Raw genomic sequence first — 57,671 nt, forward strand, 5'->3', positions numbered from 1 at the left:
AGATGAGAATATAAAAGAAGTATTCATTAGAGCTTTTAAAGTATTCGTCTTTATTTTTGCATTAGAGCTACTGGGAACAGGTTTTAAGCCTATAATTGATTTATATATTGTTAAAATGAAAAGTGAGATTTTATACTGGGTAAATACAATTTCTGCAATTGTTGATAATGCTACGCTAGCAGCAGCAGAAATTTCTCCATCAATGACGCCGGAACAGATAAGAGCTATTTTAATGGGAATGCTTATTAGTGGAGGGATGTTAATTCCAGGTAATATTCCAAACATCATTTCAGCGGGTAAATTAAAAATAAAAAGTACAGAATGGGCACGAATTGCTGTTCCTCTAGGTGCAATACTTTTGATAGTGTATTATATTGTGCTGTTTGTGATCTAAATAAGTCAAGGAGGATAGTGTAAAATTTCAGTAAGTAATGAAGCAGAAAAATGAGGTATAGATGTAGAAAAAAGGACCTCACCGCGAAAAAATCAAAAATCAAATCATTTGTCTGTTTTAAATTTTTTCTCTGCAGATAAATATTGATTTCAAGCACGTCGACAGAATTGAAACATCTACTCACTTTTATACGAATTTTCTCAATGTGCTGTTGACACTTTCTACAACATTAGTTATACATTTACGAATATTTCTTTGAAGATGCACAAAACAGAGCTGGTGGTCAGCATAAGGATTAAAGCCTTGACTGTTTCAATTATACCTGGGAAATCATCACTTTTGCCTTCCATGTCGATACCAAGGACTATGTAAAAGGCAGCTTTTTTAACTTTTGAGCCATCTTTAATTTCACAATAGGAGGCATCAATTAGTAATGCAAATACTGCCTCAGGCAATTCTCTTTGTTTAAAAAGGTCTAATTCACTTTTAAGGTCATTTTTAATTTTATTGAGTTCATCTTCAGAGTAGGGCAGTTGGAGGTTTTTGAGGGTATTCAAGAGAGAAGATTCTGAGTAGCCGTTAATAACTAGGTTTTTTCAAATTATTAAAGAAAGCGGAAAATTTATCTTTAACACACCGATATATTATTCTTACTTTTTTCCACTATGGTAGTTTTATCCTTTATATATTTAGCAAAAAATCTTGAACAAACATATTTGTATTTCAATAAGGTACCACCATATTACTTTGGAATACTAATAGCTATCTTCAATTTGATTGCGGGATTCTTTTCCAGAAAAAGCGAGCAAATAACTGATTTATTTAAAGATAAAGGACAGGTTTATATATATGTAGTATTTTCAAACGTTTGAATGAGTGTATAATTTCAGAAATGCGTGCCTCAATATTATCTTTTTACAATTTATTGATGGGTTTATTTGTGGCTGTTGCTGCTCCTCTACTGGGATATTTGACGGATAGAACAGGCATATATTATACATATCTGATAATGTCGCTAAGTTTTTTATGTTTGATAGCCGTTATTTCTCTTTTAAAGGCGAAAAAAAATTAAAAAAAGGGATATTAACACTTTTGAATGAGTTAATAATTTCCGGAATGAATAGAGGGAGGTTTTTGTCTCAGACATAAACCTCCCTCTATATAAGTTTTATTTAAAAAGAATGCATTTCTATCCAAGAGGTAACCCTTCTATTTACTTCCTCCCATTTTATATTGTTCATAAAGGCCTCTATATAGCTTCTTTTATCAGTTCCGTAGTCTATAAAATAGGCATGTTCATAAGTGTCAAGAACTAAAAGAGGAATTGTCCTTAATACTATTCCTTGATTGTGAAGGTCTTGAAGGTAATTGTGAAGTTTTAAATCTATAGGGTCAAAACAAAGGACAGTCCAACCGCGGGAAGCCATTCCACAGGCTATGAAGTCCTGTCTCCAGTTTTCAAAAGAGCCAAAGTCAAGTGTAATCATTGAAGCTATTATGCCATCTGGGATGCCACCTGGTCCTCCTAAGTTTTCAAAATATAACTCGTGAAGTTTTACTCCATCTAAATTGTAAGTCTCTTCTAATTTAAGTTCTCTGTATTCACTATAACTGGCATTTGCTTTTGAACGATCGACTGTTTTTAATTTTTCACGTATTTCGTTTGTCTTTTCTACATATCCATTGTATAACTTGTAGTGTTCTTCAAGAGTCCTTTGAGATATTCCTCTTAAAACTAAATTATATTTTTTTGCTACAAGCTTATCCATATTATGCCTCCTTTTGAATATCTAATTTTAGCATATGAAAAGATGTATAATTAGTGCATATAAAGAATTTATATAGTGATCTATTCAAAATGCTATTTTAATCTATCGAGTAACTTTTGGTACAATCGGCCAAAAGGAACCGTCCCCCGTGTCTGACAAACAAAGGGGACGGTTCCTCTTATCTGAATAATTTAAAGTTCAGACAAAAGGAACCGCCCCCATGTCTTAAAGGGAAATGTGATATAATGATAGTAAATGATAGTTCAGGAGGGATAATGAATGGATTTAAAAGAGATTTCAAAGCAGGCAGAGGAAGTCATAGAGGAGTTACTTGACATAACGAATTTAAAGCCGGGGAGTCTTTTTGTCTTGGGTGGAAGTACAAGTGAAATATTGGGCAAGAAAGTGGGAACTGCAGGAAGTCTTGATGTGGCAAAAGCAGTGGTGGACCCAATTTTAGAGGCTCTACATAAGCGAGGGTTATACCTTGCAGTACAGGGTTGTGAGCACATAAACAGGGCGCTTTTGGTGGAGGAAGAAGCACAAGATAAGTACGGGCTTGAAGAGGTAAATGTCATTCCCCATGAACATGCAGGAGGGTCAATACAGACTTATGCTTATCAGCAGTTTAAAAATCCTGTTATGGTAGAAAATGTGAAAGGATTAGGACATGCAGGGCTTGACATAGGGCTTGTCCTGATTGGAATGCATTTGAGGCCTGTGGTTGTACCTGTGAGATTGAGTCGGAATAAGATAGGAGAAGCCACAATTGTTGCTGCAAGGACAAGGCCTAAGATGGTAGGAGGAGAAAGGGCAAGATATAAAAAATTATAAAAGGCACGGGAGGCCGTGCCCTTAATTTTTATTTATTTGTAAGTATCTTACTAACACTGCTGCAGCTTCTGCTCTTGTGAGATACAAATCAGGATAGAAGTACCCGTTGCTTCCTCTCATTATTTTAAGGCCTGATACTATAGCTATATAGCCTTTTGAGGAGGAGGAGATTTTGTCAGCATCTTTAAAGTTTATGACAAAAATATCATTTAGATCTGCGATGTAACCTGCTCCAAGAGCATTTACAAGGTATTTTGCTGCTTGTTCTCTTGTGACGAGGGTGTCAGGTTTTTTCTCTTTCTCTGTTATAATTTTTTTCTGTATTGCAACATCGTAGAAATAACTGTATTCATCAGAAGACTTAGGTGGTATTGGATCATAATAGGGAGGTTGGATTGCTTTTATTAGCATTTTTATAAAATCTTTTTGAAGGATATTGTGTTCGGGATAGAATTTGTCATCTTTGGTGTCAATAATGCCTATTTGAACAAGAAGCTTTATGTCCTTTTCTGCCCAATTTCCGTCTATGTCCTTAAAAGTAGTTTCTGACTTTTTTACAACAGGTTTTCCAGAGTAGTCTATAATTTGACCCGTTTTTGCATCTATATAGTTATAAAAGTTTAACTGATAGACAAGGTTTATTGTAGGGGGCTTATCTGGTGATTTATAATCATAATTTGGCGCATACATTAAACTAAATTCTGCATTTTCAAAGAGTATTTTATAAGCTTCATCAAGGCTTATTATGTTTTCGGAAGAAGGCAGTTTTACATCAGTCCAAGATAACGCATACCCCACTATTTCACCTGTGTAAGGACTTACAGTTACACTTATATTATTGAAGGGGCACAGTATGCCATTTGCTTTTTCAACAAAGCGGAAAGAATATGTTGGCATTTCAATCATTTTATTGTTTTCAGGATTGATATTTTGATATTCTGTTTTACTGAATTTATCTGGTACAATCTTTTTAAGATAGTCTTCAGCGGTCTTTTTCATTTCTTCTTCTGTATATGCGGGTTTTTTATCCTGCATATTATCATCGGGTCCGCCCTTGAAAAAGGATTTAAACTCCCCTGTTGCAGCATCTACAGTAGCACTTACATAATAGTATTTGTTGTCTTTATTGTAGCTCCAGTAAAGGGACCACATAGGGTTAGACTTTGCAGGAGGATAATCATATCCTGTATATAAATTAACATTGGTTAATTTATACTCACTTCCAAGAGGGAAAGGGAGGCTGTTTTTAACTATTTCTATAGCTTTATCTTTTGATATGTATTTTTCTGCATTGTCAACTGCCTTTTGTTCTTCTGGAGATAGTTTTTGTGAAGACATCCCTTCACCGCCGCCTCCTCCATACATTGGTTCATAGTAGTAGTCGTTTCTTATTATTTTTCCTGTCTTTGCATCAATGGGGGCGTTTTGGAATATGCCGTAAACAAGTACTGCTTTAGGCTCACTTCCATAAACTTGGTCATATACTAAATTGTACATAAGTTCTATACCTAATTTTTCTTTAAAAATTTCTATGGCCTTTTCTTTAGAAATTATGTCCTTTGGTTCAGGAAAGGAGTAGTCATTCCAATTTAAATAGTAAGAAGTAACCTTCAGCGTGCTTTTGTTAACTGATACATATATGCTGTCGGAGGGGAAGGGTATACCATTTACTATCCTTTCAAATGTAAAGGAATAGTCTGGTGAATAATAACTGCTGTAATTATTAACAGAAGTATTTTCTTTTGTCTGTTTAAATAAGTCGGGTACCAGTTTTTGTATAAATTCTACTGCAACTTTTTTTGCTTCCTCCTGTGTATATTTAGGTATTCTCAGTTCTGACTGCTGCGCTGGAGTCCAACTATAGAAGTTTGTAATTCTCCCTGTGTCAGCATCGACTGTTACACTGATACTGCCTTTAGATGTAGAGTTCCAATTCAGGTTCCAATATTTTTTATTGGCATATTCATTGTAGCTGGAATTAAACTCATAGCCGCTTTCACCTATGCCGAGCTTTTCTTTTGCTATCTCAATTGCCTGCTTTAAACTTATCTTTGTATCAGCTTGTGCCTGTGCCATGTTTGATGGTATCATAAGTGTAAACAGGAAGGCAAGGGCAATTGCGATGGAAATAAATTTTTTCATAAAAGAAACCTCCTCCTTTAGTTTTTTCATTTTATTAGACGTAAAAAAGATAAAAAAGTTCCTAGAAAAATAGAAAAATCATCTTCCTCTTAAAATATTCCATATATTAGGGTCTTCTTGACCTAATCTCCACACGGCTATACCGGATAGTTTGTAGCTGTCCACTAAAGATAATTTTGCAGAAAAACTTTTTGAATCTTCAAACCACACTGTATGAACTTTGCCATCCAATACATAGGTATAAGTAGATTCCTGGGCAGTTTGGTCGTACATTATAGTTACTCCTAAATTTTTTGCCAGTTAAATTGCCTGCTGGTAGGTGAGAGTTCTTGGGTAATTTACTCCTTCCGTCCAGTCATATCCATAGACTGCCATTCCAAGCCATATCTTTTGAGGTGGTATAACTGTTGTAGCGTAATTTAAAACATTTGTTACAAAACCTATAGAGGCGATGGGCCCTGGCTGTGAGAAGTGTTCGTCGTATGCGAGAATGTATATCTGGTCTGCATTTTGGGCGATAAAGGAATATTGAAAAGCGCCTGAAAAAGGGTGAAGGGGGTTGTCACTTAATTCTGCTGGTACTGATATTGTGACAACTTTTCCTACCGCTTTTAGTGAAATATAAAGGTCTTTTAAAAAAGTGTTTAAATTTGATCTGTCTTCGGGCGGTACAAATTCAAAGTCTATATTGATACCGGGGTAATTGTTAATTACTGCAACATCTCTGATACTTGCAATAAGAGTGTTTCTTAAAGAGGAAGTCGACAATAAATCGTGTATTAGTTGTGACTTTTTAGGGTCTGAATAGTTGTGGATTATGGCATAAATAGGTAAATTGTTGTCGGAGGCAATTTTTTTGACGTCAGTAGAAGACATGTCAGCGAGAGTTCCATCTTCTTTTACTCCATACCAAAAAGGGATAAGGGTTGTTATATCTTTCGCATGGGCTTTTAAATCGTCGACAGCGCCGGGAGCTATATCAAAATACCATTTGTTGTCCATTATTACACCTCCAATTTTATTTTTATGAAAGTTTTTTTATTTTGACTTTATACTTTAATAATATGTATAATGTTTTATAGAGTGAAGTAAAGGAGGCGACGGTAAAAATGAAAAGAAGGACGGGCATCTTAGCCAGTGCACTTTCTCTCATATTTGTGGGAATTGTGTTGCTTTTACCGAGTTTTGACGTATATGTACCTTCATTTGTTTACAAAGCTGTATGGCCTGTGTTTTTTATTTTGCTGGGTTTAGAGCTGATATTTAGCAAGAAATTATATGGGGAGGAAAACAGTGATATCAATGTAGGAGTCATACTATTGGCCATTCTGATTTTAATTTTTACTAGTGAATTTTTTTATTTATCTCCTTTAAGCTTGAAAATTATTAAAGGAAATTTTATTGGCAATGGGATATGAGAATAGAAAGGTAAAATGTATCAAGGCTGCGACAAATATGTTGCCAAAATCTTACATGTACATGGGAACCTTTTATAAATCAGATTGGAGGTTGAAATATGAGTAAAAGATTGTACAGGTCTAGAGAGCAAAAGATGTTAGGAGGAGTCTGCGGAGGCATAGCAGAGTATTTTGACATTGACGTGACATTAGTAAGGCTTATTTGCCTTTTAACGATATTTAGTGGTATTGGCATACTTCCATACCTCGTTGCATGGATAGTAATACCAGAAAACCCTTACCAGTTAAAAGGTAAAGTCATTTACGAAAAAGGGGAAAGCGAGGAATTTCAAAGCGACAATGGGGAAGGAGAAACTGAAAATAAGCCCAACAGAGCAAATGAATTTTTTGGTTGGTTTTTGGTGATTTTAGGAGTAGTGCTTTTATTAGACAAATTATTGTCCTGGTTTGATTTTAAAATAATATGGTCTATATTGTTAATTGCAATTGGCATTGCAATTTTATTTAAAAAAACATAAGGAGCGTAAGCTCCTTAATTTGTCTTAGAGGTATCATTTTGTTGTTGATTTTGCTGGCTTTCGCTGCTATTTGTCACATTATTTTTGTCATAGTTTAAAAGTTCTGATATTGTCACAAAGTTGTAGCCTTCGGATTTGAGTTTTTCGATTATTTGCGGAAGTGCAGCCAATGTATGGGGTTTTCCTTCATGCATCAATATGACTGAACCATTTTTTGCATGGGAGACAACTCTCTCTACCAAGTTTTGCATTCCAGGATTTCGCCAGTCGTCTGGGTCTACATTCCATAAAACGACGTGAAGCCCTAACGCATCTGATATTTCTAAAAGGGCTTTGTTAAAGGCGCCGTATGGAGGCCTAAAAAGCGTAGGCTTTATTCCTGTAGCTTCGACGACGATTTTTTGTGTTTTGTAAAGTTCATCTACCATTTGTTCTGGTTTCATTTTCGACATATTAAAGTGGCTGTAGGAATGTAGTCCAATTTCATTGCCATTTTCATAAATATATTTTAGAAGTTCAGGATGTTTTTGAGCATTTTTACCAATGACAAAAAATGTAGCTTTTACCCCCATACTTTTTAATATATCAACATGTTTCTCTGTATATTCTGGTATCGGTCCGTCATCAAAGGTAAGAGCGACTACTTTAACTGCACTTTTGTTGTAACCAAAAACCCTTTTATTAAAAGGGATAGGAGGTCCAAAGAGTTTATCTCTATCGGGTCTATCAACGAGTTTGAGGACGAAATTACTTATGCCATAATTTTTATCTAAGTTATCAAGCTGAGGAGAAGTATTTTCATCAGTTGACACATTTATGGCATCGCTTGTTTGAGTGTCTTTTGGCGTACTAACGCTTGTAGGATTTTCGTTTGAGGGAGCTGGCTCAGAATTACTGCTATTCTGATTTTTTGTGGTATTAGATTCCTCTTGCTGTAAAGTTGAACTTTTTCCGTTATCAGAGGGTATGTCCATAATTTTTGGTGCAGAATTCGCGTGGACATACTTATTCTCAAAAACGTATTTATAGGCAAAAGCTCCTGAGCCTATGAGTACAGACAATAAAAAAATTGTTGCAATGGTGTAGATTATACTTCTGTTTTTTTTACGACGTCTTCTTAGTATCACACAATCATCCCCTTGTTGCTTTAATTATACCACTTAAATTATTAATAATTATTAATTTTGTGTTACAGTTTTGTAACATTTGTGTGTCAAAAATTATTTTTTCATGTATATAGACGCGAAAAAAATCGACAAAGTTGCAAAAAATTTTGAATTATTCGGTTTGTTGATAAAACTTTTGAAAGTAATTTAAAGTCTCTTGCTTTATATTAAAGTGCAGGCTCACGTATCTAAGTGTAATTATTTTTATCCCTTTGTCGTTTTTTTTTACCATTTATCGAAAAGTTCAAGTTTTTTTGCTGCAATATAAAGTGTTAAGATTATCAAAAGTAATGCGATACCTCCTATAAAGCCTATTCTTTGTTTTGGAACAAATAATGTGGATAGTAATGTTATCGCTATTAAGGCTATTGTAATCCAGGGGTTGACAAAATATTGGCTTCTGTTATCAGAATTAGGTGACTTTTCCTCCATTATCGGCTTGTATTTTATAAATGTGTATAATATGATTATCCAGTTAAAAAATTGTACAAACCCTGTAGCGCTTGTTATGTATTCGTATACGTCTTTTGGTAAGACATAGGAAAGAATAACTGCTATAAAAAGTCCAAGGCTGCTTAAGAGAAGAGCATATATTGGGACATCTCTTTTTGTCTTTTTTGTCAAAAAAGTAGGAGCAAACCTTCCTTGCCCCAAAGAATAGAGAACTTGTGTTACGGCGTACATTGCTCCGTTCATTGTAGTTAAAGCTGCCGTCAGTATTACAAAGTTCATTATTGAATCTATAAAAGGAATTTTAGTGAAATACAAAAGTTTTATAAAAGGGCTTTCTTTGATAGAAATATGATTCCATGGAATTATCAGTAATAATAATGTTATCGATAAAATATATAAGGTTGTGAGAAATAAAACTATATATTTACGAGCTATTGGAGTATATTTTTGAGGATTTTTCGTTTTTACAGACGACATTGCTACAACTTCTACACCCCCAAAAGGGATTAAGGACATGAGCATTGCCCCTAAAAATCCTTTTACGCCATGAGGAGCAAATCCGCCGTGGGCATAGAGATTTTTAATTCCTATAGCTGAGCTTTTTACAAAAAAGCCCGTTAATGTTAATAAACCTACTAACACTATGATGAATAAAGCTACTATTTTAATAGTAGAAAACCAAGATTCAATTTGCCCAAAATTTTTTGTTCCCATCAAATTGATACCTATGACCAGTATAGAATAAAGAAGTACAAAAATCCAAAGGGGTGTTTTTGGAAACCAATATTTAGTAAATATAGCCGAAGCAGTGACTTCACTGGACATGATAAACACTCCTGCTGTCCAGTATAGCCATCCACTAAAAAATCCTCCAATATCTCCCAATGCTTCTTCTGCATAAACTCTAAAAGACCCTTCAACAGGTTTATAAACAATCATTTGTGAAAGGGCGTAAAAAACTTGCGACATGATAAAAGCTGACACAGCGTAATTGAGTATGACAATGGGTCCTGCTGTACGTATTGCAATTCCACTGGCTAAAAAAAATCCTGCTCCCAAAATTCCACCAACTCCAATAAGTACCAGTTCATTGACGGATAGTTCACCTTTTTCCATAAATACACCTCCATAAATTGTCGATATTATTATTGGCATATTTGAGTTGCTTTATTATATTGCAAATCTAAAGTTTATATAGTAAAATGTAATATTATAAATTGGAGGAGGTGGAAAATGAGATATAGGGCTTTGGGGATAAAAGCAAAAGTATTTTTATGCTTTATTGTATTATCAATTTGTGCATTGTTTTTAATAAGTTTTTTCAATATTTTTATTGATGTGAATAAAAAGGGAATTAGTGTATTTGATACTGTATTTGAATGGTTTATATATGTTGTTTTGGTGACGATAGTTTCAGGATTTTTATTGTCGTTGGTTAATTCATCTCATGAATTGACAGAAAATCAATTAATATTGAGATTGGGACTTATGGGTTTTGTACGTTTAAAGTATAATGATATTAAAGTAGTTTCAAAATTCGAAGAGAAAAAACTTCCTCCAAGAGGGATGCGTATTTTAGGGAATACTTGCTATATGTTTTTTGAAAAGGATAATCTTGTTAAGATACAATTAAAGGGAAAAGTTAGAGTATATTATTTGCTTTTTTTAAAGCGATATATTGATACAATTGTTTTTTCTGCTGAAAAAAGAGAAGAATTTATAGAGGAGTTAAAAAGCAGAATATAAAAAGATCTGCCCGGCTAGAACAGATCTTTTTACTTTAAATTACTTTCCATCCATCAATTACAAGATATTTTATTCCAAAAATATTTTTCAGGTCAATTATGACCTCTTCAATTTCTCTCTCGTATATTATTCTATCTACATAAATGTTTATGGAGTCAACGCTTAGTATATAATATTTTTCTTTATTTCTTGGAATACCAATAAACACTTCTGGGGTGAGATTAGGTTCTATACAGCAATTTTGGATATCATGATATTTAATGTATACATTGCCGCCTTTTTTTAGTATATATTCTTTTGCGGCTTTAGTGATTTTCAAATAAAACACCCCGTTTCAAAATTAATTTTAATTAAATACACTTGCTTGTTTAGGAAGTTCTCCTTTTTTAAGCCATCTATACCATTTTATAGCTGAATCTATTATAATAATTATGGTAAGTAATATTATTGCAATTGAAAGTACGACAAGTAATGTGTTACCCTTTGGAAGATAGTTGGTAACTATATTTAAGTATGCAGCGTACAATGTAGTTGCAGCCACAAATATGAAAGGAATTAATGTTATCCACATATATTGTGGCTTTCCTTTTTTAATGATGACAGTAGTTCCTAAAGCTAAAGCTATTGCTCCAAGTAGCTGGTTGGAAGTTCCAAACAAAGGCCATATTGTTGAAATGTTTCCACCATATACTAAGTAACCCCATGCGAAAGACATCAAGAAACTTGTCAAAATTATCCCTGGCCACCAATTCCTATCTCTTAAAGGTTTGTATATTGCTCCACCTGCTTCTTGTAACAAATATCTTCCAATACGAGTGCCTGCGTCTATTGTAGTTAAGATGAATAATGCTTCAAATAGTATTACAAAATGATAGAGATATGCACCCAGATTCTCTAAAAAAGGAATTTTAGAGAAGATAAATGTCATCCCTACACCAAGTGTCACTGCACCTCCTGGCCTTCCCGCTACATTTTCTCCGACTAACTGCGATAAAACTGGAAGATCTACAACTTTCATGCCCAACTTTTGGAAGACTTCAGGAGTTACGTTTATGGCAAAGTAGTCAGCAGGAATTAAGCTTGTCGCAGCGATTAAAGCCATCATTGCGACAAAACCTTCTGCCAGCATTGCTCCATAAGCTATAGGCAGTATGTCTTTTTCATTTTTAATCATTTTAGGAGTTGTCCCTGAGGACACAAGTGAGTGGAAACCGGATAAAGCACCGCAGGCAATTGTGATAAACACATAGGGCCATACTTTTCCAGAGATTATAGGACCGCCGCCTGCGACAAATTCTGTTATAGCAGGCATTCTTATCGTAGGATTTACGATTATAACGCCTATTGCGAGAAGAAGCATTACTCCCAATTTCATATAAGTGCTTAAATAATCTCTGGGCACTAACAAAAGCCATACAGGTAAAACTGCTGCGAAAAAGCCATAGGTAGCCAATATTATCGTCATTTCTTTTTGGTTAAATGTTAAATAATGAGCTAAAGCGGTGTGTTCAATGTAAGGACCTGCAACAACGGACAATATCAAAAGGGTTACACCTATTATTGTTGCTCCTTTTACATCGTCAGGTCTAATCCATTTCATGTATATTCCCATAAAGATTGCTATAGGAATAGTGGCAGCAACTGTGAATGTTCCCCATGGGCTGTTGTATAAGGCATTTACTACAACAAGTGCAAGACCTGCCATTGCTATTACAAGTATGAAAATAACAGCTATTGCAGTTGCTACTCCTGATACTTTACCTACTTCTTTTCGGGTAATGTCTATTATTGAAGACCCATCGTGCCTTACGGATGCGAAAAGTATTACCATGTCGTGAACTGCTCCTGCCAGTACTGCCCCAATTAAAATCCATAAAGCTCCTGGTAGCCAGCCAAATTGTGCAGCGAGCACTGGTCCTACAAGAGGTCCTGCGCCGGCTATTGCGGCAAAATGGTGACCAAAAAGGACCCATTTGTTAGTTGGAACGTAGTCATAGCCATTTTCAAACTTATAGGCAGGTGTTGTTCTGTTTTCATCAAATGCAAGAACTTTGGCAGCAATGAAGGCGCCGTAAAAGCGGTATGCCAGAGCGTATACGCTTGCTGCTATGATGACTAATACCATTGCACTCATATAAAAACCTCCCATGTTAATAGATTTCAGCATAAATTTAACATATATTTTAAACGATTTCAGTCAATTTGAGATGAAAAGAAGAAATTAAACTATGAAAAGAAATATATAGTGATAAAAAGAAAAGACAGGGTTATACATCCCTGTCAAGACCCAGCAAAAGTTTTAGTTCTTTTATTTGAGATTTGCCTACAGGTATTTGGGTTTTTTTGTTGTCATCCATTACCACCCAGTAAGTGCCTTTGAACCAAGGCAATATTTCTATTATTTTATTTAAGTTAACAATGTAACTTTTTTGAACCCTAAAAAAGGCATTTTCTTTAAGCTTTTCTTCAAGGCTTTTTATCGTTCCTTTGTATATAAAATTGTCACTTTTAGTTTTTACCATAACGTCTCCTTCATAGGCTTCTGCAAAAATTATTTCATCTAAATCGATAAGTTTTATTCTTCCATTTTTTTCAACAGCTAATTTTTCTATTTTTTTGTTTTCGAATTCTAAGGAGGGATTATATTGTCGTTTCCATTCCATATCTTTATAAAAGGTTCTTATTTTTTCTAATGTCTTATATAGCCTATGCTGACTTATTGGTTTTAAAAGATAATCAAGGGCTCCTATTTCAAAAGCTTCTATTGCGTGCATATCATAAGCGGTTACAAAAACCACATAAGGCAGTTTCCCGACAGAAGATATATGTTTTGCTACATCGGAACCGTTTATTTTTGGAATGTTTATGTCGAGAAATACTACTTCAGGCTTTAACTCTTCTATCAATTTTAGCGCTGAAAGACCGTTGTCAGCCTCTCCTACAATTTCTATGTCTTCATACTCACTAAGAAGATATTTGAGTTCATCTCTTGCAGGTGGTTCGTCGTCAATAATTAACGCTTTCAATTTCTTCATATACATCATCCCTTTTTAAGTAAGCTTTGGGTATTTTAAAAGAAACTTTTGTACCAATCTTTTCTTCGCTTTTAACTACTAGAGAACATTCTTTACAAAATATAGTAGTAAGCCTTTCATTTACATTATAAAGACCAATTCCTGCTCCATTGCCAAAACCTTTTCTCAAAAGATTTTGTTGGTCTTCTTGTTTTATTCCTATTCCATCGTCTTCTACACAAAAGCTAATGTAGTCTACTTTGTCTTTTATTTTTATTTTGATAGTTCCACCATCACCTTTCGGGAGGATACCGTGTTTTACGGCATTTTCAACTATTGGCTGAAGGGTAAAAGAAGGCATGTAATAGGACATTACACTTTCATCAATGTCTTGTTCTATGTTTAGTTTATCTCCAAAGCGAGCTTTTTCTATATATAAGTAAGCATTGATATTATTTAACTCTTGCTCAATAGTGACATACTTTCCTACATTTTTTAAATTGTGTCTAAAATATTCACTTAAATTTATTAAAAGTTCTCTTGCTTCATCAGGCTTTGTTCTTATAAAGGATATGACTGTATTTAAAGCATTAAACAAAAAATGAGGATTGATTTGGGATTGAAGAGCGTTAAGTTTTGCTTCAGTGGCCAATTTTCTTTGATATTCTGCATCAGCAATTTCTAATTGATAAGATATTAAGTGCCCTAATCCTTTAGCGAGTTCAATTTCTGTATTTGAGATGACATCATTTCTCGATTTACTTCCTCCTTTGTAGAGTTTTAATGTTCCTACCAATTTATCGTACTTAAAAAGAGGTACAACTACAGCAGAGGATAAAGGGCAATCCTGATGGGAACATCCGATTTCTTCTTTTGATTTGGCTATGCGGATTTTTCTAGTTTTTAAAACTTCTTTTGTCGCTTTTGTGAGTACTGGTGTACCAGGTTTATGGTGGTCTGAAGCGATGCCGACATGAGCTAAAATTTTCTTTTTGTCGGTTAATGTAACAGCCGATACATTTGTGGAATTATATATTATTTCTGCTGTTTTTTGTGCCGATTCTTCATTTAATCCTTTTCTTAAGTATGGCAGAGTTTTGGATGCAATTTCAAGGGCGATTTTTGCTTGCATGGCAGAGATTTGTTCTTTTTCATCGAAGACCGATTTAATTATTATCATAAATATAGCTATACCTGTTGCATTGACTATCATCATAGGTAATCCTATAATATCTACCAATTCTAAAGCTTGGGAAAAAGGCTTGGCAGTTGTTAAAATGATTAACATTTGTACAGCTTCACCTATAAATCCTGCCACAAATGCCAATTCCCAAGGGACATGTTCCCCTTTATAATATTTTCTTATAAGTCCACCAGAAAATCCTTCTAAAATAGTAGATACGCCACAAGACATTGCTGTAAAACCACCTAAGAAAAATCTGTGAACTCCTGCTATTAAACCTGCACCTAAACCTACTAAAGGGCCTCCTATTAAGCCTGCTACCATTGGACCTACCACTCTTGAGTTTGCAATAGCGTCTTTTATAGGTACACCGACGTAAGTTCCTGCAATACCTATTACCCCAAAGATGACCATGGTCAAAAGAAGGTCTTTTTTTGTAACGCGACTGTTATAGATTATTTTTTTGAAAAATTCTGCCTTAGAAAGCACAAAAGCTAGAAGAGCTATTATACTAAACCTTTCTGCAAGTATTATCAGAAGCTCATACATATTTGTTCACTCCATTATCAAAAATTTTCTAAATTAGAAGGATAAAGTAATCAGCATGTCGTATTATTAATATATATCTCAATTATATTTATTCTACAGAAATAACTTTTTTCCTGCAACACATATTTTCCATATATTGCATCTTAATATTTGGGAACAAGTTTTATTTTTTTTACGTCTAAATTGAATGAAAGGGAGGTTAGAAAGTGGGACAGGAGGAGTTGTTGGAAAGGGCAAAAGCTGGAGAGGTGGAGGCTTTTGAAATTCTCGCAAGTGAGCATCAAAAATACATCTACAATGTGATATTAAGAATTATTTTTGATAAAGAAGAAGCATTAGACCTCACTCAGGAGACGTTACTTAAAGCGTATTTAAATATAAAAAAATTTAAAGGGAATAGTAGTTTCAGAACATGGCTTTATAGAATTGCTGTAAACAGTGCTATGGATTATTTAAGAAAAAGAAATGTGGAAAGAAATAATTTTAGAGAGATAGTGGAATTTGAAAATGGAGTAAAAGATTTTGAAACTCCTGAAGAGGTGGTAGATAAAAAATTAACTGCAGAAATTGTAATGAAAGAAATAAACAAACTTCCTATAGACTATAAAGTGGTTTTGATTTTAAGAGATATAGAAGGTTTAAACTATGAAGAAATATCCAAGATAATGAATTTGAACTTAGGCACTGTAAAGTCTCGCTTGTGGCGAGCCAGGAATCTGCTTAAAGAGAGAATAAAGTCTTTGCCAGAATTTTTATCATTAGACGAAAGGAGGCAAGTATGATGGATTGCAAAAAGGCACTTCAACTTATACCCCGATATATAGATGGTGAATTGGATGTAGCACAAAAGGAAGAATTAGAAAAACACATAGAAAGCTGTGAAAGTTGCAGAAAAGAATATCAACTGGAGAAAAATATAATAGAAAGTTTAAAAAATATGCCTCCTTTAGAACTACCTGAAGATTTCAATAAAAAAATACACGAAAAATTGGTTTACCAGAAAAATATTTTAGAGAAGAAAAAAGAAAGGCTAAAAAAGACGTTAACAGTAGCAGTTATTGCAGCTTCTTTCATACTTATGACAGTATTTATAGCAAATATATTTTCTAATAAATCCTTACGAATTGAATCTAATGCTCCTTTAGATAATATTAAAACAGCTCAAAGTGCTGACTTATCTAAGAAGGAAGGAGCTAATAATGAGGCTAAAATATTCTCAATCACTGGTCAAAGAGGATTGCCAGCAGGAACTTCAAGGAAAATTACAAAAAATGCAACCGTCTCCTTAGAAGTAGAAGATGTCAATGTATGTTATGATAAAGTGTTTAAATTGGTAAAAGAAGCAGAAGGCTTTATTGAAAGTTCTGATGAAACAGTATTTACCGATAATACCAAAAGAATAAATCTTGTTTTGAAGGTGCGGGAAGATAAATTTGAAAGTGTGATTTCTCAGATTAAAGAATTTGGTAAAGTAACAGCTTTAAGAATAGATAGTAAAGACGTTACAGAGCAGTATTATGATTTAAAAGCAAGGCTAAAAAACTTAGAAATAGAGGAACAAAAACTTCAAGACATTATGAATAAGGCTTCTACAGTCAAGGAAATGCTTGAAGTAGAATCCGAAATAAACAGGATAAGAAGCGAAATAGAATCAATGAAAGAACAGTTAAAAGTATGGGAAAATCTTACGAGGCTAGGAACCATAAATCTTTCAATAAGAGAGGTTTCCAAGGTTGATAAACCTACGACTCTAGTTTCTTTTAAGGGAATCGGTAGAGATATAAAACAAGCTTTTATAAATAATGTAAATTTTTTAATATTTTTTATAAAGAAGCTGATAATAATATTGTAATAGTTTTACCTTATGGTGCACTGGCTTTTATTGGGTATAAAGTGTATATCTATTTCAAAAAAAGAAGATGACAATTTACATCTTCTTTTTTTTGCGGTATATTAAAATACAAAGAAATAAAAATGGGAGTGATTTAATGTCTAAATTTTTAGTAATTGACGGGAGTAGCCTCATGTACAGAGCCTATTATGCCTTGCCTATGCTTACTACAAGTGAAGGATTACATACAAATGCTTTGTACGGTTTTACTATGATGCTTATAAAACTTATTGAAGAGGAAAAACCTGATTACATAGCTATTGCTTTTGACAAAAAAGCTCCTACTTTTAGACACAAAGAGTATCAAGACTACAAAGCTACAAGACAAGCAATGCCAGAAGAATTGGCTGAACAGGTAGACCTTTTAAAAGAAATTATTGAGGGCTTTAATATAAAGATTTTAGAATTAGAAGGTTACGAAGCTGATGACATCATAGGTACTATTTCAAAGTTGGCAGAGGAAAAAGAAATGGAAGTGCTTGTAGTTACAGGAGATAGGGACGCGCTTCAATTAGTTTCGGATAAAGTGAAAGTGAAGATTTCTAAAAAGGGTATAACTCAGATGGAAGAGTTTGACGAAAAGGCTGTTTTAGAAAGATATGAAATAACTCCTCACCAATTTATAGATTTAAAAGGACTAATGGGGGATAAATCTGACAACATCCCTGGAATACCTAATATAGGGGAAAAAACAGCAATTAAACTATTAAAAGACTTTGGAACAATTGAGAATTTACTACAAAATCTTTCTCAGCTCAAAGGTAAGATAAAAGAAAATATAGAAAATAATAAAGAATTAGCTATAATGAGTAAAAAACTTGCTACTATAAAAAGAGACATTCCCATTGAGATAGATTTTGAGGAATATAGAGTAAAAGACTTTAATGAGGAGAAGCTTTTGGAGCTTTTTAATAAATTAGAATTCTTTAGTTTGATTGATAGCATAAAGAAAAAAAATAACGTAGAGATTGTAAATAATCATAAAGTTCAAAAATGGTCAAAAGTAGATATAAAAAAATTAATAGCTTTATTGCAAGATAGCAAAAGTATTGCTTTTTATCCACTAATTTATGAAGGGGAAATAAAGAAAATAGCTTTTTCTTTTGGAAACGATACTGTTTATATTGATGGTTTTCAAATAAAAGATTTAAAAGAGATTTTTGAAAAAGAAAAATTTGAATTTACAACCCATGAAATAAAAGATTTTTTAGTTAAGCTTTCTTATAAAGGAATAGAATGTAAAAGCAACTACATAGATACTGCTATAATGGCTTATCTTTTAAATCCTTCTGAGTCTAACTATGATTTGGACCGCGTGCTGAAAAAATATTTAAAAGTAGATGTTCCATCTTATGAAGAGGTATTTGGCAAAGGTAGGGATAAAAAGAAGCTTGAAGAAATAAGAGAAGATGTACTTGCTGATTACATCTGCAGTAGATGTGTACATCTATTTGATTTAAGAAAAAAGTTGATGAATTTTATTGAAGAAATGGATATGAAAAAACTTTTATTGGAAATAGAAATGCCTCTTGTAGAAGTTTTAAAATCAATGGAAGTAAGTGGTTTTACATTGGATAAAGAAGTTCTAAAAGAGCTTTCACAAAAGATAGATGATAGAATAGCAGAAATACTAGATAAAATTTATAAAGAAGCAGGATATCAATTTAATGTAAATTCTCCTAAGCAATTGAGTGAATTTTTGTTTGAAAAATTAAATTTACCAGTAATAAAGAAAACAAAAACAGGGTATTCTACAGATTCTGAAGTTTTAGAGCAATTAGTTCCTTATAATGATGTTGTCAGTGATATAATAGAGTATAGGCAACTTACAAAACTTAAATCTACTTATATAGATGGATTTTTGCCTCTCATGGATGAAAACAATAGAGTACATTCTAATTTTAAGCAAATGGTTACTGCTACAGGTAGAATAAGCAGTACCGAACCAAATCTACAAAATATACCTATAAGAGAAGAGTTTGGAAGACAAATTAGAAGAGCTTTTATTCCGCGGACTAAAGATGGGTATATTGTCTCAGCTGATTATTCTCAGATTGAACTGAGGGTTTTAGCACATGTTTCGGGGGATGAGAAGCTAATAGAGTCTTTTATGAATAATGAAGATATACATTTAAGGACTGCTTCGGAAGTTTTTAAAGTCCCAATGGAGAAAGTTACACCAGAGATGAGAAGAGCAGCAAAAGCCGTAAACTTTGGCATAATATATGGCATCAGCGATTACGGGCTTTCTCGAGACCTTAAAATATCAAGAAAAGAGGCAAAAGAGTATATAAATAATTATTTTGAAAGATACAAAGGAGTAAAAGAATATATTGAAAAAATAGTTCGATTTGCAAAAGAAAATGGCTATGTGATTACAATAATGAACAGGAGAAGATATATTCCTGAGATAAACTCCAGAAATTTTACTCAAAGGTCACAGGCTGAAAGGTTAGCAATGAATGCTCCAATACAGGGAAGTGCGGCTGATATAATAAAAATGGCAATGGTTAAAGTATACAACGATTTAAAAAAATTAAAACTTAAGTCTAAACTTATATTACAAGTTCATGACGAGCTTGTAGTGGATACTTATAAAGATGAAGTAGAAATCGTAAAAAAGATACTCAAAAATAATATGGAAAATGTAGTACAATTAAAAGTCCCTCTTGTAGTGGAAATCGGAGTAGGACCCAATTGGTTTTTAGCCAAGTGAGGTGTTAAAAATGGAAGTAATTGGGCTAACAGGTGGTATAGCATCAGGGAAAAGCACGGTTTCTAAGCTTTTAAAAAAGCTGGGGGCGGTGGTTATAGATGCAGATCTTGTTTCAAGAGAGATAATGGTTAAAGGAACAGAGGCATATAATAAAATTGTTGAATATTTTGGTGAGGAGATTTTAAGAGAAGATGGGGAGATTGACAGAAAGAAACTGGGCAACATTGTTTTTGCCGATAAGAAAAAGCTCAAAAAACTTAATGAGATTACCCATCCTATAATAATAGAAAGGATAAAAGAAAAGATTGAAGAAGAAAGGCAAAAAAATCAACAAAAAGCTATTGTGCTGGACGCAGCTCTTTTAATTGAAATGAAGTTGTATAAGATGGTAGATGAAGTGTGGCTTGTGGTGGTAGATTCTAAAACGCAGATAAAGAGGGTTATGGAAAGGGATAAACTTTCTTACAGAGATGCGATAAACCGCATAAAAAGTCAAATGCCTCTGGATGAAAAGATGAAGTATGCAGATTTTATAATAAACAATAGTAAGGATTTTAAGGCTATGGAAAAGCAAGTTACTCTATTTTGGGGAAGGTTTGCAACATAAAGATATCGGAGGAATAACTTTGAAGAAGAGAGTAATAGTAATAGCATTGGTTGTAATAAGCCTTTTACTCACCGAGGAGCTAAATACCCATTATTTTTTAAAAAAAATTTATCCCCTTAAATATAAAGAGTATGTCGTTTACTATTCGAGTGAATATGGCATAGACCCTTATCTTGTTTTTGCAGTGATAAAAGTTGAAAGCAATTTTAATCCCAATGCAGTATCCAGCAAAAATGCCATAGGGCTCATGCAGATTCTGCCTGAGACTGGAAGCTGGGTTGCTAAAAAGATAGGTATAAAGAATTACAAGGAGGACTTGCTCTTTGATCCTAAATATAATATTCAAATAGGAACATGGTATTTATCATATTTGTTAAAAACTTTTGATGGCAATGTGCAATTAGCTGTTGCGGCTTACAATGGGGGAAGTGGAAATGTGGACAATTGGCTTAAAGATAAAAGATTTTCAAAGGATGGCAAAAAACTCCACAATGTTCCATTCCCTGAAACGGACAGGTACATCAAAAAGGTATTGGGAGTTTATAATCTTTATAAAATACTTTACAATCATAATGATTAAACTAATACAAAAATATGCAAAAAACTGATATAATAGTATCGTTAGGATAGAAAAATAAAGAAAGGGAGGTAGGTAACAGTTGAAGATAGTCATGCAAAGTGGTATAATTTTAATTGGGTGATAACAAATGTTACTAAGCATGCAAAAAGTAAAGGAAATGTACTCAATTAGTCGAAGAACACTTATAAACTGGGAAAAGGAAGGATTAATAACACCTGTGAGAACTCCAAAAGGCATCAGAAGGTATAAAAAAGAAGATATAGAGGAGTTATTAGGCATGCTGGAAGAAAAACCAAAACCTAAAGTAGTTTTGTATGCAAGAGTGTCCACAAAGAAACAGGAAGAATATCTTAAGAATCAAATTAGAAGGCTTGAAGAATACGCTAATTCCAAAGGATGGCAGTATGAAGTCATACATGAGATAGCAAGTGGGGTAAATGAAATAAAGAGCTAGCAGAAGACTTAATAGCAATAGTAACATCTTTCGCAGCAAGAATTTACGGGCAAAGGGGCAAAAAACATGATAGTGATACAGGCTAAACTTATTTTTCTAAATCAACAAGCCAAACAAATAGTATTAGACTTAATGAGAAGATGGTCATCCTGCGTAAGATACGCATACAAAAGGCTTCTAGAAGGTTATGATAGAAAAACATTAAAAAGAGACCTTCAGGGAATATTTGACTTAAACTCAAGGTATGTAGATGATGCAATAATGAAAGCAAGGAGTACACTGGAATCTGCGAAAGAACTAGGTAAAAGTCCAAGAAAAGTCATTTTTGGCGGGAAAAAACTGTTTAGAAAACTTCAAAAACATCATTTAAATGGTAAAGCATATAAAAAATTAAAAATTAGGTGGCAGGAGAAAAGAAAAGGAAATCTCTATTCAAGAGGGGATAAAAGCAAAAAAGGAAATCTCAACACAAGAATAGAAGTAAGAAAAAACGGCACTTTCTTAAGGATAAATGTAGGGGAAAGAAAATATGTATACGCCAAAATAGAAGCAGGCTACAAAAAGAATAAAAAAAGAAAAGAACTCCTGCAGGAAATTGCCCAATCAAACATACCATACTCTGTAGAACTAAAACTCAAAAATGGCAGCATATGCGCCTATTTTGCCATTGAAGAACAATATCCAGAAATAAAAATAACAAAAGAAAAAGGAATCATAGGAATAGATGTGAACGCATATCCGGACAACATATCATGGGCAGAAGTAGATGAAAAAGGAAATCTAATAAGCTATGGCAGTATACCAATGCCGGAACTTGCAAGCGGCAATTCAGATAAAAGAGAGTATTTCAGATGGCAGTATGTTCATGAGATAGTAAAGATAGCAAAAGAAAAAAGAAAAGCAATAGTAATTGAAAAATTAGACATAAAAAACAAAGGAGAAAAAGGAGACTTTTCAGGCAAAAAGTCAAGGAGAATAAGACATAACTTTAGCTACAAATCCCTTTTAAAAAAGATAAAAATTTTAGCAAAAAAGGAAGGGATAGAAGTAATAGAAGTCAATCCTTCTTACACCTCAATAATAGGCATGTTAAAATATGCGCCGCAGTACATGATAACAAAAGACATAGCAGCAGCTTACGTAATAGCAAGAAGAGGATTAGGCAGAGAAGAAAAGATACCAGACAATTATATAAAGTTTCTTAACGCACTAACTATAGATGAATTAGAAGAATTAAAAAAGCATGTAAAGAAAACAGTCAGGAACAAGCAGTTGAAGAAAAAACACTTAAAAGAGATAAATAAAGCAATAGAAATTTTACAAAGCCTTGAGAGTGAGCCAGGAAGGGTGCTAAAACCTCTGGATGGAACAAGTTTTAGTACCTATGATTTCTGGCAAGTTCTCAAGGCAGCGGTGGTAACTCCACTCTCCCCTGAGAAGGTGCCAAGAGACTTCTCTGCCCTAAAAAAGCTGTTAATTCAGGGCAAGTGGGGAGACCCATAAAGGCGTGAGTCCCTGCTTCTTGGGGCAGGGGCTATGGCTTTCCCAAATACCGCCTGCTGGGGCTGGGAAAGCCTGAAGGGCGGACTACAAATACCCCAGCTGCCCAAACTGCACAGTTTTGCACAATTTGGGTAACCAGGACACAGATGAAACCGTTAAAATACTTAAAAGACTTAAAAGAAGTAAAAGTTGAAAGGGATAGGGAGTTCTTTTCTGCTACTCACGAAGAGATTAAAAATGCTTGGACTACTGATGTGTATTTTTTGCGCACCCAAGATATTTTGTCACATCTTGGGATACAGGACAAAGTGGTGACGGCAGAAATATTTGCAAGGGAAAAAGGAGTTTTTGCGGGTTTACCCGAAGTGATGAGTTTGCTTAAAGATAAAAAAGTGGAGGTGTGGTCTTTAGAAGAAGGAGACACTTTTGAGGTAAAAGAAACTGTAATGAGAATAAAAGGTCCCTACAGCGAATTTGGAGTTTATGAGACAGCTATATTAGGAATTCTTGCTAGTTCCTCAGGTTGGGCTACTGCTGCCAGGGAACTTAAAGAGGTGGCGAAGGATAAGCCGGTTTTGTGCTTTGGAGCAAGGCATGTGCATCCAGCGGTAGCTCCTGTCATGGAAAGAGCAGCTTTGGTGGGTGGGGCAGATGATGCCAGCTGCATCCTTGGCGCAAAGCTTATGAGAAAAGACCCTAAAGGGACAGTCCCTCATGCCGCATTTCTAATTGCAGGAGATACTTTAGAGGTGGCAAGGGCTTACAGAGATATAACGGCTCAGGATGAAAAAATAACTATTTTAGTTGATACTTTTAAAGACGAAGTGGAAGAAGCTTTAAGAGTGGCTGAATTTTTGGGTGATAGGTTATATGGAGTAAGACTTGATACTCCTTCAGAAAGAGGAGGAGTTACTCCCAGTTTGGTTTATGAACTAAGACAAAGGCTTAATCAGAAGGGATTTACAAATGTAAAAATTATAGTTTCGGGTGGTCTGACACCTGAAAGGGTTGCAGAACTTTCTGAAAGTGGCGCAGATGCTTTTGGTGTTGGAAGTTACATATCTGATGCACAACCTATTGATATGACAATGGACATTAAAGAAGTAGAAGGAAAACCTATTGCTAAGCGAGGAAGAATTCCTGGAATTATCGAAAATAAAAAATTGAAAAAGATAAAATAGTTTTCGGAGATGATAGTTAATGAGAAAATTTATTATATTATCTTTCATTTTGATGTTTATTTTTACAGGATACAAAACTACTCCGCAAAATATGGTAAATTTACCTCAAGCATCTGAGGACAAAACTAAGATTGAAGAAGAAAAGCCAGTAGAGGGTGGCACTTTAAGAATAAATATCACTTCTTTTGATGCATTAAATCCTTTTTTAAATGACAATGAACGAGTAAGACAAATGTTGAATTTGTCATTGGAAGGATTAGTTACCTTGGATAAAACTTTAAAGCCTGTTCCTCAATTAGCAGAAAACTGGCAGATAAATGGACTTAATATAAAATTTTATTTAAAAAAGAATGTTAAATGGCAGGATGGAGTAAGTTTTACAGCTAATGATGTAAAATTTACTTTTGATTCTTTTAAAAATAAGGATGTAAAAAGTCCTTATAGGGATATTCTCATTAACTATCTCTCCTCTTATAAGACAAATGGTGATTATGAATTTGAAGTTGTTTTAAATAAACCTGTTGCAAATCCAATAGCTTTGTTTACTTTTCCTATTCTAGCTGAGCACCAATATAAAGGTAAGGAAGATATTTTAAATAAAGATATTGTACCTATTGGTACAGGACCCTATAAGATATCTTCTTACAGCGTTGGCAGAGAAGTTATTTTTGAAAGAAATCCTTATTATAGAGGTGACAAACCTTATATAGATAGTATAGTATTTAAAATTGTGCCTAATGAAAATGCTATGATAACATCTTTTCAAAGCAAAGAAGCAGATTTTACTTTTTTAAATGACATAGACTGGGATAAGTATAAAGAACTTTCAAATGTAAATATTTACAAATATATTATGCAAGATTATGTATTTATGGCTCCTAATTATCAAAATCCAGCTTTGAAAGATTCAAATGTCAGGAAAGCGATGTGTTATGGAATAGATGTTGACAAAATTTTGAAAGAAGTATATTTTAGTCATGGGTTAAAGTCATGTATTCCGGTTCGTCCTGATTCATGGCTTTATAGCAATAAAATAGTATCTCATAATTACGATATAAAAGAGGCAAATAAAATATTAGAGGAAAGTGGTTGGAATTTAGTTAAAGGGATAAGGAGCAATGGAACTTATCAGCTCAAATTTGATTTGCTGGTAAATGCAAATAATCCATATTTGATTAAAGTTGCTCAAATTATAAAGAATAATTTAAAAGATGTAGGAATTGAAATAAACATTGTACCAAAAGATTGGGGCAATTTACTAAGTTCTGTATATTCGGGTAAATTTGATTTGGTGTTAATGGAGTGGAATTTAAGTTATAATCAAGATATGTCTACATTGTTTATGACAAAAGGCAAAGACAATTTTATGGGTTATAGTAATTCTAAAGTTGATGAAATATATAGTAGAATTTTTTATGATTCAGAAGAGAATTCTTTAAAAACAGATTATCAGGCTTTGGAACAAGTTTTTTTAGAGGAACAACCCATAATTGGCCTTTTCTATATTGAAGGAGCAGTTATGGCATATGACAATGTAAAAGTTGTGGACCCTACTGGTTTTGATGTTTTTTATAATATAGAAAAATGGTATATAAAAAAGTAGTGTAAAATTATCGTAGAATTTAAAGAAAAACAAGCATACCGTAAAAACTTTGATTGAAGATATTTCAAGGGTTGTCGCTGAAAATTATCCTACAGTATTTTGACACCATCCATAAAAAAATAGCTATTGACACTGACTTAAAAAGATTATATAATTCATAGTGTGACGAAATTAAAAAAGCGTGCGGTGGTGGCGGAACTGGCAGACGCGTACGTTTGAGGGGCGTATGGGGTTTCCCGTGTGGGTTCAAGTCCCACCCTCCGCACCATAAAAGAGAAAAGAGGCGTTAAGCCTTTTATTTTTTTGTCACACAAATTATTAATTTTTTATAAAATATATTAAAAAAAGATCAAAAAATTTAAGAAAATGTAATGTAAACATTGACTTTGACTGTAGGATATGATAAGATAAGACAAAAGGACAAAATATGCAATCTTGCCGAATCCGAAAGGTACGGAGGAACCGCTTTTTGGGGTTAATCTGTAGCTTTAAGCTGCAGTAGGGATACCTTCTGTCCCGCACCCGACAGCTAACTCCGGAGGCAATAAAGGAAGGAGATTTGCAGTGGATCAGCGAATAGGAAAGATGATTTTTGGAATTTCTGTGTTTGGTGCGACGCTGATTGGTAGCTCTTTTTTGAACCCAGCGTTTGCGGAAGGATTGGGAGTTGGAAAGATTACAGGCAATTATGTAAATGTGCGGACTCAAGGAAGCTTATCAGGAAGTGTCATTGCCCGCTTAAATTGGAATGACACAGTGACTGTGTTAGATAAGGAAAACGGGTGGTACAAGATAAAGCTTTCTGATGGAAGAGAAGGATGGGTTTTTGGTGAATATTTATCCGTAAGAAATTCTTCTAATGTCTCAAGAGGAGATTCGGAAAAAGCAGCAAGTGTTGGTATAGTGACAGGTAGTTATGTAAATGTGCGAAGTGAAGGAAGTTTATCAGGGAGTATCATAACACAGCTTAACAAGAATACTACAGTAAACGTGTTGGATAAGCAAAACGGATGGTACAAGATAAAGCTTTCTGATGGAAGAGAAGGATGGGTTTTTGGCGAGTATTTGTCTGTGAGAAGTTCTTCAAATACCTCAAGGGGCGAAGTAGATAGAAGTCTTGTAGATAAATTGATAGATTTTGCTAAGTCTTTTGTGGGGACTCCCTATGTATACGGAGGTGCAACTCCCAAAGGATTTGATTGTTCTGGCTTTGTTCAATACGTTTTTAAAAATTATGGCTTTGATTTGCCAAGGACGGCAAATGAACAGGCTACTGTGGGAGAGAAAGTGAGTTATGACAGTCTTGTGCGGGGAGATTTGGTGTTTTTTACGACGTTGGGGAGTAGTGTCATAAATCATGTGGGAATATATATAGGCAATGGAGAGTTTATAAACAGTTCTTCTGGCAGAGGGAAGGTCATAATAAGTCCTTTAGATGAAGGGTACTATAAAGAGCACTATGTTACAGCAAGAAGGATTATAAAATGACCTATGATAAAAAGAGTACTCGAAAGAGTGCTCTTTTTTTATATTGACTATTTTTATTCCTTGAGATATTATATAATACTGTATACGCGATATAGCCTATTTTATGGAAGGAGATACCTTATGAAATTTGTAAGAGAAGATGTAAGAAATATAGCCATTATTGCTCATGTTGATCATGGAAAAACTACTTTGGTTGATGCTATGCTTAAACAAAGCGGTATTTTTAGGTCAAATGAAAAAGTTGAGGAAAGGATTTTGGATTTTAACGATTTAGAAAGAGAAAGAGGAATAACGATTCTTGCAAAAAATACCGCTATACGATATAAAGATGTGAAAATAAATATAGTGGATACCCCAGGACATGCGGATTTTAGCGGTGAAGTAGAGCGAGTATTAAAAATGGTAGATGGGGTACTTTTGTTGGTGGATTCTTTTGAAGGACCTATGCCACAGACCCGTTTTGTATTAAGTAAAGCATTGGAACTGGATCTAAAACCTATAGTTGTCATAAATAAAATTGATAGGCCTGATGCAAGGCCTCAGGAGGTTATTGACGAAGTTTTAGATCTATTTATTGAATTAGGAGCAAATGATGACCAAATTGATTTCCCTGTTGTCTACACCTCTGCAAAAGAAGGTATAGCAAAATTAAGTTTAGAAGAAGAGTCTCATGACTTGAGACCTCTTTTTGATACGATTTTAGACTATATTCCTGCACCAATAGGAGATGTTGAAGCACCATTACAACTTATAGTGACTACTTTAGATTATGATGATTACATTGGGAGAATTGCCATTGGAAAAGTAGTTAGAGGAAAAATAATTTCAGGGGAAGAAGCGGCCATATGTAAAAGAGATGGGTCAATACAAAAAGTTCACATAAATAATCTATATCAGTTTGAAGGACTAAAAAGAGTGCAAGTAGAAGAAGCAAGTTTAGGAGATATTGTGGCAGTTTCAGGCATAAGCGATATTGAGATTGGAGAGACCATTGCAGATAGGGATAATCCTGAAGCGGTAGACTTTGTTCGAATAGAAGAGCCTACAGTTTCTATGACTTTTAGTGTAAATACCAGTCCTTTTGCTGGAACTGAAGGTAAATACGTTACTTCAAGACATTTAAGAGAAAGGCTTTTTAAAGAGCTAGAGACAAACGTAGCATTGCGAGTTGAAGAAACAGATTCTACTGATTCTTTTAAGGTGTCTGGAAGAGGAGAGCTGCATCTTTCTATTTTAATTGAGACTATGAGACGGGAAGGGTATGAATTACAGGTTTCTAAGCCTACAGTGATTTTTAAAGAAGTAAATGGAGTAAAAATGGAACCTATTGAACTTTTGACAATAGATATTCCTGAAGAATATATGGGAGTTGTAATGGAAAAATTAGGACCGAGAAAAGCTGAATTGATGGATATGCACACATTAAAGCCAGGAACTATAAGGCTTAAGTTTAAAATACCTACACGAGGCTTAATAGGGTATCGGTCTGAATTTTTAACAGATACAAAAGGAAATGGCATAATGACCTCTGTCTTTTATGATTATGAACCTTACAAAGGAGACATTCCTTCTCGTACGAGAGGCGCTCTTGTAGCTTTTGAGACGGGGGTTGCGACAACTTATGGCCTTTACAATGCTCAAGAGAGAGGGACACTTTTTATAGAGCCAGGTACAAAAGTGTATGAAGGGATGGTTGTGGGAGTTAATTCAAGAAGTGGAGATATTGAGGTCAATGTATGTAAGAAAAAACATGTGACAAATTTAAGGTCTGCAACGGCGGATGAGGCTTTGAGGCTATCTCCTGTAAAAAAGATGTCCTTAGAAGAAGCATTAGAGTTTATAGATAATGATGAATTAGTGGAAGTTACTCCTCAAAGCATTAGAATACGAAAAAAGATTTTGGATTCACAACAAAGATATAAAAATGCAAAATATAACAAATAGGGGAGCCTTTTTGGCTCCTTTATTATTTATTATATAAGTCATTTAAAATTTTGTTTATATAATTTATAGTTTCTTGGTAAGGGGGAATACCTTGATATTTTTCTACTGATTGAGGACCAGCATTATATGCAGCTAATGCTAAACTTACGTCTTTATATGTATCTAACAAGCTTTTTAAATACCTCACTCCTCCGTCTATATTTTGTGAGGCGTCGAAAGGATTGTCAACATTTAGTTCTTTTGCGGTAGAAGGCATAAGTTGCATAAGACCCATTGCTCCAGCTTTTGAAATGGCAAATTGATTGAAATTGGATTCTGCTTTAATGATGGATTTAATGAGATTTGCATCTACATTGTACTTTTTGCTGGCTTCCTCTATTAATTTTTCTATTTGTTGCATATCTACTTTTTTGGCTGTGAAAGAGTTTGTGTTATTTTGTGTGCTGAGTTGTTGGCTTTGCAGTGTATTATTTAAAATTTCTTCAAAAGATTTATCTGTATTAAATATTTTTACATTTGGTGGAAGTCTATTTTGGATTTCTCTAAATTTGCTTTGTATTAATTCATCAATATAGTTTGACAAAATATCCCCTCCTATCTATATAATTCGACAAAAATCTTCTAAAACCTCTTTTAAAAATGTAAATTAAGAAAAAAGTCCTATAAAAAATTTTTAAAGGATTTTTTAAGTTTGTATAGTATAATATACTTAAGAGATTTTTTAGTAAGGATTGATAAAAGGATGAAAAACGAAAGAATGCTAAGAATCTTGATTTTTATTATAATAGTTCCTGTTATTTCTCTTTTAGCAGGTTACTTGGTTTCTCAAAATATCATTGAGCCTAATATATCAAAAGGGGAAAATAGTTATAATTTTGACGAATTAAATCTTAAAGGAATAGATATTTTTCAAGTTGTGTTAGGGAATTATTCAAGTTTTGAGGATGCAAAATATAATGATGACTTGATGAAAATGAAAAATGTGTATTCTTTTATTTATAAAAATTCCGATGAATATTTGCTGATAGGTGGCATCTTTTTAGAAGAGGAACAGGCTTCTCTTTTTTCTTCTCGATTAAAATCTCAAGGGTTAGGAAATGATGTTTATGTGTACAGAGGACCTGTTGTAAAGCTTAGATATGACAAAAAAATAACAAATGAAGTGGTTGAGTTTGAAAAAACTTTACAAAGGTTTAAAGAAATTTTAGATTATATGTCTGCTCTTTCTTACAAGGCTTCTAATGATAAATTGCAAGATACTGAACTGGAAAGATTAAAAGAGCAATTGAACTTTTTTAGAGGCGAAATTAAAAATTTTAATGATGAAAGTTTAAACAAAATTGAAGGGAAAATGATAGAAATCATTGATAAGATAACAGAAGAAATCAAAAAGATACAAATTTCTGTTGCTTTAAATGATAAAAATAGCTTTAGACTACTGCAAGAAAATTTATGGCAATCCTGCAATGAGTACAATGAATTTTTAAAGTCTATCGCTATTAAAAATAAGTGATGGGGTGTAATTACGGAAGGTCAACTAGCTAAAATTTTGTTAAATTATTAACGAAAATACGACAAAAAAGATGAATGTGCTCCTAATAATCGTATTAGGAGCTTTACCATTTTTTTATTTTAAAGTTAGTTATAGAAATGTATATAATTTGTGATATAATAAAAAAAAATGGGTAGTTTATAATGGCAATACAGCTTAAGGAGTGAGAGAAATTGAGAAGAGGCAAAAGTCCATGGATATTGGTATTTTTAATTGTCGTAGGACTAATTTTAGGAGGTTTTTTAGGGGACTTACTGGCGCATTTTTTCAAACAATTAGCCTATCAGCAAATAATAGGAATGAATCATCCCCTCACACTGGATTTGAATTTTATTAGGTTTTCTTTTATGCTGTCCTTTAAAATAAATGTGGGGAGTGTTTTGGGATTAATTCTTGCAATATATGCTTATTATAAGATGTAGGTGATATGATGAGAATTGTCCTCGCTTCAAAATCTCCAAGAAGAAAGGAACTACTTTCAAATTTAGGACTTAAGTTTGAAGTAATTGAAAGTGGTATAGAGGAATATTCAAATGAAAAGCATCCTTCTAAATATGTAATGGACTTATCCTTTCACAAAGCCATGGCAGTTGCCAAAAAGTTAAATGAAGAGGCTGTAGTGATAGGTGCTGATACTGTTGTGGTAGTAGATGATAAAGTTTTAGAAAAGCCTAAAGACAGAGAGGAAGCTTATACTATGCTTAAAAGCTTGCAGGGAAGATTTCATACAGTGTACACAGGAATTACTGTTGTAAGGGCACAGGATTTTAAGTATGTGAGGGATTTTGAGGAGACAAAAGTTTGGATCAAAAAATTAGAAGATGAGGAAATATTTAATTATATAGATACTGGCGAATGTTATGATAAAGCGGGAGCATATGCTATACAAGGATTTGGTGCTCTTATTGTTGAAAAGATTGAAGGAGATTATTTTAATGTGGTAGGTCTTCCAATTTCAAAACTTTTTGATATTTTAAAAAGAGAGTTTGGTATAAGGTTACTTTGAAAGGGTGAAAGTATTGGGCAAGGATGCAAAAATCATGATAAAAGACTTGCCTTACGAAGAAAGACCCAGAGAAAGACTTATAAAACATGGGGCTCAAGTATTGTCAAATGTCGAGTTGATAGCTATAATAATAGGGACAGGAAGTAAAAGAGAAAGTGCCATTAGTTTAGCACAAAGGCTTATAATGGAAGATAGAGGGCTTAAATTCATTGTAGATTCAAGTGTAGAAAAGCTTGCCAGCATAAAAGGAATTGGTATAGCTAAGGCAGTAAAGCTAAAAGCTGCAGTAGAATTAGGACGCAGAATGATGTTATCTACGGGAAGTGATAGTTTCACAATAACATCGCCAGAAGATGTCATAAATTTGATGATGGATGAAATGAGGTATTTGAATAAAGAATATTTTAAAGTGATAATGTTGAATGTTAAAAATAAAGTTATTGCAATCGAAACTATTTCTATAGGAAGTTTAAATACTTCCATTGTGCATCCCAGGGAAGTGTTTAAGGCCGCAATTGAAAGGTCATCTTCCTCTATAATTTTGGTTCACAATCACCCCAGTGGAGACCCTACTCCTAGCAGAGAAGACATAGAAGTGACAAAAAGGTTGGTAGAAGGAGGAAATATACTGGGTATAAAAGTTTTAGATCATGTTATAATTGGAGATGGGAGAGGTATAAGTCTTAAAGAAAAAGGGTATTATGAGTTTGAATAAAATAGGAAGGAGTATACGCAAATGAGAGGATTTTCTAGAGATATTGGAATTGATTTAGGTACTGCAACAACTTTGGTATATGTACAAGGTAAAGGAATTGTTTTAAGAGAGCCTTCGGTTGTGGCGATGAGAACTGATTCAAAGGCGATTCTTGCGGTTGGAGAAGAAGCAAAAAAGATGGTAGGAAGAACTCCAGGCAACATAATTGCTATAAGACCCATGAGAGATGGTGTAATAGCTGATTTTGACATAACGAAGATTATGCTTGACCATTTTATAAGTAAAGTCAATCCCAGAAAGGGACTATTTAGACCCAGGGTTATCGTGGGTATACCTTCTGGTGTGACAGAAGTAGAAAAAAGAGCTGTTATTGAAGCAGCTCTACAAGCGGGTGCTAAGGAAGCTCATACTGTAGAAGAGCCTATGGCTGCAGCAATTGGAGCAGGGCTTCCCGTTGAAGAGCCTACTGGCAGCATGGTTGTGGATATAGGCGGTGGTACTACAGATGTAGCTGTAATTTCTCTTGGAGGAATTGTTACCAGCAAGTCTTTGAGGGTTGGCGGAGATGAAATGGACGAAGCCATAATCAACTATATAAAGAGAGAGTACAACCTCATGATAGGTGAAAGGACTGCAGAAGAGATAAAAATCCAAATTGGGTCAGCTTTTCCAAAGCCAAAAGAAGAAACAATGGACATAAGAGGAAGAGATTTGGTATCAGGACTTCCTAAAACTCTTAAAATTACTTCAACAGAGATTTTGGAGGCATTAAAAGACCCAGTATCCAGCATAATAGAGGCTATAAAGATGACCCTTGAAAAGACTCCGCCAGAACTTGCAGCAGATATTATGGACAGAGGAATCATGCTGACAGGCGGTGGTGCACTTTTAAGCGGTATAGACAAACTTATAAGAGAAGAGACGGGAATGCCTGTCCAGATTGCAGATCAGCCTACTGATTGTGTGGCACTTGGTGCTGGCAAAATTCTTGAAGAAAGTTCGCTGTTTAGGAGAGTTTTAAGCCCTGTGAATAGAAGTTGAGAGGTGTATTAAAGTGCCACGTTTTTTTAGGAATAAGCAGTTTATTTTAGTTTTTTTGATAGCCGTGGCGCTTATTGCCGCCATGGCTTATACCTATGATACTGGAAGGTATGTTACCAAATTAGAATCTGCAGTAGGATATATTTTTTCTCCTGTTCAAAGAGTTTTTTATAAGACTGGCAAGGGAATTTTTAATTTTTTTTCTTCAATTAAAGAAATAGGCACACTGAGAGCGACGAATGAAAAACTCCAAAAGGAAGTTGAAAAATTGCGAAAAGAAAATGTCAGATTACAAGAATTGATAAATGAAAATAAAAGACTTAAAGAAGCGTTGAACTTTAAAACAGAAAATACAGAGTTAGATATGAAACTTGCCAGTATTATAAGTAAAAATCCTGGTAATTGGTTTAATACTTTTAATATTGACATAGGCAAAAGTTCTGGAATTAAACCTGGCATGGCAGTTTTAGATGAAAAAGGCAATATGGTAGGACAGATTACAGCTGTGGGAGATAATTGGTCAAAAGTATTGGCGATTATAGACAGAGATAGTTCTGTAAGTGCTGTAGATGTCAGAACGAGAGATAATGGTATTGTGAGAGGAGATTCTAGCGGTGGCCTGACAATGATATATCTTCCCCTTGATGCTGAAATTATTGAAGGTGACATAATTACCACTTCTGATATGAGCAAATTCCCCAAAGGATTGATAATAGGAAAAGTGACCAAAGTTACACGGGACTCTGGTTCTTTGTTAAAACAAGCTATCATAAAGCCGGCAGCAGATTTTGAGCGGTTAGAATATGTATTTGTAGTGACTAATATAAAAGGTACAGGGAAGTAGATTTTATGAGAAGTGCATATAAATATTTATTAATTGTATTGTTAATTGTTTTGCAATCTACTTTATTTAGATTTATCAGTTTTTTTGGTGTTAAACCAGATGCTGTATTTATCGTTGTGTTGAGTTTTTCACTTTTAAACGGTTCGTGGGAGGCTATTTATTTAAGCCTTTTTGCGGGGCTTCTTCAAGATATTTTATACAACAATGCAATAGGAGTCGTTACACTTCCTTTGCTAATTGTAAGCTATATAACCGGGCTTTTAAGCAAAAGCGTTTTTAAAGAAAGTTCTTTTGTGGCTTTTGTGTTTGTGTTTTTAGGTACTATTCTTTATAACCTAATAATAATGTTTTCCATGGTATTGATGAAATATGAGTTTAATTTTATAGAAAGCTTTATGGATATTGTTATTATACAAGCGATTTACAATTCCATTATTACCGCTTTTGCATATAAGTATTTGGTTTCTTTTAACAAATATCTAATTAAAAACAGCAGTAATTTTTTTAAGAAAATGTAGTTTTTGAGGGTGATGTGTTTGAATGAGCATCTCAAAAAAAGGTTTTACAATTTGGCGATCATCATAATTCTCCTTTTTGTTGTTTTAGTGTCCAGGCTAATTTATCTTCAACTTATAAAAGGCGACTATTTTAGAGAACTATCGGTAAGACAAGCGATTAGACTTATACCTATTGATGCTCCTCGCGGTGATATTGTGGATAGATACGGGGTAAAACTTGCGACGAGCAGACCAAGTTTTACTATAGATATCATGAAAGGAGATGTAGTTGATAGCCATCTCAATGAAACGATACTAAAGTTAATGGATATTTTGACGAAAAATAATGTGAAGTATAAAGATGATCTGCCAATATATCTCGATGACAAAGGTAATCCTTATTTTAATTTTAAAAATCCTGATGAAGCATCAGTAAAAGAAGAAATTTTAAAAGACAGAGAAATAGCTTGGAAAAAAGCCAACAATATAAGCGAGAATTCCACTGCAAAGGAAGCATGGGATATTTTGATGAAAAAGTTCAAGATACGGAAGAATTTAGATCCTTATGAAGCAAGAAAGATAATGGTAGTACGGCAATTGATGGAAGAACAGGGTTACAATCAATATCAGCCAGTAGAAATAGCCTTAGACGTTGACCAAAAGACAGTCGCTGAAATTGAAGAGAGACATTTTGAACTTCCCGGGGTCATGATAAGCATAAAACCTGTAAGGTATTATCCTCATGGAACGTTGTTATCCCAAACGTTGGGATATATTGGGCGTATAACTCAAGAAGACTTGAAAAAACTCGATATGAGCAATTACAAACTTACAGATTTAGTGGGACATTCTGGCCTTGAAACTTTGTACGAAAAATATTTGAAAGGAAAAGATGGGGGACAGCAAGTAGAAGTAGATAATTTCGGAAGGCTAATAAAAAACTTAAACAATGTTCCTCCTGTGCCAGGAGATACTATATTTTTGACTATTGACAAAAATATCCAAGAAGCAGCAGAGCAATCTCTCACAAAAACTATGGAAAACATTAGAAACGGAAAATACGGCAAAAAATATCCTAACGCTAACATTGGAGCTGCTGTAGTAGTAGATGTCCATACGGGAAAAATTTTGGCATTAGCTAGTGTTCCTGGTTTTGACCCTAACATTTTTGCCACAGGTAATCCTCCTGCCAGCATAGTAAATGAACTTTTTAAAGCGAGAAATGCAACAGTTGAACCCAGCCCTGTTTTCAATTATGCGACACAGGGAGCAGTACCTCCAGGGTCAACCTTTAAAATGGCAGTTGCTTTAGCAGCTTTGGAAAGTGGCGTGACAACAGTCGATGAGAAGTATTTAGACCCAGGCATTTATCCTTATACCAAACAGACTAACTGGCTGTGGAATGAGTATCATCAGACGCAAGGATGGGTAAGTGTATCTGATGCGATTAAATACTCAGTTGACACTTATTTTTACGAAATGGGAAGAAGAATGGGAATAGACAAAATTGTAGAATATGCCAAAAAATTTGGTCTTGACCAGAAAACTGGTATTGAAATATATGAAACAAAAGGAATAATAGCAAGCCCACAGTATAAAAGAGAATATTACCTTGGTTTAATAAAATCAATGGTAAAAAGCGACAAAAATCCAAATGGCAAGATAACAGAAGAACAGTATGACAAAATTGTGAAAATTGTTGATTCAGGAAATCTCAGCGATTACAATACTTTCCTTCAATTAAAAAAAATGGGAATTAAAGATTCCGAACTTCAAAGAGAATTGTGGAGACTCATGTATTTTGCGAGACATTGGAGCTTGACAGATACTTGTAGTGCTGCAATAGGTCAGGGGGATAATCAATTCACTCCTTTAGAGATTGTAAGCTATATATCTACACTAGTTAATGGAGGTACAAGGTATAGGTTGCATTTAGTTGACAAGATTGTTTCTCCTGACGGTAAGGTTATAGAAGAGACAAAACCAGAGGTTTTAGGAAAGATTGATATTCCACAAAAATATCTTGATGCAATAAAGTTGGGAATGAAAGGTGTAACTGAGAGAGGAGGAACTGCAAGCGCTGCTTTCAGTGGATTTCCTATTCCAGTAGGTGGGAAAACTGGTACTGCAGAAGTAGGCATCAAAGGAAGAGACAATTATGCCTGGTTTGTAGGTTTTGCGCCTTATGACAATCCTCAAATTGCTGTTGTAACGGTTATATATCAAGGTGGTGCAGGATCTTATGCGGCATACGTTGCAAGAGATATATTTGACGCTTATTTTGGCTTGAGCAAAGACAAAACAAACGAAAGTTTTACAGTAGTAAATTCACCGATAAGATGATGTAATTTTGAGGATATTTTATCCTCTTTTTTCTTTGATAAAGAAGGAAAATTGCAATTTGTGGAGAATATAGATAATAACGAGGATTTTTGGAGGTAGATTATGATAAAGGATACTGTAAAAATTCAAGGGACAAAAGATGGACTGGCAATTATAGTGGAAGATGGTGTAGATATTGATACTGTGAGAGAAAAAATCATAAACAGAATTGAGAAGTCACTTAAATTTTTTCAAGGTGCAAATCTTATCGTTAGAGTAAAAAGTCTAAATGTAAATGATGAAGAATTAGAGAATTTGAAGAATTTTATTTTTGATAAATATGGTGTTGAGGTGCAGATAAAAAAATTTCAAGAGAGGCATCTTAAAAATGTGACGGAAGGGGAGGAAATTTTTAATGGTTTAGAAGAAGGTATAACAAAATTTTATAAAGGTACTGTGAGGTCTGGACAAGTTGTCAGATATTTTGGGAATCTTGTCGTAATAGGAGATGTGAATCCTGGAGGAATAGTACAAGCTGCTGGCAATATAGTTGTAATGGGGACTTTGAGGGGAATAGCTCACGCAGGATTTACAGGCAACAAAGATGCAGTCATTGTCGCTTCTTCTTTAAGAGCGATGCAGCTTAGAATAGCCAGCATAATTTCAAGAGCTCCTGATAAAGATGAGGCAATCGATTATCCCGAAATTGCCGTTGTCAAAAAAGGTAAAATTATTGTAAAACCTCTTTACCACAACATTGATTTATGGTAAAATATTCTAAAAAATAATATAAATAGAATGGAGTGGTATGATGAGTGAAGCTATAGTTATAACTTCTGGAAAAGGTGGAGTTGGTAAAACTACTTCTACAGCTAATATTGGTACATATCTTGCCATTAAAGGTTATAAGGTTGTTTTGGTGGATACTGATATAGGGCTTAGAAATCTTGATGTAGTTATGGGATTAGAAAACAGAATTGTGTACGACATAGTGGATGTTGTAGAAGGCCAGTGCAGACTGAAGCAAGCTCTTATAAAAGATAAAAGATTTGACGGTTTGTATCTTTTACCAGCTGCTCAAACGAGAGATAAATCGGCAGTTACTCCTGAACAAATGCAGAAATTGATAGGTGATTTAAAGGAAGAGTTTGATTACATTTTAGTTGATTGTCCTGCGGGAATAGAACAGGGGTTTAGAAATGCCATTTCTGGAGCTGATAGAGCGATTGTGGTGACTACTCCTGAAGTTTCAGCGGTAAGGGATGCAGACAGAATTATAGGGCTTTTAGAAGCTGCAGAACTTCACAATCCGATGTTAGTCATAAACAGGATTAAAATGGATATGGTAAAGCGTGGAGATATGATGAATATTGAAGACATCATTGACATTTTGGCAATAGACCTTTTGGGTGTCATTCCCGATGATGAGAATATAATCATTTCTTCCAACAGAGGAGAACCTATAGTTACAGATGAAAAGTCATTGGCGGGACAAGCATACAGGAATTTGGTGGAAAGGCTTTTGGGCAACGATGTACCTTTGATTAATCTTGATGTAGGAAACGGTTTTATGGATAAGCTCAAGAGACTTTTCAAGATGGCTTAAATCGCTTTTTAGGGAGGTGTAATTTGTGGAGTTATTTAAATCTTTTATGGGAAAGAGTAACAGTAAAGACATAGCAAAAGAGAGGCTACAGCTTTTATTAGTGCATGATAGGTCTGATGTTTCTCCTAAATTTTTGGAGATGATAAAGGAAGATATATTAAATGTCATTTCTAATTATGTGGATATTGACGAAGCAGGCTTGAATGTGGAGATTACAAAAGAGAAAAGAAGTGATAATACCTACATGCCTGCTCTTCATGCAAATATCCCCATAAAAAAAATGAAGCAGGTGATAAGATAACTGGCTTTGTGCCAGTTTTTTTGTGTGGTGAAAGCCTTTTTTATGTGATATAATACAGGTTGTAATATAAAACTGAGAAGGGGAATAAAAAGTGTTTAACAAAAAGCTTCTTAAAAATTTTGATTGGGGACTTTTGATTACTGTGATTTTAATATCTGTGTACAGTGTCATCGTAATAGCCAGTGCTTCCCACGCTATTGAGACGGGTTCTTACAAAAAAGTCATAGTCCAGACTGTTGCTATTCTTATTGGCCTTTTATCTATTGTGGCAATATGCCTTATTGATTACAATGTACTGGCTAAATTTTCTTCTTTGATTTATATCCTGAATGTAATAAGCCTTTTGTTGGTTTTAGCAATTGGCAAAGTAAGCAATGGTGCTCAGAGCTGGATACACCTAGGTCCTGTTGATATTCAGCCTTCTGAGTTTTCCAAAATAGCCCTTATATTGACTCTGGCAAATATGTTCAGCAATACTGAGGAAATAAAGACTTTTAAAGAACTTTTATGGCCTATGGTCTACGTGGGAATTCCTTTTGTTGTAGTCATGTTACAGCCAGACTTAGGTACTACTCTGGTGTTTGTAGCGATTTTTTTGACTATGGTATATATTTCAGGAATAAGAACTAAAGTGTTGGCTCAGCTAATTGGTTTAGGTATTGCGATGCTGCCTCTTGGATACGAAATACTAAAGCCTTACCAAAGAAATAGACTTTTGTCTTTTTTAAATCCTGAAATGGACCCGATGGGAACAGGTTACCATGTGATTCAGTCTAAAATTGCTATCGGTTCAGGAATGTTTTGGGGAAAGGGGCTTTTTCATGGAAGCCAAACTCAGCTCTATTATCTTCCCGAAGCATGGACAGACTTTATTTTTTCTGTTGTAGGGGAAGAATTAGGGTTTATAGGGGCATCTATACTGATAGTTCTCTATGCCATTATGCTGTATAAAGCTTGGAAGATTGCTTATAATGCTAAAGATAAATATGGAATGCTCGTGGCCGTAGGAATTATTGCTATGTTTACATTTCATATCTTTGAAAATATAGGGATGACTATTGGGATAATGCCAATCACAGGTATTCCTCTTCCTTTTATGAGCTATGGGGGAAGTGCAATGGTAGCAGACATGATGGCAATAGGACTTTTAGAAAATATAAGCATGAGAAGGCAAAAGATAAACTTTTAGGGGGAATTTCTATGAATATAGCTTTGATAGCCCATGACCAAAAAAAAGAACTTATGGTGAATTTCGCAATTGCCTATAAGCATATCTTTGAAAAATGCAATATATACGCAACAGGCCATACAGGACAACTTATCAAGGAGGCGACAGGTCTAAATGTAAATTGCCTTTTACCCGGCCCTCTTGGTGGAGACCAACAGATTGGTGCAATGATTGCTGAAAATAAGATTGATATGGTGATTTTTTTAAGAGACCCACTTACGGCTCAACCCCATGAACCAGATATTTTGGCTCTGCTTAGAGTTTGTGATGTGCATTCTATTCCATTGGCGACTAATATCGCTACTGCAGAAGTTTTATTGAAGGGAATGGAGCAAGGACTTTTAGAGTGGAGAGAAATAGCAGATAAATAAAATAATTTATCATAATAATGCCTCCTTCAAAATAAAATGTAACATAGAAGGAGGCATATATCATGAAATACCAACGAATTCCTTATTATTCTCCCAAAAAATTTAGCACTTACAAAAAGTATGCAGAGCTATTTGAAAATCAATTAATTATTTCATTAGTTTTATTAGGAATGATTTTGCTTTTTAAAGCAGTTGACGTGCCTATAGCTAACTCTTTTATAAATGCTACTAAAAGTGCGCTAAGTTATGATATGAATTACGAAAACACAAAGAAAGGGTTAAAATTAGTTCAAAGTAAGATTCCTTGGCTTAAAGAAAGTGTGATAAAAGTTTTTTCTCCCACTGAAGAAAAAACTTCAGAAAATAAAACTTCTTCTGATGTTCCTCAGGCTTCTATCAAAATGATTGCACCTGTTACTGGAAAGGTAACCTCTGGCTTTGGAATGAGGGTTGATCCTATTACAAACCAATTGACAAATCACACTGGTATTGATATAGATGCTCCTATTGGAACAGAAGTGAAGGCAGCATTAGATGGGGTAGTAATGTTAGTGGAGGAGCAAAACCAGGATTTTGGAAAAGTCATAGTTTTAAGGCATGCTAATGATGTAAGGACCGTCTATGCTCATTTATCAGAAATTTTAGTGAAAGAAAAAGACCAAGTAAAACAAGGGGATATAATTGGGAAGACAGGCGATACTGGGAAAGTCACTGCTCCTCACTTGCATTTTGAAGTTTGGGAAAATGGCAAGCCAGTAGACCCCTTGACAAAGATTGTTATAGGGGATGCTGCCAGTGAAGGCGCAAAATGAAATTTAGAGGGATTGAAGTAAAAATACATTTTTCTACTTTTGCATTTGCATTACTCTTAATTGCAACGGGATTTATAAAAGAATTAATTGCTATTTTTGCTACAGTTTTCGTTCACGAATGTGGACACATTTATATTGCCAAGAAACTAAAAGTAGAGGTGCTACAAGTCAATATCTATCCTTTTGGAGGAATTGCTCTTTTGGACAGCATAGTGTTTATAAGACCAGACTTAGAAGTGTTAGTTGCACTGGCAGGACCTATGTCCAATATTTTTTTTGCTTTTTTTGGAGAATTCATTTCACAAGTTTTACAAATAGACATGGATTATTTTATAAAAGCTAGTATTGCAATGGCTTTTTTTAATCTACTGCCAGGGCTTCCTTTGGATGGAGGACGGGTTTTAAAAAGTGTTTTGTCATATTTTATTAGCCTAAGAAGTGCTATTGCGACTGCTGTTTTTTCTTCCTATGCTATTTCTCTCGTTATGTTATATCTTCTTCTAAAAGGCATATTCAATTGGAAGCTAAATGTTGTTTATGCTTTTTTATCGGTGTTATTAGTAGTCGCGGCAAATAAAGAGAAAAAGGCATCAGCTTTTTTGCAAATGAGAGATCTTTTTAGGAAAAAAACAGAGTTCTACAAAAAAGGATTGATGGGGGTACATCATATAGCAGTATTAGAAAAGGAGACAATTGCAAATGTTATAAAAAGTTTTATACCTGCTAAATACCATGTTATAATAATATTAGACGACAAATTTAGGGAAAAATATAGAATAACCGAGACTCAGCTTTTTGAATATGCGGTAGAACATGGATTGTATTTACCAATTGGTGAGATTATAAAATGACTATGGAGGAAGGAAGATGAATAACTTAAAGGATAAAATAGATGCTTTGCTTATGAAAGTAAGCAAACCTACAAGATACACAGGAGGAGAATTAAATTCTTCTATAAAAAATCCGGAGGAAGTCAAAGTAAGATTTGCTTTTGCTTTTCCGGATGTATATGAAGTGGGAATGTCTCATTTGGGGCTTAGAATTTTATACCATCTTTTAAACAAAAGAGAAGACGTATATTGTGAAAGGGTTTTTGCGCCATGGTTGGATATGGAAAAACTCATGAGGGAAAATGACATTCCTCTTTTTAGTTTAGAGACAAAAACCACATTAGATAAATTTGACTTTATAGGTTTTACTCTCCAGTATGAGTTAAGTTATACAAATGTAATAAATATGCTTAACTTAGCGGGTATTCCTATCCTATCAAGAGATAGGAAAGGGTTACCTTTTGTCATTGCTGGTGGACCCTGTGCTTATAACCCTGCTCCTTTATCTGACGTTATTGACTTTTTTGTAATGGGAGAAGGAGAAGAGGTCATAAATGAAATTATTGACGCTTATATAGATTGGAAGAAAAGAGGAGGAGAAAGAGAAGAATTTTTACAAATTGTTTCTCAAATCAAAGGAGTATATGTTCCTAAGTACTATATGGAAGTATACAATCAAGATGGAACAATAAAAGAGATAAGGCCTATTAAAAAAGGAGTGCCCGAAAAGGTAAAGAAAAGAATAGTTAAAGATTTTGGAAATGTGTATCATCCTGAGGAGCAAATTGTTCCTTTTATGGACATAGTTCACGATAGAATAATGTTAGAAATTTTTAGAGGATGTACTCGTGGTTGTAGATTTTGTCAAGCTGGCATGATATATAGGCCAGTGAGGGAAAAATCAAAGGAAAAAATTTTAGATTTAGCGGACAAGCTTATAAAATCTACAGGGTATGAGGAAATATCTTTAACTTCTTTAAGTACTTGTGATTATTCTCAAATTGAAGACTTAGTCAAAAAACTGATTGATAAATATAGGGATAAAGGAGTTGGAGTTTCTATACCCTCTACACGAGTAGACGCTGTATCTATAAATTTGTTAAAAGAAATACAAAAAGTTAGAAAAACAGGTCTTACTTTAGCACCAGAAGCTGGTACACAAAGACTTAGAGACGTAATTAATAAAGGGGTTACAGAGGAGGACCTTTTGGTAGCGACAAAAGAAGCTTTTTCTGCTGGATGGACTAATGTCAAGCTGTATTTCATGATAGGACTTCCTACAGAGACGATGGAGGATGTTGAAGGAATAGCCGATTTGGCTTATAAAGTTGTGGACACTTACAAGCAAGTAAAAGGTAACGTAAAAAATTTAAAAGTTACTATAAGCACTTCTACTTTTGTGCCTAAACCTTTTACGCCTTTCCAGTGGGTAGGGCAAGACGGCATTAAAAGCATAATGGACAAGCAGGATTTGCTTAAAAAGAGACTAAAAAGTAAAGTTTTAAAATACAACTGGCACAACCCTTATATGAGCTTTTTGGAAGCTGTCATATCGAGAGGGGATAGAAAAGTCGGAAAAGCTATAATAAAAGCCTGGGAAAAAGGATGCAAATTTGACGGATGGGAAGAATATCTTAATTATGACAAATGGGAAGAGGCTTTTAAGGAGGTAGGTGTAAATCCTCACTTTTATGCCAATAGAGAAAGAAGTTTAGAAGAAGTATTTCCATGGGATGTAATAGACGTTGGGGTGGATAAAAGATATTTGATTAGAGAATATAAAAAATCTCAAGAAGGAAGAATTACACCTGACTGCAGGCTCTATTGTACAGGTTGTGGAGTAAAGGACTTTGATGAGGGGGTAGTATGTTTTGAAGCGTCTAAGAAATAAATATACAAAAGATGAAAGAGTCAAATTTATTTCCCATTTAGACCTTTTGCGAGTATTTCAAAGGGCTTTGAGAAGAGCCGATATAAAAGTGGCTTTTTCACAAGGATTTAATCCCCATCCCAAAATTTCTTTTGGGCCTGCACTTGTGGTGGGAGCAACGACAGAAGGAGATTATATGGATATAGATGTGGAAGAAGATATTTCTCCTGAAGAATTCAGAAAAAAGATGAACAAAGTGTTACCACCTGGTATTGAAATTGTGGAAAGTTATGAGGTAGAATTAAATGATGCGCTTTCTACAAAAATAAAAGGAGCAGAGTATATTTTGCAAGTCAATGTTAAAAAAAGTATTAAAGATATTCAAAATAAAATAGAAGAATTTATGAAAAGAGATATAATTGAGATAGAAAAAGAGAGTAAAAGTGGCAGAAAAATGGTAAATATAAGACCTTATGTTTTGGAATTAAAGGTAATTGAAGAGGCAGAAGATTATTTTAAATTTTATATAAAATTAAAATTAGGAGAGGGAGCTCCTAATCCATTGCATTTATTAAAAGCTTTGAATGATTACATTGGAGACTTGTTTGATATGGACTTTTATAAACTTCACAGAAAAAATATGATTTTAGAATAAGTACGGGGTGAAAATTTTGAAAAGACTTATATTGGACATTGATGAAAATTTGAGTCAAATTGCTTTATTAGAAAATGGGAAGCTAAAGGAGTACCATCCAGAGAAAAGAGATGGAAAAAATATTTTGGGAAATATTTATAAAGGTAAGATTCAAAATGTTTTAAAAGGTATGCAGGCGGCCTTTGTAGATATTGGAATTGGTAAGAACGCTTTTTTATTTTCTGACGATGTGCTTTTTCAACAAGAAAATTTACCCAAAAGCATTACACAAGTTTTAAAACCAGGCCAACCAATAATGGTTCAAGTATCAAAAGAAGCAGTAGGCATGAAAAATCCCAGAGTGACCGCTAATATTTCTTTGCCGGGGAAATATGTCGTTTTAATGCCTAATGTCGACTACGTCGGAATTTCCCATAGGATTGAGGAAGAAGGGGAAAGGAAAAGGCTTCAGGAAATTGTGAAAGAATTAAAACCTGATGGTATGGGGATAATTGTCAGAACAGCTGCATTAGAGGCGACAGAACAGCAAATGCGGGAGGATTTAGACGAATTAATTCGCTTGTATGAGAAAATACAAAAAGATTTTCAAAATGCTCCCCTTCCTTCTTTGATATACAAAGAAGAGGATTTTGCAATTAAGTATTTGAGGGATTTGCTTTCTGATGAGGTAGATGAAATTGTGGTAAACGACAAAGAAGAGTATGAGAACATAAAAAGATATTTAAAAAATGTAGGAAAGGAAAATATTTCAGTTACTTATGAAGAAGGAGACTTAATGGGGATTTATGGAGCAGATTTTCAAGTTGAGAAATTGTTAGAAAAAAAGGTATGGTTAAAAAGTGGAGGTTTTGTAATAATAGACCAAACAGAAGCTCTTACTGTAATTGATGTAAACACAGGAAAGTACGTAGGAAAATCTTCTTTAGAGGAGACAATATACAAGACCAATCTTGAAGCAGCAGAAGAAATTGCCCTGCAGCTTAAGTTAAGAGATATTGGTGGAATAATTATTATTGACTTTATAGACATGAAAAATGAAAATTTTAGAAAGGATTTGCTGGAGTTTTTCAAAAAAGAACTCCAAAAAGACAGGACAAAATGCAGTGTATTAGGGTATACTCAATTAGGGCTTGTTGAGATGACAAGAAAAAGAGTGAGGTCGCAAGTAGGCTCATACCTTAAAGAAAAATGCCCTATATGTGAAGGGGAAGGGATGGTTTATTCAACTGAGTACATCTACAAAAGATTAAGGAATAATATAGAGAGAGTGTTGCGACATATAAAAGTGCGAAAAATCTACATAAAAGGGAATGATAAAGTTGTTAAAATCGCGGCAGAAAAGGAAATTGTAAAATTTTACAAAGAGAAATTTAATGTAGATCTCGAAGTTGTTGTTGACAATAACAAAAAATATGGCCATTTTGAGATAGAATTTGAATAAAGAATCAATATGAAAAAGCTGCCCAAGGAAATTTTTGGGCAGCTTTATATCTACTTTTCTTTTTCATATTTTGCCACAATTCTCGTGGCTATTCCACCTCTTTCTTGAAACTCACCTATTACTTCCATAAATTTTGGCTGTAGAAGTTCAACTAAGTCATCTAAAATTCTATTTATAGCATGTTCTTGCAATATGCCCACGTTTCTATAGGATGTAAGATAATATTTTAAGGATTTAAGCTCTACAAGCTTTTTCGAAGGTATATATCTTATAGTAAGCTTTGCATTATCAGGTAATCCTGTCCAAGGACAAACAGAAGAAAATTCATTAGTGATATATTCCACAATAGTATTTTTTTCAGGGTATTCATATTCAATAGATTCTAAAACTTCTTTGTCAATCTTTTCATAACCGTAAGTGTCAAATCTTCTCTCTTTATATTTATCTGTCAAATTTCACAACTCCTTTCTTTTCGATTGTAAAAAACAAAAAATATCCAGTTACAAGAAGCACAACTTCAGCCAATCCTACGCTTAAGAAGGTTGGAATAAATGGTATATTGGCAGAGACATTTAAGGTGATTCCCACTGATGCTGCAATCCAAAGAGCTACAAATACAGCACCTACCAATTTATGGGTAAGTCTTCCAATGTAGTATCCAATTGTACAGCCAATCAAGTTTGAAAGAGGCATAAAAATGAGTTCCATTGCACCAGCAAATGGACTAAACAAATTTGCAAAAAAATTTCCTATCATCATGGAAATGGCGTATTTTTTATTGAATACTACAATGGATTTTGTAACTTCACCTATTCGGAACTGGATAGGCAAAAATGAAATGGAAGAAAATGTAACTGTCAGTACAAAATAAATTGCCGCAACGAGAGCGATTTCTGCTAGATCTTTCATTCTTTTTTTAGACACAAAATTACCTCCTTTGTTTTGTTAACTGGGGTTACCGCGACCCAGGTGAGCATTTTGCTCACTAAAATTAATTTTAGCACAATTACATAAGTGGTTTCAATATAAAAACTCTTTCTATCAATCAAATGGCAAAATTAGACGAGGGTGTTTTAATCGTTATCAAAAAATTTATAATTTTTGTTGACAATAGCAATTTGTATAATTTATCATAATGGTAGAGAATCACAATTGAAAGCGACAGTTAAGTTTTTAAAGGTATAGACAGTTTGGGGGAGGTGAGTTGTTGTGAAGGGACAGTATTATAACATATTAGCTTTGATATTTGCGATTTTGGTAGCTATTTTTGCTATTTCCAATGCTGGTCCTGTTGATATAAGCTTTTTATATTGGCATTATTCAATTTCTCAAGCATTGGTGATTTTGCTGTCAGCGGCTATTGGCGCAATAATTGTAGGCATAATTGGTGTTTTTGGGCAAATTCGATATAGTGTCACAATAAAAGGACTCAACAATAGGATAAAAGAATTGGAAAAAGAAAAAGAAGAATTAAATCAAAAGGTTATGGAATTGCAAAGTTGTAAGTTAACTGAGAATAAAAATGAGGAAATGGCAAAACATGATAAGGAAGAGAAAAGTACCCAGCAGGCTACCTAATTTTCATTGACAATTTCTATTTCGTTATGCTAAAATATCTTTTGTGGCCGCTCGGGACGGGTTTTTAAATTTTACCTTGTTTCCTGGCGAGACTGGATAGAGGAGGTGCGCACATGTACGCAATAATTGAAACTGGCGGAAAACAGTATATGGTCCGTGAAGGCGACGTTGTTATGGTGGAAAAATTGAATTACCTAGAAGGAGAAGTTTTTTCTTTTGACAAAGTATTGGCTGTGTCTAATGAAGATGGCAAAGTGGAATTTGGCAGACCATATTTGGAAAATGTTAAGGTGAATGCCAAGGTTTTAGAGCATGGAAAAGGGCCAAAGATAAGGGTTTTCAAGTACAAGCCAAAGAAAAATTATAGAAGAAGACAAGGGCACCGTCAGCCTTATACAAAAGTTCAGATTGAAAAAATTGTTCAGTAAGCCATGATACAGGTAGAGATATTTAGAGATTCAAAAGGAGATATCTGCAGGTTTTCTATAGTGGGACATGCTGGCTACGATGAATACGGAAAAGACATCGTATGTTCGGCTGTTTCCGCGATTTCTCAGACGGCGATTTTAGGTTTAGAGGCTTTAAAAACGGTGAAGATAAAAAAGAAAATAAAAAGCGGAGATTTATGGGTGGAGATTATAGAAAAAGGCTTTTTAGAGGATAATATAAGGTTAAAAGCTATTTTGGATACAATGGTTTTGGGACTTAAAGATATTGAAAAAGACTATGGAAAGTATTTAAAGGTAGTAGATAGGAGGTGTGAAGGATGAAGCTTCAACTTTTTGCTCACAAAAAAGGTGTTGGAAGTTCTCGAAACGGCCGTGACAGCGAAGCAAAGCGCCTTGGAGTAAAAAGAGCGGATGGACAATATGTTTTGGCAGGAAATATCCTTGTAAGACAGAGAGGGACTAAAATACATCCTGGTGTCAATGTAGGAAGAGGAAAAGACGATACACTTTTTGCTTTGATCGATGGATATGTAACTTTTGAAAGAAAAGGCCGTGACAAAAAGCAGGTAAGTGTTTACCCAGAGAGAAAAGTTGCGCAAAGTTAAGTCCTGGTTTATACCAGGATTTTTTCATAAGATTAAATGAAAGTGGTGAAAAACATGGCATCGGATGCTGAGATATTGATTGAGTACATAAAGAAAAGAAGACATGAGATATTAAATGATTTGCAAGTTGTATTGGGGTACGCTCAGCTTGGCAAATACGACAAAGTGATTGAGCATCTTCGCATCACCATTGAAAATCTTAACAAAGACAGGGAAATATTTAATTTTGACAATGTAGAAGATATAGTAAAAAACATAAAAGGCTAAAAAGTACTGAGATGCACATACTATAAAGAGGAAGGCAGGTGATTGTGTGTTTATAGATACTGCAAGGATATACATAAAAGCTGGTGATGGAGGAAACGGAGTTATATCTTTTAGAAGGGAAAAGTACGTAGCTTATGGAGGTCCAGATGGAGGAGATGGCGGAAAAGGCGGGGATGTAATATTTGTTGCAGACCCGAATTTATCTACTCTTTTAGATTTTAAGTATAGAAGAAAATACATAGCTCAAAATGGCGAAAATGGAAGGGGCAAAAATCAATATGGCAAAAACGGTGAAGATTTATACATAAAAGTGCCAGTAGGCACCTTGATAATTAACGATGAAACGGGAGAAATTATAGCTGACCTTGTAAAACCAAATCAAAAAGCTATTGTGCTAAGAGGTGGAAAAGGCGGGAGAGGTAATGCCAAATTTGCTACGCCTACCATGAAAACTCCTCGTTTTGCTGAAAGCGGCGAAAAGGGGAGAGAAATGTGGGTAAGGTTGGAGCTAAAACTTCTCGCTGATGTAGGATTGATTGGATTTCCTAATGCAGGCAAATCTACACTCCTTGCCAGTTGTACAAGAGCAAGGCCTAAGATTGCTAATTATCCTTTTACGACTTTGAACCCTAATTTGGGCGTTGTAGAACACAAAGGTAAGTCTTTTGTGATGGCAGATATTCCTGGTTTGATTGAAGGTGCTCATAGAGGCGAGGGATTAGGACACGACTTTTTAAGACACATTGAAAGGACAAAGATGCTTATACACGTCGTGGATGTGTCTGCCAGTGAAGGAAGAAACCCAGTAGAAGACTTTGAAAAGATAAACGAAGAGCTTAAATTATACAGTGAAAGATTGCTTACTTTGCCGCAAATAGTTGCTGCTAATAAAATTGACATAGAGAGCGGGAAACAAAATTACCCAAATTTTGAAAAAGAGATCAGACAAAAAGGTTTCGATGTATATCCCATATCTGCTCTGACAAGAGAAGGTATTGACAAACTTTTAGATAAAGCGATAGAGATTCTTTCTTCCATTCCTGTGGAGGAGGCAGCGGAAGTCCCAGAAGTTATAGTTTATACACCACCTAAAGAGGAGGAAACACTTAATATAGAAGTCAAAGGAAATACTTATTATCTCAGTGGAACTAAAATTGACAAACTTTTAAAAAGAGTTAATTTGCAAGATGAACATTCTCTTAAGTATTTTGAAATGCTTCTTAGAAAAAGCGGAGTGCTCGATGCTCTTAAAGAAAAAGGCTTTAAAGATGGCGATGTCATAAACGTAAGGGATTTTGAATTTGAATATTATGAGTAAAAAGTGGAGTCGCTCCACTTTTTTATTTATAAATCTAATATGTGTTGCTGTTTTCAATCCTTATTTTACATAATAATTTGGTATAAATATCCAACACAATATATAAACTTGAGTATAACACCTATTTAATGTATAATATACAAAGAAAATATCATTGGGGGATAATTGATTTGGAGAGAGAACTAAAGCTTGGGATAATGGGAGGTACTTTTGACCCTATTCATTACGGGCACCTTGTCACTGCTGAGGCGGTGAGGTTTGAATTTGGGTTGGACAAAGTGATTTTTGTTCCAGCGGGTAATCCGCCTCATAAAATAAAGCGAAAAGTGACAGACAAAAAGCATAGGTATTTAATGACTATACTTGCTACAATAACAAATCCATTTTTTGAGGTATCTACAATTGAAATTGACAGTGAAGGTTATACTTATACTATTGATACCATCAAAGAATTTAAAAAAATTTATGGGGAGAAAACTCAACTTTATTTTATAACAGGAGCAGATGCAGTACTGGAAATTTTAAATTGGAAAAGTGCTGACGAACTTTTGAAACTTTGCCATTTTGTTGCTGCTACAAGGCCGGGGATTGAGGGAAATAGGATAGATGAAGAATTGAATAAAATTAAAGAGATATATGGAAAAATTATTTATAAAGTCACAGTTCCTTCGTTAGCCATTTCTTCTACTGATATCAGAAAAAGAGTGGCAGAGGGAAGGCCTATTAAATATTTGCTTCCAGAATCTGTAGAAAGATATATACAAAAATATGGTTTGTACAAAGAGGATGACAATTATGGCTTATGACATAGAACTTATAAAAAACAAATTAAGGAGTTTGTTGGATGAAGAAAGGTATTTACACTCTATAGGTGTTATGGAAACAGCAATACACCTTGCGAAAAAATATGATGCTAATGTAGAAAAGGCGCAAGTTGCAGGTTTGTTGCACGATTGTGCTAAAGGTTATTCTGATGAGGAACTTTTAAAATTTGCTCAAAGATATGAAATTGAAGTAGATGAAGTTTTAAAACATGCGCCTTTTCTTTTACACGGTCCTGTAGGGGCGTATTTAGCAGAGGAAATTTTTGGAATAAAAGATCCAGAGGTGAAAAGAGCTATTGCCCTTCATACTACTGGTGATGTTAATATGACACTTTTGGATGAAATAATATTTCTTGCGGATTATATAGAGCCCAATAGAGATTTTAAAGGGGTAGAGGAATTAAGGCGATTAGCAAAGGAAAACTTAGACCTTGCTTTGTTAAAGTCTTTTGATAGTACAATTTGTTATGTTATAGAGAGGGGACTACTTCTTTATGAAAAAACAGTAAAAGCTCGAAATTATATTCTTTTGAAACTTGGGAGTGGAGAAAAATGAGAAAATTTATAAAAACTGTTTCAATATTGTTATTATTAAGTTTATTGTCAGTAGGAGTTGGAGGGTATATTTATTTGAAGTCTCTAAATCCTTCAGATGTTTCTTTGATGAATAGAAGTAATGAAAACAAAAATTCAGAAACGATTCAAAAAATAAATATATTGGTTTTGGGAGTTGATGAGACATCACAAACAGATCCAAAGCGCTCTGACACTATGATGGTGTTGTCTTATGACCCTAATACTCACAAAGCTTATATTTTATCTATTCCGAGAGATACTATGATTAAACTTCCCAAGTATGGAACGCAAAAGATAAATGCTGCTTATCCGATAGGTGGACCTCAGCTGGCGATGGATACAGTGTCACAACTTATTGGAGAGCCTATTGATTATTATGTGAAAATTGGATATGAGGGCTTTATACAATTAGTAGACGATTTAGGCGGAGTAGAGATGAACGTACCTATGGACATGAATTATGATGACAATGCGGGAAATCTTCACATACATTTGAAAAAAGGTGTACAGCTTTTGGATGGAGAAAAGGCTTTACAGTTGGTGAGATTTAGACATGGATATGCAGAACAAGACTTGGAAAGGGTCAAAGTTCAAAGGGATTTTTTATTAGCAATGTTTGAAAAAGCTAAAAACCCCAGTACTTTGTTAAAAATTCATCGTATATTAAAAAACATAAATCAATACGTAGAAACAAATATACCACCTGTTACTATGCTAAAGTATGCAGATTACCTTTTGAAACTTGATAAAGACAATATAAAGACGGCAACTTTACCTGGCACTCCTCAGTACATTGATGGGATTGCTTATTATATCACAAATCCCCAAGAAGTAAGACAATTTATGGCGAATTTAAATGGTGATATAGATAATAAAACTAATGAGATGACAGTTAACAAAAATATAAAAATAGAGGTTTTAAATGGCGGCGGCATACCAGGAGCAGCCGCAAAGACTGCTGATTTGTTAAAGCAACAGGGATACGATGTAGTGAAAATAGGCAATGTAGTAGGTACTACTTACAACACTACTCAGATAATTAATAGGACTGACGACAAAAAAGTGGTGGAAGATTTGAAGAAAATTTTAAAAAATGCTATTGTAGTTGAAGATACAAAAGGAAGTAATAGTGCTGACATAACTATAATTTTAGGAAAAAACATATAAAATGGAGGGTTGATTTGGTGGTAGATGTAAAAGATAAAGTCTTTAAAATTTGTAATCTGCTAGAAGACAAAAAAGCTTTTGACATAAAGGTCTTATATATAGGTGAATTGACGACTATTGCAGATTATTTTATTATTGCGACCGGCAGTTCGGATACCCACGTAAAAGCATTAACTGATGAGATTGAGAAAAAACTCTGTGAAGAGGGGATTTTTGTTGACCACATTGAAGGATATGCTTCAGGCAAATGGGTTTTAATGGATTATGGGGATGTGGTGGTGCACATTTTCCAAGAGGAAGAAAGAGCTTTCTACAATTTAGAAAGATTATGGGCAGATGCAAAGGAAATAGTGCTTGACAACCTTGTTTGAGGCATGTATAATAACGTTAATAATTTTTTTCATCTTAAAGTCTTATCTTTTTTTGCAGATGAATTTTTTTGCAGCCTATCAGTAATTTTTCATCACTTCACTGCATATATTTAAATTGTATGATTAGGGGGATTCAAAGTCAATGAAGACGCATCCTATCTTAAAAAGCATAATCCCTATAATGGAAGGAATAGCTAATACGTTTGGGAAAAATTGCGAAGTAGCACTGCATGACTTTTCTTCGCCTCAATATCCTATTATTGCAATTGTAAACGGACATGTAACGGGAAGAGAAGTGGGGAGTCCTTTGCCTGAAACTATATCGAAAGTATTGAAATCTGATAACGTTGAAAATTTAATAAACTATAAAAACAAAGGGAAAGATGGGAAAATTTTGAAGTCATCTGCTCTTTTTATAAAAGACGAAAATGGTAAGCCTGTTGGATGCCTTACCATCAATATTGATATCTCAGAATTTATAATGGTAAAAAATACCTTATCAGAGTTTTGCGATGTGACTGATACCAATGAGGAGGCTCGAGAGGCTTATACAGGCAGTGTTAGTGAGGTTTTAGAGAGCATAGTGAATACCACATTAGAAAATTATGGAAAACCTGTAAATTTCATGACAAAAGAAGAAAAAGTGCAGGTAGTCAAGATGTTGGATGCTAAAGGCACTTTTTTGATAAGGGGAGCTATAGATTATGTAGCGAAGATATTGTGTGTTTCCAGATATACTATATACAATTATTTGGATGAAATAAGAGTAGGAGATGATTTTGGGAAATATTAACTTGTTTCTCTTTACAACTTTTAGATTTTATGATATAATAAAAATAAATTGAAAATTGAATAAAATGCTAAACGCTGAATTCGTAAAGAAGCGGGGGAACCAATTTTCGGGGTGAATCCATCTTTAAGATGGTAGGGTTATCTTTCGGCCCGAACCCGTCAGCTAACCTCGTAAGCGTTGAAAGAGGAGGATGATAGCATTGGTGTCTGATTTTGTTTTTTTATCAGACGGCAAATCGTAAAGCTATAGATTTCCTCTATAGCTTTTTCATTTCTTAAAAAGGGGGTTTAAGAAGATGGGTGCAGTCTCCTTTGCAGTAATAGGAGCCGGTAACGGGGGTCAGGCAATAGCAGGGCACTTGGCTTTGAAAGGCTTTAAGGTAAATCTTTACAACAGAACCTATGAAAAATTAATTCCGATAATAGAAAAAGGTGGAATAGAGTTAAAAGGGGAAATTAAAGGATTTGGAAAATTAAATTTGATAACTGATGATATGAAAAAAGCCGTTGAAGGCGTTGACATAATTTTAGTTGCAGTTCCAGCGTCTGCTCATTATAAAATTGCTAATGAAGTGTTGCCATATCTTGAGGAAGGACAGATAATCGTATTGAATCCTGGAAGAACAGGTGGTGCCTTAGAATTTCACAATGTAATTAGAAAGAGAAGAGGTTTAGAAGTAGTTATTGCAGAAACAGATACTTTTATATATGCCTGCAGGTCTTCCATGGGAAAGGCAAAGATATACAAGATAAAAGAGGTTGTGTCTGTTGCTGCAATACCCAAAGACAAAACTCAGATGGTAGTAGAGGCACTTAACACTGCTTTTCCTCAATTTGTACCAGCGCAAAATGTTTTAGAAACCAGCTTCAATAACTTTGGCTCTGTTTTTCATCCAACGCCTACCTTGTTAAATGCGGCGAGAATTGAGACGACAAAAGGCAATTTTGAATATTATCGCGAAGGAATTTCACCTTCTGTAGCAAAGATATTGGAAAAAATAGATAACGAAAGAATGATGGTGGCGAAAGCTCTAGGTGTAAATACTATTTCCGCTAAAAGATGGCTAAAAGAAAGTTACAATGCAGAAGGAGAAAATCTATATGAGGTAATTCAAAACACAAAAGCTTATGTAGGTTTGTTAGCTCCTGAAACATTAGATTGCCGGTATATATTTGAAGATGTTCCTATGAGTTTAGTGCCTATGTCTTCTATAGCAAAAGAGATAGGTATCAAGACTCTTACTATTGATGCTGTTATACATCTTGCTTCAGTTATGCATAGAAAAGATTACTGGAAAATAGGAAGGACTGCTGAAAAGCTTGGCATAAAAGGAATGTCAGTTGAAGAGATAATAGAATTGGTTGAAGGAAGAAGAAAGGAGGTAACGATAGCATGAAGAAGTTAATTGTAGCGGCAGCTATAGGGAATTGTGTTCATGTAGCAGGAGTGTATAACTTTTTGAGGTTTGCCGAGCAGCAAGGTTATGAGACTGTATTTTTGGGACCTGCTGTTCCTATTAAAAAATTGATAGAAGCCGTTAAAGAACATAAACCGGGGATTGTAGGAGTAAGCTATAGACTGACTCCTTCTGCTCTTGAAAAACTTTTAGAAGAATTAAAGAGGGAAATAGAAGTAAATAATTTGCAACATATAAAATGGGTATTTGGAGGGACAGAACCTAATGCAGAAGTAGCTTGTAAATCAGGAATATTTGTGACAGTTTTTGATGGCAAAAATGGGGATGAAGCTACAATCAACTTTCTAAGAGGAGGAAGCACAAGTCATAGACAGCGGGTTTTTGCTGATACACTAATAGGAAGAATAGAAGATAAATTTCCCTATCCTATCATAAGACACCACTTTGGTCTTCCTTCATTAGAAGATACTATAGAGGGTGTTAAGAAGATAGCAGAGGCAGAAATTTTAGATGTAATTTCTCTCGCGCCAGACCAAAATGCTCAAGAGCACTTCTTTGATAAAAAATATGACAAGTCTTTAGATGGAGCAGGCGGTGTTTCTATAAGAAAGAAAGAAGACTTAATAAGAATATATGAGGCTTCAAAAAGAGGTAACTATCCTCTTCTCAGATGTTACAGTGGTACAAATGATGTTTTCAAGATGGCAGAGATGCTTCTAGAGACTATCCATAACGCTTGGGCAGCGATTCCCCTTTGCTGGTATAATGTATTGGACGGCAGAGGACCAAGGGATGTAAATACTTCCATAAGAGAAAATCAGCAGCTTATGAAATGGCACGCTGAAAAAGGAGTACCTGTAGAAGTAAACGAAGCACATCATTGGAGTTTGAGAGATGCTCACGACGTAATTGGAGTAACAATGGCTTATCTTGCTGCATATAACGCCAAAAAGATGGGAGTAAAAGATTATGTAGCGCAGTTTATGTTTAATGTACCTGCGTCTATTTCTCCGAAAATGGATTTGGCAAAGATGCTTGCGAAGATAGAATTGATAGAAGAATTACAAGATGAAAACTTTAGAGTTATAAGGCAAGCAAGGGCAGGACTTGCAAGTTTTCCAACTGACCTTTTAGAGGCCAAGGGTCAGTTGGCTTCCAGTGCTTATCTCTCTATGGCTATAAGACCTCATATATATCACGTAGTGGGATATTGTGAAGCTCATCATGCTGCAACGTCAGAAGATATAATTGAAAGCGTTAAAATAGTAAAAGCCGTGATAAAAAACTCTATGTTTGGAATGCCTGATTTGACTCAGGATAAAGAAGTAATTCAAAGAAAAGAACAGTTAAAGAAAGAGACAAGGATTTTATTGGAAGCGATAAAGAGCTTGGCACCTCACAGTCCTGATCCACTGGTAGATCCAGATGTGTTGGCACTAGCAATAAAAATAGGTCTATTGGATGCACCTCATCTTAAAGGTAACAAATATGCTAAAGGAGCACTACAAACCAAAGTTATAGATGGGGCATGTTACGCTTATGACTATGAAAAACACAGAATAATACCTGAAGAAGAAAGGGTAGAAAAGATTTTACGTGAATATGAAAGATTAGTTATAACAGTATAAAATTTAGGAACGTAAGATCTATTCTTACGTTCCTTATTCAATTTTCTTTAAATATATATGAAGGGGAGGAATGATAATCAAATGTGTGGATTGGCAGGAATTATAGGAACTGGTGATAAGAGCAAAGTACAAAGGATGCTTGATAAAATACGACATCGTGGCCCGGATGAGTCAGGTATTTTTGCAGATGAAAATATTACATTAGGCCATAATAGGTTGACGATAATTGACCTTTATCATGGACGCCAACCTATAAAAAACGAAGATGGCAGGTATTGGCTTATTTATAATGGAGAAATTTACAATTACCAATTATTGCGTAAAGAGTTAAAAAACCATATTTTTTCCACAGATACTGATAGCGAAGTAATAATTCATTTGTATGAAGAACTAAGTAAAAATTGTGTTAACTATATTGATGGAATGTTTGCTTT

58 protein-coding genes, 1 tRNA gene, 3 pseudogenes and 2 riboswitches (2 of these 64 only partly in view) are annotated in these 57,671 nt (G+C 34.4%); of the genes and pseudogenes, 49 read left to right on the forward strand and 13 right to left on the reverse strand.

Annotation, left to right across the window (positions count from 1 at the left end):
• Positions 1-394, forward strand: partial view of a DUF1646 domain-containing protein gene (locus tag TKV_RS04215; protein ID WP_049684870.1) — the final stretch only. 629 nt of this gene lie to the left of the window's left edge; 394 of the gene's 1,023 nt are visible here — the last part of the coding sequence; its start codon lies off the left edge, out of view; the stop codon is at positions 392-394.
• 112 nt (positions 395-506) lie between these two features.
• Here TKV_RS04215 and TKV_RS04220 read toward each other — a convergent pair.
• Both TKV_RS04220 and TKV_RS04225 read right to left on the reverse strand, forming a co-directional pair.
• A pseudogene (locus TKV_RS04220) lies at positions 507-987 on the reverse strand (transposase); the annotation flags it as partial.
• 579 nt (positions 988-1,566) lie between these two features.
• A complete protein-coding gene (locus tag TKV_RS04225; RefSeq protein ID WP_049684871.1) occupies positions 1,567-2,163 on the reverse strand; it encodes a superoxide dismutase in 597 nt (198 codons plus the stop codon).
• A gap of 279 nt (positions 2,164-2,442) precedes the next feature.
• On the opposite strand from TKV_RS04225, the gene TKV_RS04230 reads away from it, so the two are divergent.
• Positions 2,443-2,997: a TIGR01440 family protein gene (locus TKV_RS04230; RefSeq protein ID WP_049684872.1), complete on the forward strand. Its 555-nt coding sequence runs from the start codon at positions 2,443-2,445 to the stop codon at positions 2,995-2,997.
• Positions 2,998-3,018: 21 nt separating this feature from the next.
• Here TKV_RS04230 and TKV_RS04235 read toward each other — a convergent pair whose 3' ends face one another.
• The gene (locus TKV_RS04235; protein WP_049684873.1) at positions 3,019-5,139 is read right to left on the reverse strand and encodes a YcdB/YcdC domain-containing protein; all 2,121 of its coding nucleotides are present in this window, start codon (positions 5,137-5,139) and stop codon (positions 3,019-3,021) included.
• Between the two features lie 78 nt (positions 5,140-5,217).
• Positions 5,218-6,141, reverse strand: a pseudogene (locus TKV_RS04240) (glycosyl hydrolase family 18 protein).
• Between the two features lie 107 nt (positions 6,142-6,248).
• On the opposite strand from TKV_RS04240, the gene TKV_RS04245 reads away from it, so the two are divergent.
• Together TKV_RS04245 and TKV_RS04250 are read left to right on the forward strand one after the other, a co-directional pair.
• The gene (locus tag TKV_RS04245; RefSeq protein WP_049684874.1) at positions 6,249-6,557 is read left to right on the forward strand and encodes a LiaF transmembrane domain-containing protein; all 309 of its coding nucleotides are present in this window, start codon (positions 6,249-6,251) and stop codon (positions 6,555-6,557) included.
• Positions 6,558-6,655: 98 nt separating this feature from the next.
• A complete protein-coding gene (locus tag TKV_RS04250) occupies positions 6,656-7,075 on the forward strand; it encodes a PspC domain-containing protein (protein WP_049684875.1) in 420 nt (139 codons plus the stop codon).
• Positions 7,076-7,089: 14 nt separating this feature from the next.
• Here TKV_RS04250 and TKV_RS04255 read toward each other — a convergent pair whose 3' ends face one another.
• Both TKV_RS04255 and TKV_RS04260 read right to left on the reverse strand, forming a co-directional pair.
• Positions 7,090-8,202 (reverse strand): polysaccharide deacetylase family protein, encoded by a 1,113-nt coding sequence (locus tag TKV_RS04255; RefSeq protein WP_084574180.1) that lies wholly within the window; start codon positions 8,200-8,202, stop codon positions 7,090-7,092.
• A gap of 264 nt (positions 8,203-8,466) precedes the next feature.
• Positions 8,467-9,810 carry an amino acid permease gene (locus tag TKV_RS04260; RefSeq protein ID WP_049684876.1) on the reverse strand — a complete coding sequence of 448 codons (1,344 nt, stop codon included), beginning with the start codon at positions 9,808-9,810 and terminating at the stop codon, positions 8,467-8,469.
• A gap of 117 nt (positions 9,811-9,927) precedes the next feature.
• Here TKV_RS04260 and TKV_RS04265 point away from each other — a divergent pair, with 117 nt between their 5' ends.
• Positions 9,928-10,440: a hypothetical protein gene (locus TKV_RS04265; protein ID WP_049684877.1), complete on the forward strand. Its 513-nt coding sequence runs from the start codon at positions 9,928-9,930 to the stop codon at positions 10,438-10,440.
• A gap of 34 nt (positions 10,441-10,474) precedes the next feature.
• Here the strand turns inward: TKV_RS04265 and TKV_RS04270 are convergent, their stop codons facing one another.
• From TKV_RS04270 to TKV_RS04285, 4 genes are all read right to left on the reverse strand, one after another.
• Complete coding sequence (locus TKV_RS04270; RefSeq protein WP_049684878.1) at positions 10,475-10,768, reverse strand: CC/Se motif family (seleno)protein; 294 nt, start codon at positions 10,766-10,768, stop codon at positions 10,475-10,477.
• Between the two features lie 18 nt (positions 10,769-10,786).
• Positions 10,787-12,574, reverse strand: coding sequence for a carbon starvation CstA family protein (locus TKV_RS04275; RefSeq protein ID WP_049684879.1), 1,788 nt, complete (start codon positions 12,572-12,574; stop codon positions 10,787-10,789).
• A gap of 133 nt (positions 12,575-12,707) precedes the next feature.
• Positions 12,708-13,475, reverse strand: a complete 768-nt coding sequence (locus TKV_RS04280; RefSeq protein WP_049684880.1) for a LytR/AlgR family response regulator transcription factor — start codon at positions 13,473-13,475, stop codon at positions 12,708-12,710.
• Complete coding sequence (locus TKV_RS04285; RefSeq protein WP_049684881.1) at positions 13,447-15,186, reverse strand: sensor histidine kinase; 1,740 nt, start codon at positions 15,184-15,186, stop codon at positions 13,447-13,449. Before TKV_RS04285 ends, TKV_RS04280 begins: the two co-directional genes overlap by 29 nt.
• Positions 15,187-15,392: 206 nt before the next feature.
• Here TKV_RS04285 and TKV_RS04290 point away from each other — a divergent pair, with 206 nt between their 5' ends.
• From TKV_RS04290 to typA, 12 genes and pseudogenes are all read left to right on the forward strand, one after another.
• A complete protein-coding gene (locus TKV_RS04290) occupies positions 15,393-15,968 on the forward strand; it encodes an RNA polymerase sigma factor (RefSeq protein WP_049684882.1) in 576 nt (191 codons plus the stop codon).
• Positions 15,965-17,038, forward strand: a complete 1,074-nt coding sequence (locus TKV_RS04295) for a DUF4349 domain-containing protein (RefSeq protein WP_236617421.1) — start codon at positions 15,965-15,967, stop codon at positions 17,036-17,038. The genes TKV_RS04290 and TKV_RS04295 overlap by 4 nt, the downstream gene beginning before the upstream one ends.
• A gap of 136 nt (positions 17,039-17,174) precedes the next feature.
• Positions 17,175-19,793, forward strand: coding sequence for a DNA polymerase I (gene polA, locus TKV_RS04300; RefSeq protein ID WP_049684883.1), 2,619 nt, complete (start codon positions 17,175-17,177; stop codon positions 19,791-19,793).
• A 10-nt stretch (positions 19,794-19,803) separates the two neighbouring features.
• A complete protein-coding gene (coaE, locus tag TKV_RS04305; RefSeq protein WP_049684884.1) occupies positions 19,804-20,400 on the forward strand; it encodes a dephospho-CoA kinase in 597 nt (198 codons plus the stop codon).
• Positions 20,401-20,419: 19 nt separating this feature from the next.
• The gene (locus TKV_RS04310) at positions 20,420-20,980 is read left to right on the forward strand and encodes a lytic transglycosylase domain-containing protein (RefSeq protein ID WP_049684885.1); all 561 of its coding nucleotides are present in this window, start codon (positions 20,420-20,422) and stop codon (positions 20,978-20,980) included.
• Between the two features lie 127 nt (positions 20,981-21,107).
• A pseudogene (locus TKV_RS04315) lies at positions 21,108-21,520 on the forward strand (MerR family DNA-binding transcriptional regulator).
• The gene (locus TKV_RS04320) at positions 21,501-22,937 is read left to right on the forward strand and encodes an IS200/IS605 family accessory protein TnpB-related protein (RefSeq protein WP_049684886.1); all 1,437 of its coding nucleotides are present in this window, start codon (positions 21,501-21,503) and stop codon (positions 22,935-22,937) included. The pseudogene TKV_RS04315 and the gene TKV_RS04320 overlap by 20 nt, the downstream one beginning before the upstream one ends.
• A 146-nt stretch (positions 22,938-23,083) precedes the next feature.
• Positions 23,084-24,118 carry a nicotinate phosphoribosyltransferase gene (locus TKV_RS04325; protein WP_049684887.1) on the forward strand — a complete coding sequence of 345 codons (1,035 nt, stop codon included), beginning with the start codon at positions 23,084-23,086 and terminating at the stop codon, positions 24,116-24,118.
• A 19-nt stretch (positions 24,119-24,137) separates the two neighbouring features.
• The gene (locus TKV_RS04330) at positions 24,138-25,721 is read left to right on the forward strand and encodes an ABC transporter substrate-binding protein (RefSeq protein WP_049684888.1); all 1,584 of its coding nucleotides are present in this window, start codon (positions 24,138-24,140) and stop codon (positions 25,719-25,721) included.
• Positions 25,722-25,904: 183 nt separating this feature from the next.
• Positions 25,905-25,989, forward strand: a tRNA-Leu gene (locus TKV_RS04335).
• 158 nt (positions 25,990-26,147) lie between these two features.
• Positions 26,148-26,280, forward strand: a riboswitch (cyclic di-AMP (ydaO/yuaA leader).
• A 5-nt stretch (positions 26,281-26,285) separates the two neighbouring features.
• Entirely contained in the window at positions 26,286-27,209 is a 924-nt protein-coding gene (locus tag TKV_RS04340) for a C40 family peptidase (protein WP_049684889.1), read from the forward strand.
• 120 nt (positions 27,210-27,329) lie between these two features.
• Entirely contained in the window at positions 27,330-29,153 is a 1,824-nt protein-coding gene (gene typA, locus TKV_RS04345; protein ID WP_049684890.1) for a translational GTPase TypA, read from the forward strand.
• A 22-nt stretch (positions 29,154-29,175) separates the two neighbouring features.
• On the opposite strand, the gene TKV_RS04350 is transcribed toward typA, so the two are convergent.
• Complete coding sequence (locus TKV_RS04350) at positions 29,176-29,736, reverse strand: lytic transglycosylase domain-containing protein (protein WP_049684891.1); 561 nt, start codon at positions 29,734-29,736, stop codon at positions 29,176-29,178.
• A gap of 159 nt (positions 29,737-29,895) precedes the next feature.
• Here TKV_RS04350 and TKV_RS04355 point away from each other — a divergent pair, with 159 nt between their 5' ends.
• From TKV_RS04355 to TKV_RS04440, 18 genes are all read left to right on the forward strand, one after another.
• On the forward strand, positions 29,896-30,666 hold the full coding sequence (locus TKV_RS04355) for a hypothetical protein (RefSeq protein WP_049686207.1): 771 nt from the start codon (positions 29,896-29,898) through the stop codon (positions 30,664-30,666).
• Between the two features lie 212 nt (positions 30,667-30,878).
• The gene (locus TKV_RS04360; protein ID WP_049684892.1) at positions 30,879-31,127 is read left to right on the forward strand and encodes a DUF4321 domain-containing protein; all 249 of its coding nucleotides are present in this window, start codon (positions 30,879-30,881) and stop codon (positions 31,125-31,127) included.
• An 8-nt stretch (positions 31,128-31,135) separates the two neighbouring features.
• Positions 31,136-31,711, forward strand: coding sequence for a nucleoside triphosphate pyrophosphatase (locus tag TKV_RS04365; RefSeq protein ID WP_049686208.1), 576 nt, complete (start codon positions 31,136-31,138; stop codon positions 31,709-31,711).
• A 34-nt stretch (positions 31,712-31,745) separates the two neighbouring features.
• On the forward strand, positions 31,746-32,426 hold the full coding sequence (gene radC, locus TKV_RS04370) for a RadC family protein (protein ID WP_049684893.1): 681 nt from the start codon (positions 31,746-31,748) through the stop codon (positions 32,424-32,426).
• A gap of 21 nt (positions 32,427-32,447) precedes the next feature.
• Positions 32,448-33,467 (forward strand): rod shape-determining protein, encoded by a 1,020-nt coding sequence (locus tag TKV_RS04375; RefSeq protein ID WP_049684894.1) that lies wholly within the window; start codon positions 32,448-32,450, stop codon positions 33,465-33,467.
• 13 nt (positions 33,468-33,480) lie between these two features.
• Positions 33,481-34,311, forward strand: a complete 831-nt coding sequence (mreC, locus tag TKV_RS04380; protein WP_049684895.1) for a rod shape-determining protein MreC — start codon at positions 33,481-33,483, stop codon at positions 34,309-34,311.
• 5 nt (positions 34,312-34,316) lie between these two features.
• Positions 34,317-34,829: a rod shape-determining protein MreD gene (gene mreD / locus TKV_RS04385; protein ID WP_049684896.1), complete on the forward strand. Its 513-nt coding sequence runs from the start codon at positions 34,317-34,319 to the stop codon at positions 34,827-34,829.
• 3 nt (positions 34,830-34,832) lie between these two features.
• Entirely contained in the window at positions 34,833-37,151 is a 2,319-nt protein-coding gene (locus TKV_RS04390) for a penicillin-binding protein 2 (RefSeq protein WP_049684897.1), read from the forward strand.
• A gap of 102 nt (positions 37,152-37,253) precedes the next feature.
• Complete coding sequence (gene minC / locus TKV_RS04395; protein ID WP_049684898.1) at positions 37,254-37,901, forward strand: septum site-determining protein MinC; 648 nt, start codon at positions 37,254-37,256, stop codon at positions 37,899-37,901.
• Positions 37,902-37,941: 40 nt separating this feature from the next.
• Positions 37,942-38,736, forward strand: a complete 795-nt coding sequence (gene minD / locus TKV_RS04400) for a septum site-determining protein MinD (protein WP_049684899.1) — start codon at positions 37,942-37,944, stop codon at positions 38,734-38,736.
• Between the two features lie 25 nt (positions 38,737-38,761).
• A complete protein-coding gene (minE, locus tag TKV_RS04405) occupies positions 38,762-39,037 on the forward strand; it encodes a cell division topological specificity factor MinE (RefSeq protein ID WP_049684900.1) in 276 nt (91 codons plus the stop codon).
• 91 nt (positions 39,038-39,128) lie between these two features.
• On the forward strand, positions 39,129-40,226 hold the full coding sequence (gene rodA / locus TKV_RS04410; protein WP_049684901.1) for a rod shape-determining protein RodA: 1,098 nt from the start codon (positions 39,129-39,131) through the stop codon (positions 40,224-40,226).
• Positions 40,227-40,237: 11 nt separating this feature from the next.
• Positions 40,238-40,636: a methylglyoxal synthase gene (gene mgsA / locus TKV_RS04415; protein ID WP_003870967.1), complete on the forward strand. Its 399-nt coding sequence runs from the start codon at positions 40,238-40,240 to the stop codon at positions 40,634-40,636.
• A 62-nt stretch (positions 40,637-40,698) separates the two neighbouring features.
• Positions 40,699-41,448 carry a M23 family metallopeptidase gene (locus tag TKV_RS04420; RefSeq protein ID WP_049684902.1) on the forward strand — a complete coding sequence of 250 codons (750 nt, stop codon included), beginning with the start codon at positions 40,699-40,701 and terminating at the stop codon, positions 41,446-41,448.
• Positions 41,445-42,299, forward strand: coding sequence for a M50 family metallopeptidase (locus TKV_RS04425; RefSeq protein WP_049684903.1), 855 nt, complete (start codon positions 41,445-41,447; stop codon positions 42,297-42,299). Before TKV_RS04420 ends, TKV_RS04425 begins: the two co-directional genes overlap by 4 nt.
• Before the next feature lie 16 nt (positions 42,300-42,315).
• On the forward strand, positions 42,316-44,169 hold the full coding sequence (locus TKV_RS04430) for a TIGR03960 family B12-binding radical SAM protein (protein ID WP_049684904.1): 1,854 nt from the start codon (positions 42,316-42,318) through the stop codon (positions 44,167-44,169).
• On the forward strand, positions 44,150-44,803 hold the full coding sequence (locus TKV_RS04435; protein WP_003870963.1) for a TIGR03936 family radical SAM-associated protein: 654 nt from the start codon (positions 44,150-44,152) through the stop codon (positions 44,801-44,803). Before TKV_RS04430 ends, TKV_RS04435 begins: the two co-directional genes overlap by 20 nt.
• Before the next feature lie 7 nt (positions 44,804-44,810).
• Entirely contained in the window at positions 44,811-46,244 is a 1,434-nt protein-coding gene (locus TKV_RS04440) for an Rne/Rng family ribonuclease (protein ID WP_003870962.1), read from the forward strand.
• A 50-nt stretch (positions 46,245-46,294) separates the two neighbouring features.
• Here TKV_RS04440 and queF read toward each other — a convergent pair whose 3' ends face one another.
• Positions 46,295-46,696, reverse strand: a complete 402-nt coding sequence (queF, locus tag TKV_RS04445) for a preQ(1) synthase (protein WP_003871514.1) — start codon at positions 46,694-46,696, stop codon at positions 46,295-46,297.
• Complete coding sequence (locus TKV_RS04450) at positions 46,686-47,168, reverse strand: QueT transporter family protein (RefSeq protein WP_049684905.1); 483 nt, start codon at positions 47,166-47,168, stop codon at positions 46,686-46,688. The genes queF and TKV_RS04450 overlap by 11 nt, the downstream gene beginning before the upstream one ends.
• A 285-nt stretch (positions 47,169-47,453) precedes the next feature.
• On the opposite strand from TKV_RS04450, the gene TKV_RS04455 reads away from it, so the two are divergent.
• The 14 genes from TKV_RS04455 to asnB all read left to right on the forward strand — a co-directional run.
• On the forward strand, positions 47,454-47,822 hold the full coding sequence (locus TKV_RS04455) for a LapA family protein (RefSeq protein ID WP_049684906.1): 369 nt from the start codon (positions 47,454-47,456) through the stop codon (positions 47,820-47,822).
• 113 nt (positions 47,823-47,935) lie between these two features.
• A complete protein-coding gene (rplU, locus tag TKV_RS04460; protein WP_049684907.1) occupies positions 47,936-48,250 on the forward strand; it encodes a 50S ribosomal protein L21 in 315 nt (104 codons plus the stop codon).
• 3 nt (positions 48,251-48,253) lie between these two features.
• Complete coding sequence (locus TKV_RS04465) at positions 48,254-48,592, forward strand: ribosomal-processing cysteine protease Prp (RefSeq protein WP_049684908.1); 339 nt, start codon at positions 48,254-48,256, stop codon at positions 48,590-48,592.
• The gene (rpmA, locus tag TKV_RS04470; protein WP_049684909.1) at positions 48,589-48,876 is read left to right on the forward strand and encodes a 50S ribosomal protein L27; all 288 of its coding nucleotides are present in this window, start codon (positions 48,589-48,591) and stop codon (positions 48,874-48,876) included. The genes TKV_RS04465 and rpmA overlap by 4 nt, the downstream gene beginning before the upstream one ends.
• Positions 48,877-48,930: 54 nt before the next feature.
• Positions 48,931-49,143 carry a Spo0B domain-containing protein gene (locus TKV_RS04475; RefSeq protein ID WP_049684910.1) on the forward strand — a complete coding sequence of 71 codons (213 nt, stop codon included), beginning with the start codon at positions 48,931-48,933 and terminating at the stop codon, positions 49,141-49,143.
• A 46-nt stretch (positions 49,144-49,189) separates the two neighbouring features.
• Positions 49,190-50,461, forward strand: a complete 1,272-nt coding sequence (gene obgE / locus TKV_RS04480) for a GTPase ObgE (RefSeq protein ID WP_049684911.1) — start codon at positions 49,190-49,192, stop codon at positions 50,459-50,461.
• A 170-nt stretch (positions 50,462-50,631) separates the two neighbouring features.
• On the forward strand, positions 50,632-51,267 hold the full coding sequence (nadD, locus tag TKV_RS04485; protein WP_049684912.1) for a nicotinate-nucleotide adenylyltransferase: 636 nt from the start codon (positions 50,632-50,634) through the stop codon (positions 51,265-51,267).
• On the forward strand, positions 51,257-51,841 hold the full coding sequence (gene yqeK, locus TKV_RS04490; protein WP_049684913.1) for a bis(5'-nucleosyl)-tetraphosphatase (symmetrical) YqeK: 585 nt from the start codon (positions 51,257-51,259) through the stop codon (positions 51,839-51,841). Before nadD ends, yqeK begins: the two co-directional genes overlap by 11 nt.
• A complete protein-coding gene (locus TKV_RS04495; RefSeq protein WP_049684914.1) occupies positions 51,838-53,028 on the forward strand; it encodes an LCP family protein in 1,191 nt (396 codons plus the stop codon). The genes yqeK and TKV_RS04495 overlap by 4 nt, the downstream gene beginning before the upstream one ends.
• Before the next feature lie 17 nt (positions 53,029-53,045).
• Positions 53,046-53,399 carry a ribosome silencing factor gene (gene rsfS, locus TKV_RS04500; protein ID WP_049684915.1) on the forward strand — a complete coding sequence of 118 codons (354 nt, stop codon included), beginning with the start codon at positions 53,046-53,048 and terminating at the stop codon, positions 53,397-53,399.
• Between the two features lie 142 nt (positions 53,400-53,541).
• Positions 53,542-54,192: a helix-turn-helix transcriptional regulator gene (locus tag TKV_RS04505; RefSeq protein ID WP_049684916.1), complete on the forward strand. Its 651-nt coding sequence runs from the start codon at positions 53,542-53,544 to the stop codon at positions 54,190-54,192.
• Between the two features lie 62 nt (positions 54,193-54,254).
• A riboswitch (cyclic di-AMP (ydaO/yuaA leader) is annotated at positions 54,255-54,383 on the forward strand.
• Between the two features lie 104 nt (positions 54,384-54,487).
• The gene (locus TKV_RS04510) at positions 54,488-55,588 is read left to right on the forward strand and encodes an NAD/NADP octopine/nopaline dehydrogenase family protein (RefSeq protein ID WP_049684917.1); all 1,101 of its coding nucleotides are present in this window, start codon (positions 54,488-54,490) and stop codon (positions 55,586-55,588) included.
• Positions 55,585-57,237, forward strand: a complete 1,653-nt coding sequence (locus tag TKV_RS04515) for a cobalamin-dependent protein (protein ID WP_049684918.1) — start codon at positions 55,585-55,587, stop codon at positions 57,235-57,237. Before TKV_RS04510 ends, TKV_RS04515 begins: the two co-directional genes overlap by 4 nt.
• Before the next feature lie 81 nt (positions 57,238-57,318).
• On the forward strand, positions 57,319-57,671 hold the 5' portion of the coding sequence (asnB, locus tag TKV_RS04520; RefSeq protein WP_049684919.1) for an asparagine synthase B. The gene runs 1,159 nt beyond the window's last position; only the first 353 of its 1,512 coding nucleotides appear in the window; its start codon is at positions 57,319-57,321; its stop codon lies off the right edge, out of view.

Origin of the sequence: Thermoanaerobacter kivui (genome assembly GCF_000763575.1) — a bacterium.
In the GTDB taxonomy this organism is placed as follows: domain Bacteria; phylum Bacillota; class Thermoanaerobacteria; order Thermoanaerobacterales; family Thermoanaerobacteraceae; genus Thermoanaerobacter; species Thermoanaerobacter kivui.

Excerpts from the sequence above, each read along its gene's own strand:
- TKV_RS04225 (WP_049684871.1), bottom strand. The coding sequence starts at position 2,163 with ATGGATAAGCTTGTAGCAAAAAAATATAATTTAGTTTTAAGAGGAATA.
- TKV_RS04230 (WP_049684872.1), top strand. The coding sequence starts at position 2,443 with ATGGATTTAAAAGAGATTTCAAAGCAGGCAGAGGAAGTCATAGAGGAG.
- TKV_RS04235 (WP_049684873.1), bottom strand. The coding sequence starts at position 5,139 with ATGAAAAAATTTATTTCCATCGCAATTGCCCTTGCCTTCCTGTTTACA.
- TKV_RS04245 (WP_049684874.1), top strand. The coding sequence starts at position 6,249 with ATGAAAAGAAGGACGGGCATCTTAGCCAGTGCACTTTCTCTCATATTT.
- TKV_RS04250 (WP_049684875.1), top strand. The coding sequence starts at position 6,656 with ATGAGTAAAAGATTGTACAGGTCTAGAGAGCAAAAGATGTTAGGAGGA.
- TKV_RS04260 (WP_049684876.1), bottom strand. The coding sequence starts at position 9,810 with ATGGAAAAAGGTGAACTATCCGTCAATGAACTGGTACTTATTGGAGTT.
- TKV_RS04265 (WP_049684877.1), top strand. The coding sequence starts at position 9,928 with ATGAGATATAGGGCTTTGGGGATAAAAGCAAAAGTATTTTTATGCTTT.
- TKV_RS04275 (WP_049684879.1), bottom strand. The coding sequence starts at position 12,574 with ATGAGTGCAATGGTATTAGTCATCATAGCAGCAAGCGTATACGCTCTG.
- TKV_RS04280 (WP_049684880.1), bottom strand. The coding sequence starts at position 13,475 with ATGAAGAAATTGAAAGCGTTAATTATTGACGACGAACCACCTGCAAGA.
- TKV_RS04285 (WP_049684881.1), bottom strand. The coding sequence starts at position 15,186 with ATGTATGAGCTTCTGATAATACTTGCAGAAAGGTTTAGTATAATAGCT.
- TKV_RS04295 (WP_236617421.1), top strand. The coding sequence starts at position 15,965 with ATGATGGATTGCAAAAAGGCACTTCAACTTATACCCCGATATATAGAT.
- polA (WP_049684883.1), top strand. The coding sequence starts at position 17,175 with ATGTCTAAATTTTTAGTAATTGACGGGAGTAGCCTCATGTACAGAGCC.
- coaE (WP_049684884.1), top strand. The coding sequence starts at position 19,804 with ATGGAAGTAATTGGGCTAACAGGTGGTATAGCATCAGGGAAAAGCACG.
- TKV_RS04320 (WP_049684886.1), top strand. The coding sequence starts at position 21,501 with ATGATAGTGATACAGGCTAAACTTATTTTTCTAAATCAACAAGCCAAA.
- TKV_RS04325 (WP_049684887.1), top strand. The coding sequence starts at position 23,084 with ATGAAACCGTTAAAATACTTAAAAGACTTAAAAGAAGTAAAAGTTGAA.
- TKV_RS04330 (WP_049684888.1), top strand. The coding sequence starts at position 24,138 with ATGAGAAAATTTATTATATTATCTTTCATTTTGATGTTTATTTTTACA.
- typA (WP_049684890.1), top strand. The coding sequence starts at position 27,330 with ATGAAATTTGTAAGAGAAGATGTAAGAAATATAGCCATTATTGCTCAT.
- TKV_RS04355 (WP_049686207.1), top strand. The coding sequence starts at position 29,896 with ATGAAAAACGAAAGAATGCTAAGAATCTTGATTTTTATTATAATAGTT.
- TKV_RS04365 (WP_049686208.1), top strand. The coding sequence starts at position 31,136 with ATGAGAATTGTCCTCGCTTCAAAATCTCCAAGAAGAAAGGAACTACTT.
- radC (WP_049684893.1), top strand. The coding sequence starts at position 31,746 with ATGATAAAAGACTTGCCTTACGAAGAAAGACCCAGAGAAAGACTTATA.
- TKV_RS04375 (WP_049684894.1), top strand. The coding sequence starts at position 32,448 with ATGAGAGGATTTTCTAGAGATATTGGAATTGATTTAGGTACTGCAACA.
- mreD (WP_049684896.1), top strand. The coding sequence starts at position 34,317 with ATGAGAAGTGCATATAAATATTTATTAATTGTATTGTTAATTGTTTTG.
- minC (WP_049684898.1), top strand. The coding sequence starts at position 37,254 with ATGATAAAGGATACTGTAAAAATTCAAGGGACAAAAGATGGACTGGCA.
- minD (WP_049684899.1), top strand. The coding sequence starts at position 37,942 with ATGAGTGAAGCTATAGTTATAACTTCTGGAAAAGGTGGAGTTGGTAAA.
- mgsA (WP_003870967.1), top strand. The coding sequence starts at position 40,238 with ATGAATATAGCTTTGATAGCCCATGACCAAAAAAAAGAACTTATGGTG.
- TKV_RS04420 (WP_049684902.1), top strand. The coding sequence starts at position 40,699 with ATGAAATACCAACGAATTCCTTATTATTCTCCCAAAAAATTTAGCACT.
- TKV_RS04425 (WP_049684903.1), top strand. The coding sequence starts at position 41,445 with ATGAAATTTAGAGGGATTGAAGTAAAAATACATTTTTCTACTTTTGCA.
- TKV_RS04430 (WP_049684904.1), top strand. The coding sequence starts at position 42,316 with ATGAATAACTTAAAGGATAAAATAGATGCTTTGCTTATGAAAGTAAGC.
- rplU (WP_049684907.1), top strand. The coding sequence starts at position 47,936 with ATGTACGCAATAATTGAAACTGGCGGAAAACAGTATATGGTCCGTGAA.
- TKV_RS04465 (WP_049684908.1), top strand. The coding sequence starts at position 48,254 with ATGATACAGGTAGAGATATTTAGAGATTCAAAAGGAGATATCTGCAGG.
- rpmA (WP_049684909.1), top strand. The coding sequence starts at position 48,589 with ATGAAGCTTCAACTTTTTGCTCACAAAAAAGGTGTTGGAAGTTCTCGA.
- TKV_RS04475 (WP_049684910.1), top strand. The coding sequence starts at position 48,931 with ATGGCATCGGATGCTGAGATATTGATTGAGTACATAAAGAAAAGAAGA.
- yqeK (WP_049684913.1), top strand. The coding sequence starts at position 51,257 with ATGGCTTATGACATAGAACTTATAAAAAACAAATTAAGGAGTTTGTTG.
- TKV_RS04495 (WP_049684914.1), top strand. The coding sequence starts at position 51,838 with ATGAGAAAATTTATAAAAACTGTTTCAATATTGTTATTATTAAGTTTA.
- TKV_RS04505 (WP_049684916.1), top strand. The coding sequence starts at position 53,542 with ATGAAGACGCATCCTATCTTAAAAAGCATAATCCCTATAATGGAAGGA.
- TKV_RS04510 (WP_049684917.1), top strand. The coding sequence starts at position 54,488 with ATGGGTGCAGTCTCCTTTGCAGTAATAGGAGCCGGTAACGGGGGTCAG.
- TKV_RS04515 (WP_049684918.1), top strand. The coding sequence starts at position 55,585 with ATGAAGAAGTTAATTGTAGCGGCAGCTATAGGGAATTGTGTTCATGTA.